This is a genomic window from uncultured Shimia sp. (assembly GCF_913054185.1).
GTDB lineage: Bacteria > Pseudomonadota > Alphaproteobacteria > Rhodobacterales > Rhodobacteraceae > Shimia.
The window spans coordinates 1-49,735 of record NZ_CAJXIV010000018.1 but is presented as its reverse complement, the minus strand read 5'-3'; the positions used below and the strand labels follow the sequence as shown (position 1 = coordinate 49,735).

Genomic DNA, 49,735 nt, shown 5'->3' with positions numbered 1-49,735 from the left:
AATCTGGATGCGCTGACTTATGCTGCCTGTCTCAACAATGTCTCCTCAGTGGCGGACAATCCACTGTACGCCTTTGAGCACGCGGACATTCGCGACGCAGATGCTCTGGCACGGATTTTTGCGGATCATCAACCAGATGCCGTGATGCATTTGGCGGCGGAAAGCCATGTGGACCGGTCTATTGATGGCCCCGGCGCGTTTATCGACACCAATGTGACCGGCACTTACACCTTGTTGGAGGCCGCTCGAGGCTACTGGCAATCCAACGGCAAACCGGACGGTTTTCGCTTCCACCACATTTCCACAGATGAGGTCTATGGCACGTTGCAGGATGACGGCCAGTTCACCGAGGACACGCCCTATGCACCCAATTCGCCTTATGCCGCGTCCAAAGCCAGTAGCGACCACTTGGTCCGCGCGTGGGGCGAAACCTATCAGCTGCCATTTGTCATCACCAACTGCTCCAACAACTACGGCCCGTTTCATTTCCCGGAAAAACTGATCCCCGTGGTCATCTTGAATGCGCTCGCGGGCAAGGACATCCCGGTCTACGGACAAGGCTTGAACGTTCGGGATTGGCTTTATGTCGAAGACCACGCCGACGCGCTTTTGACCGTGTTGGAGAAAAGCGAAAACGGCCGGACCTACAACATTGGCGGCGAAAACGAGGCCCGTAACATTGATCTTGTGGAAAGCATCTGTGCGATTTTGGATCGCCTGCGCCCTGCTGATCGACCCTATTCCAGCCAAATACGCAACGTGCAGGATCGTCCGGGACATGATTATCGCTATGCCATTGACCCCACGCGACTCCGCGAAGAGTTGGGCTGGCGCCCGTCTGTGACGCTGCAGCAGGGCTTGGAGAAAACCGTGCAATGGTATCTGGAGAATCCAGATTGGTGGCAGGCGTTGCAGGCGCGTGATGGCGTCGGCCTCCGGCTTGGCACATCAAAAGGGGCATAACCGCGTGTCGCTTGAGATCGGATAGGAATGACGATGAAGGTTTTGGTGTTTGGAAAAACCGGGCAGGTGGCACGGGAGTTACAGGCTTTGTCTGGCGCCGAGGTTCAGATTGAGGCGTTAAGCCGTGCTGAGGCAGATCTGCAAAATCCGTCCCAATGTGCCGAGCGAATTCAGGCAACAGACGCGGATGTCGTGATCAACGCGGCGGCTTATACAGCCGTGGATCAGGCTGAAACAGAGCCTTATGTTGCCGAAACCATCAACGCAACGTCCCCCGGCGCCATGGCCAAAGCTGCCGCCGCGCGAAACCTTCCATTCCTGCATATTTCCACCGACTATGTGTTTGACGGGTCAGGGGATGCGCCACATGTATCGAGCGATCTGACGGACCCAATCAACGTTTATGGCCGCAGTAAACTGGCGGGCGAAGAGGCTGTGCGGGCCGCAGGTGGCAAACATGTGATCCTGCGCACCAGCTGGGTATTTTCTGCGCATGGGGCCAACTTTGTAAAATCCATGCTGCGCCTGAGTGAGAGCCGCGATGCCCTCTCCATTGTGGCGGATCAACACGGTGGCCCAACCCCTGCTGGCGACATCGCCGCGACATTGCTCACCATCGCGCGGGGCCTTTTGGCGGGGAAACCCGGTGGTACCTATCACTATGCGGGCACTCCCACGACCACATGGGCGGATTTTGCCCGCGCCATTTTCCAATCTACCAACCGCATGGTTTCCGTGACCAACATCCCCAGCAGCGGCTTTCCCTCCCCGGCAAAACGCCCGCTCAATTCCCGACTGGATTGCGCCACGCTTCTGTCGGATTTTGGCATTACACCTCCTGATTGGCAGGCGGGGCTCACCCGTGTGATCACGCAATTGGAGCGGAGCGACATATGACGGCACGCAAAGGCATCATTCTGGCAGGCGGCACCGGTTCGCGGCTGTATCCAATCACCATTGGCATCTCCAAGCAGCTTCTGCCGATCTATGACAAGCCGATGATCTACTATCCGTTGTCTGTGCTGATGCTGGCCGGAATCCGCGAGATCGCCATCATCACCACGCCGCAAGATCAGGCGCAATTCAAACGCACCTTGGGGGATGGCCATCAGTGGGGCCTCAGCCTCACCTACATCGAACAGCCCAGCCCGGACGGTTTGGCGCAAGCGTACCTTTTGGCCGAAGATTTCCTGAATGGTGCCCCAAGCGCCATGGTGTTGGGGGACAACATTTTTTTTGGCCACGGTCTGCCGGAACAACTCGCCACCGCTGAAGCACGCACAACAGGCGGCACGGTGTTTGGCTACCGTGTTGCTGACCCGGAGCGCTACGGCGTGGTTGACTTTGACAGCACCGGAGCCGCCCGTCGCATCATCGAAAAGCCCACCAAGGCCCCGTCTCCCTATGCGGTCACCGGCCTCTATTTCCTGGATGGCACTGCCTCAGAGCGTGCCCGCACCGTGAAACCCTCCGCGCGTGGCGAGCTCGAAATCACCACGTTGCTGGAAACCTACCTCACCGATGGTGCCTTACAAGTGGAGCTCATGGGGCGCGGCTACGCCTGGCTCGACACCGGCACCCATGCCAGCCTTCTGGATGCGGGCAATTTTGTGCGCACCCTGTCAGACCGCCAGGGGCAGCAGGTAGGCAGCCCTGAAGAGATCGCCTGGAGCAAAGGTTGGATCAGCGACGCTGAGCTGCGCACCCGAGCAGATATGCTGGGCAAGTCCGGCTACGGGGCTTATCTTTCCGCGCTTCTGACGGAAAAATAGGCTCTAAACCAGCCAAAACTAGCTCTCCGCCAAATCTTTCAACTCATAGATCAGGTTCAACGCCTCACGTGGGCTGAGCGTATCTGGCGCCACATCCGCGAGCTTTTCCTGTAACGGAGATGGCCCACTTGGTGCCGTAGCCACCGGCGGAGGTGCAGCGGCAAACAATGGCAGATCGTCAATCAACGCCTTCTGTGCCTTGCCTTCCCGCTCGCCTTTTTCAAGCGCGTCCAAAACCACACGAGCGCGATCGACCACAGCCGCTGGCAAGCCTGCCAGCTGCGCCACTTGCACACCGTAGCTGCGATCCGCCGCGCCCTGCGTGACCTCATGCAGGAAGATCACTTCGCCTTCCCACTCCCGCACGGTTACGGTGGCGTTGTCCACGCCTGCCATCTTCCCGGAGAGCTGAGTCATCTCGTGGTAATGGGTGGCAAACAAGGCCCGCGATTGGTTTACATCATGCAGATGTTCCAGCGTGGCCCAGGCAATCGACAAGCCATCGTAAGTTGCGGTCCCACGACCAATCTCATCCAAAATGACCAAAGCGCGGTCATCCGCTTGATTGAGAATGGCGGCGGTTTCCACCATTTCGACCATAAATGTCGAGCGTCCACGGGCGAGGTCATCACTCGCGCCAACACGGCTGAACAGCTGGCTTACTAGTCCAATTCGGGCGCGGTCTGCGGGTACAAAGCTGCCCATCTGCGCCAGCAAAGCGATCAGCGCATTCTGGCGCAAAAAGGTCGATTTACCCGCCATGTTGGGACCGGTCAAAAGCCAGATGCTCGCAGCATCGCCACCTGACAGATCGCAATCATTGGCCACAAACGGATCACCGGATTTGCGCAGCGCCGCTTCAACCACCGGATGCCGCCCACCTTCGATGGCAAAGTCCAAGCTCTCGTTCACCTCGGGGCGGGTCCAATTTTCATTGGCTGCCAATTCCGCCAAAGCCGCCGCCAAATCAAATTCCGCCAGCGCTTTTGAGGCCGCCGCAACTTGCCCCGCTTGGTCCAAAATGGCGCCTTTTAGGCTGTCATAGAGCCGCTTTTCAATCTCTAGCGCCCGATTGCCGGCGTTTAAGATCTTGGTTTCCATCTCGCTCAGCTCAACGGTGGTGAACCGCACTTGATTGGCCGTGGTTTGGCGATGGATGAAGGTCTCATTCAAAGGCGGCGACATCATCGCATCTGCGTGTTTTGCCGTGGTCTCGATGAAATAGCCCAACACATTGTTGTGCTTGATCTTCAGCGCTGAAATCCCGGTTTGCTCAGAGTACTGCGCCTGCATGCTGGCAATCACGCCGCGGCCTTCGTCGCGCAACTCCCGGCTTTCATCCAAGTCAGGATCATATCCCGGCGCAATAAATCCGCCATCGCGCGCCAGCAAAGGTGGTTCCGCGATCAGCGCCTCTTCCAGCAGGGTCAACAGCGCATCATGCCCGCGCAGCGCGTCACGTGCCGCGTTCAGATCTTCTGACAATTCGCCAGCATAAGCGCGCTCCGCCAGTTCGCCCGCTTGCCCCAAACCATTGCGTACCGCAGCCAAATCCCGTGGCCCGCCGCGATCCAGCGAAAGGCGTGATAGCGCCCGATCCAAATCCGGCACTTTGCGCAAGGCGTCTCGCAGGTCTGCAGCCTCACTGCGATACTCCGCCATGTAAGACACGCTGTCCAACCGTCCGCGTATGGCAGCGAGACGCAGGGAAGGCGAAGACAGCCGCTGCTCCAAAAGGCGCGCGCCGCTTGCGGTCACGGTGCGGTCGATGGTGGCCAAAAGCGACCCAGCCCGACCGCCAGACAGGCTGGCCGTCAACTCTAAATTGCGGCGCGTGGCAGCATCAATCTGCATCACCCCTTGCGTAGCTTCTCGCAGTGGCGGTTGCAGCAACGGCAGTTTGCCTTTTTGGGTCAGCTCCAGGTAATCCACGATGGCGCCCAGCGCGCCAGCTTCGGCGCGGCCAAAAGTGCCAAAAGCCTCAAGCGAGGAGGCTTTGAACAGTGCGGACACCCGCTTTTCTGCCGAAACAGAGTCGAAACTTCCGCGCGATACGGCGGTCAGTGGCACACCCATGTCCTCGACTACAGCCGCCAATTCTGCTTCAGTGCCTTCCGCAATCAGCAGCTCACTTGGTGCCAACCGCGCCAACTCTGGGCCCAACCGCACCGGGCTTAGTGGCATCACATGTAACGCACCGGTGGAAATATCCGCCCAAGCCAAGGCCGCCTCATCGCGCACCACCGCATAAGCCCCAAGAAAGTTGTGTCGCCGTGCATCGAGCAGACTGTCTTCGGTCAATGTGCCCGGCGTCACCAGCCGCACCACATCGCGTTTCACAACTGCTTTGTAGCCGCGCTTCTTGGCTTCCGCCGGGCTCTCAAGCTGCTCGCAGACCGCGACGCGAAAGCCTTTGCGAATGAGCGTCAGGAAATAGCCTTCGGCCGCGTGATGTGGCACACCACACATCGGAATATCATTGCCGTCATGTTTGCCACGTTTGGTGAGCGCAATATCAAGCGCCTCTGCCGCCGCCACCGCGTCGTCAAAGAACATCTCGTAGAAATCGCCCATTCGGTAGAACAATATCGCATCCGGATACTGCGCCTTGAGCTCCAGGTATTGCGCCATCATCGGCGTGACGCTTGGCTTATCGCCTTTCACTGCTCAGACCCCCCAAGGTTTGGTTCCCACCAGATAGCAAACCCCATCCCCTATCGGAAAGCGCAAAACGTGTTTTATGGTGATTGGGCATAGACAAGAGACCTCAGAATTGATCACTTGGTCAAAATTGAGAAAAAAACGGGTTCCCATGGCGATCTACAACCTCGGCAGCATCAACGCAGATTACTTTTATCACGTGCCACACCTTCCCGGCCCGGGCGAAACCCTGGCTGCCACCAGCATGTCCCGAGGCTTGGGCGGCAAAGGCGCCAATATGAGCGTCGCCGCCGCCCGTGCCGGCGCGCATACCGCCCACATCGGTGCCGTTGGGGAGGACGGAAAATGGGCGATTGATCGGCTGACCGAATTTGGCGTGGACACCCGTCACATCACCAATCTTGCTGACAGCCCCATGGGGCAGGCTCTGATCTATGTGGATGATGCGGGGGAAAACAGCATTGTGCTTTTGAACGGCGCCAACTTCCAAATCCCCAATCAAACCATCGCGGGCGCGCTGTCTGAGGCTTCCCCCGGTGACACGCTGTTGATGCAAAATGAGACTCTAAATCAGCTCGAAGCGGCCAAAATGGCCCGCAGTCTCGATCTCTACATCGCCTATGCTGCCGCGCCGTTTGATGCCGCCGCCGCCACCTCTGTGCTTCCCTATTTGGATTTTCTCATCCTCAACGAAATCGAAGCGACGCAGCTGCAAGAGGCCACTGGCAAAACGCCAGAGTCGTTGGGCATCACCGATGTGATTATCACTCTGGGGGGGCAAGGCGCCCGCTGGATCAACAACGGCACCTCGCGCGACTTCCCAGCCATGCTTGTCACCCCGGTTGATACCACTGGCGCGGGCGACACGTTCACCGGATACGTGCTGGCCGCCCGCGATCGCGGATTGCCGATGGAGCAATGCATCAGTCTGGCCATGCGGGCTGCGGCGTTGATGGTCACCCGTCAAGGCACCGCTGATGTGATTCCAGACCTAAAAGACGTCGACGAGGCCCGCTTCTAAACGCACCCTCGTCATTCTCATTCCGGAAATGTGCTGGGGGAGTCACTGCGTGCTGTGACAGGGGCAACGCCCCCTAACCTCAGTGGCCGATAAACGGGGCATCTGATCCCCAAAGCGCCTTCACCCGCGCATCCCGACCACAGGCCTTGCGATAGCGCTTATAGGCCTCGCTCTGTTTCTTTGGGCCAAAGCGGGTCAGCACAATCTTGGAGCCTTTGTAATAATCCTGATGATAGGCCTCTGCTTTGTAGAACTTCCCTTCTCTCAGGATCGGCGTCACGATTGTCTGCCCCAGCTGAGCCTGTGCCTTGGCTTTGGCGCTGTCCGCGAGACCCTGTTCCACCTTATTGGCCACAAAAATGGCGGAGCGGTAGCTGTCACCACGATCACAAAACTGTCCGCCGGCATCGGTTGGATCCACCGAGCGGAAAAACAGGTCCAACAGGGTTTCCCGCGTTACAGTATCCGGATCAAAGGTGATTTTCACCGCCTCATAGTGTCCGGACCCGCCCTTGGTCACATCTTTGTAGCTTGGGTTTTTTGTCGACCCGCCAGTGTAGCCAGAGACCACGCCGCGCACACCGGGCACGCTTTCGAAGTCACTTTCCACACACCAAAAGCAGCCACCCGCCACGACCAGCGTGTCGGTTCCCATTGCTTGGGCGCGGTGGCCGTGTGCCAATCCACCCAGCAAAATAAATATGGTCAAAGCCAAGGTCTTCAGATTCTGAAATCTTGTCATAGCGACGCTCCTTCTTGTCGCCATCTTTTCCGCAACCCTTCCTGCGGCTCAATCCCTTGAAACCACATGTCACAGCTTGGTGAAATAAGGTGATGAGCGGTTACAGCAACCACTTTGTGCGGCCGGGGCGATAAACCGGGGCCACCCGCCGAAACACCGTCGCCACGGTCAGACGCTGATCAAACCCCAACGTACGCCGCTTCGAATAGAGCAGATCCAACCGCGCCTTACGCGGCACACAGCGCCGCTCATACACCGCCTCGGTTTCCTCTGCTGTTTCACAATCCTCCAGCAGTTGTTCTTCTGTCCGGTGGTAGATCAACGTCGCCAATCCGGTCACACCCGGCCGATCTTTAAGCACCTCGGCATAAAGCGTGGGAAACCGCTCCACATAACGCCGCAGAGGCGGGCGCGGCCCCACAAAACTGATGTCGCCTTTCAGAATATTGAACAGCTGCGGTAGCTCATCCAACCGGTAGCGCCGCAAAAACTTGCCTGTCCTGGTGATCCGATGGCTCTTATCCCCACCGGACACGCCACTGTCCTGATCGACGTTTTTCATGGTGCGGAATTTGTAGAGCTTGAATCCCTGCTTTGGCGTTTTCATGCGCTCCGACACATACAGGATTGGCCGCCCATCCCGGACCAGGATCATCACCGCCACAATCAGCATCACCGGCCACAGGATCATCAGCAGGAACAGCACCCAGCCAAGGTCCATCATCCGCCGCCCAAACGTGGTGCCGTGCCCGATCATGCCTGTGCCTCTGTCAACCTGCGCCATTCCGCGATCATCTCTTGTGGCGGTATCACAAGCGTTTGCCCCGTCAAGCGCCGAAGCCGCGCCATCGACATGGACACCTCCGCCACCGCCGTTTCCGGCGCTGGGCGCCACACAAACGGACATTGTGCAGCTTCAAGCAACTCATGCATGGCGACAGGGTTGGAGGCAGCCACGTTCACAATGTCTGGCATCGTATTTGTGGACAGCAGGCTGGCGACCGTTTTCCAAATCACAGTGGGCGTGGCGTAGCTGCGGATTGGGCTTTGGCCAATGTCAAAGGCATCCAGTGTCACTGGTTGACCGCTCTGGATCGCACGAAACAAGCTGTCTGCTCCGACGACATTTGCCAAGCGCAAGACAGCGGAGTCTGGCTCAGTCGATTGACCTGAAATGTCTGATAACAGACTCTGTTCCATCTCAATCTTGGCCACACCATAGGCATTCACCGGCGCCAATGCGCTTGCTTCCGTCGCCTCTCTTGCGGGGCCATAGACCGCGCTGCTGGAACAATGCAGTACACGCGCCGCGCCGCTAGCCCCTGCGATCGCAACGGCCCTATGCGCCAGCATGATGTTGTTGGCCAAATCCCCTTTGCCCGGAACCACGCCCCATAAGGCCAGCACCGCATCGGCTTTTGGTGGCGGACCGGCCGAGTAGACCCAATCCACACCCGCGTCCGCTGTCCGTCCGCCCCAAACAACTTTCCGTCCAGAGAGTACATCGGGCGCGGCAGTCAGGCACGCCTGCAGCAATCGCCCAAGCTTTCCGGTGCTGCCCAGCACCAATAGGGTTTTTGAGGGAGAAGACGGCACAGCGGCCAGGTTGGTCACGGAAGTCAAAAGTCAAAAGTCCAAATCAATTGCACCCCCTAAAGTGCCGCCACGACACCTGCTGTCAACCACGTGAAACGTATCCAATATGTAAAATTCAGCTTGGAAACCCCGTGTGACACAGATAGCGTCCCGTGACTTTGCCACAGGGAGCGCTCCATGACAGACCACGTCACCACCCACCAGGCCGCCGAAGATGCCCGCAACGAAGAGATCAAGATTTGGCTCAACGGCCGTGTTGTGCCCAAGGCAGAGGCAGTGGTGTCGGTCTATGACAGCGGCTTTATGCTGGGGGACGGTGTGTGGGAAGGTCTGCGCCTTTATGACGGCCACTGGGCGTTCCTGGATGAGCATATGGACCGCTTGTTTGAGGCCGCCAAAGCCATCGATCTGGACATCGGTATGGACCAAGCCGGCGTGATTGCCGCCTTGGAGGCCACCCGCGCCGCCAACGGCATGACCACCGACGCCCACGCCCGTCTGATGGTCACACGCGGTGTGAAAACCCGCCCGTTTCAGCACCCGTCGCTGAGTCAGCAAGGCCCGACTGTCACCATCATCATGGAGCATTCCAAACCGTCAATCCCGCGCCCGATCCGACTGGCGACGGTGCCGCATATTCGCGGCTTGCCAATGACCCAAGACCCGAAATTAAACTCCCACTCGAAACTCAACTGCATCCTTGCTTGTATCGCGGCAGAGAAAGCCAGTGCGGATGAGGCGCTGATGCTCGACATCAATGGCTTTGTGAATACCACCAACGCCTGCAATTTCTTCATTGTGCGCAAGGGCGCGGTTTGGACCTCTACCGGCGACTACTGCATGAACGGCATCACCCGCCAAAAGGTGATTGATGTCTGCCGCGCCGACGGCATCCCGGTTTTTGAGCGCAACTATTCCCTAGTGGACACCTACGGCGCGGATGAGGCGTTCCTCACCGGCACTTTTGGCGCACAGACCCCGGTCAGCGAGATTGACGGGCGACCTATTGGCACCGGCGAAATGGGCGAGATGACCAAGCACATCCGCAGTCTCTACAAAGACCTCGTCGTGCAAGACGCCAAGCCGTAATCCCGAAATTCGCACTGTCGCGATACAGCCGCGATACCGACGCAAAACCGATAGGAGTTTGCCCCGTGAAAATTGCCATGTGGAGCGGCCCCCGCAACCTCTCAACCGCCATGATGTACGCCTTTGGCAACCGTGCCGATTGCGCTGTGGTGGACGAGCCTTTCTACGCCGCTTACCTCGCCATGACCGGGTTGGAGCACCCGATGGGCGAAGAGATTTTGGCGTCCCAAGATCAAGACCCAGCCAATGTGGTTGCTGACCTTATTGGCACCAACCCCGGCGGCAAGTCTCACTTCTATCAAAAACACATGACGCAGCACATGATTGCCGGCGTTCCGCGCGGCTGGATGCGTGAGGTCACCAATGTCTTTCTGCTGCGCCACCCCGCCCGTGTGATTGCGTCTTATGCCGACAAACGCGAGAATCCCACGCTCACGGACATTGGCTTTCCACAGCAGGCGGAACTGATGAAATTGGTTTCCAATTGGGGCCAGACACCGATCGTGATCGACAGTCACGATATCCGCGATGATCCCCATGAGATGTTGGAGAAACTCTGTGATGCCATTGGGTTGGGATTTGATGACGCCATGTTGTCTTGGCCCAAAGGCGGCCACAAAGACGACGGCGCATGGGCACCGCATTGGTACAGCGCGGTTTGGAACTCTACCGGATTTGCCGGCGCCGAAGGCCCGCTTCCTGAGGTGCCAGACACCTTACAGCCTGTCCTGCAGGCGGCGCTTCCCCTTTATGAAGAGATGAAAGCGCATAAGCTGTAAGGCAAAAGGCGGGGTGATCCCCGCCTTGTTGTCTTAGGTCAGCAGCTGGCCCAGTTTCATCGCTGTGCCCATATCACCCGACACTTTGAGTTTGCCCAGCATCAGCGCGGTGGTCGGTTTCAAATCACCTGCCAGCAGCTTCACCAGATTGTCTTCGGAAATCGACACGGTGCAGTCTGTCTCGCGGTCTTCCTGCGTGGCAGTGTTGTCCGCCAGCACAACAACCCCGGCATCGCCGCAGTCAAATTTCAATGAACCGTCAAACGTCCGGTCTTTCAGCCCCTCGGCCATTTGAGCCGCGATTTGTGCCAACATGTGATCTTCCCTAAGTAACCAATTCACCCAAGTGGTTGCAGCCAACCCTCGGTGACGCAAGGGTTACGTGGGGCCACTTAACGAACCGTTAAAACTCCCGCCAAGCGCGACATTCAAATCAACAAAATCAACTGCCCTGTTGCGCAAATCCAAGGCAGCCTGATTTTCAGTGTCCAAAAAGGCGCGCTCCGCATCCAAAACCTGAAGGAAAGAGGCTTGTCCGGAGGCATAAGCCTTGCGCGCCAAACGCAACACCTCCGCCGCTGCTTCTACCGCCTTTTTGGACAGCTCCACTGCGCGTGTGTTTTCGCGCAAGGCAAAAAGCGAACTGCGCACCTCTTCCACAGCCAGCACAACCTCTTTCTCCCAAGCGGCTTTGCGTTCCGCCACCAGGCCTTTGGCGGTTTCCACTTTGCCGCGCCGCACTGGTAGATCGTACCAGGGAATGTCCAAATCGATGCGCAAGAAGGCCGCCAAGGGATCAAATCCCGAGCTACCGCCAGACACATTGATGTTCCCGGTCAACCCAAGGCTGGGATATAGATCCGCCTCCGCCACCCCAACCAAGGCCACTGCTTCAGCCAGTTTTTTCTCGGCATAGACCACATCCGGCCGGTTGCGCAGCAGATCCGCAGGCACTCCGGTTGAGACAACACTGGTTTTAGGGCTCGGTTGCGGCGCTCGAACATCCAGATCGTCGCGTTCTGCCAGCTCCGTGCTGCCGACCAAGGCGGTGACACGATTGACCATGCGCACAAACAATATGCGCGCGTCTGGCACAGCAGAGCTTGTGCGCAACACCAGCGCATTGGCCTGCGCCACATCCAATTCGGTTGCGCCGCCTTCCTTTGCCAAAGACTTGGTGGCTTTGAGTGTTTCTTCGCGACTGGCCAACACCCGGTGCAAGATCCGTGCCAATTCCTGTGCATAGCGCATGTCTGTATAAGCGGTGACCACCTCATCGACATAAAGCAGCGTCCAGACATCCAGATCAGCATAGCTGGCTTCCAGTCGTGCAAAAGCCGCCTCTTTCTCCCGTTGCAGTTTGCCAAACAGGTCCAGCTTCCACTTGGCTTCGGCCCGCACAAATCCCGAGGTTTCAGCGGCATCTCCGCCGCCGCCACTTCGCCTGACTTCACTTACCCGACTGGAGCCGCCAATCGGAAAGCCTGCAGAGGCCAAAATACCCTGCGATTGCTGAATACGGGCTGCAATCCGTTGAATGTCTTTGTTGTTCTCCAGTCCGTAGCCCACGATGGTGTTCAGCAAGGAGTCGTTGAACGACGTCCACCATTTGGCATCATGTTTGCGCACGCCACCGGACGGCTGTTGCTTCAGGAAGCTTTTGGCAAGTTTGGTCTCGGGCCGTTCATATTCCGGCCCGGCCGGCGCAATGGCGCAGCCGGACAGCAATCCAAGCATCATGCTGCGTCGTGTCAGACTGCCTATTAAAGCTCTGCTCATCTTGTTCCTGCGGCGCCGTTGTTGCGATGCCTTATGTTTTTTGAGCGGCTGCTTCTGCCGCTGTTTCATGGGCCAGTGGTTCGTCCCACGCGACTTCCGAAATCTTCAACTCCGGCGTGTCTGTTTCATAGTTGGGCGTCATGATCTGAACGCTGTTTTCATTAAACACATCGGTGATGTTTTTGTGTAGTTCACTTAACAACAGGGGCAGGGAGCTACCCCGCGTAGTAAAGGCGTTGATCTGATAATTGGTGGCAAAGTCCAACAAACCAGTCACCAAAACAAAAGGCGCAGGGGTATTTTTCAAGCCTTTGGTGCGCCGTGCCGCCTCAATCAGCATGGCCTCCACCTTCTTGCGGGGCTCTTCATACCCAATGCCAACGGTTGTGTGCAGTAGTAGACCCTTGCCATCAATCTTCGAGGAGTAGTTGATCACCTCGGAAGACAACAACGTGGCATTTGGGATTGAGATCAGCTCATTTTTCACCGACCGCAGATACGTCTCCATCAACCGGATTTGCATGACATCGCCGTAGTGATCCCCCACCCGAATGCGATCGCCAACGTTCATCGAGCGCTTGTAGAGCACAAACAGCCCGGCCAACACGTTGGAGATCACCGAGTTTGAGCCAAGTGAGACCATCACACCGACCAGAATGGTGAGCCCCTGGAAGGCTGCGGAATCCGATCCTGGAATATAAGGGAAGCAAATCACCGCGGCTGTGAGAATGATCCCGCCCCGGATCAGGTTGTAGGTCGGCCAGACCCAATGATCCTCAAATGTCTTGAGTTCGATCACCCCTTTGTCGACGCTTTCAAAAAACAGATACACAGCTTTGATCATCCACCGAGCAATGGCGGCGATGATCACGATTGTGATCAAATTGGGCATGTAGCTGACAAAGCCCATCATCAATTCAAGAATCGGGTCGGTTACATAGCGGATCAGCAGCGCCGCGACTGGTCGCGTGTTGGGGAAAGAGTGCAGCACAAACGACAGGTAGTAATAAAAGCCCGTGAACAGCGTGATATCCACCAGCAGACGAATGAGGAATTTGGAGATATTTGACACCGCTTGGCTCTGCACGATGTCCCCGGTTGCTTCTTGGAGCCCGCGCGTACGGTGCTCGACGATGCCAGCCAGCAGGCGTGGAACCCGCTTTCTCAGCCAAAAAAGGATACCGCAATAGAGGGCAAAAATCGCCGACCAGGCCAGCGCCGTCAGCGTGCTGTGAGAAAACGCTTCATCAGTTCGGTTGGCGCGGTAGGTTAAGATGGCCGCTTCAATCGCTTCGGCGTGCAGGGAGGCGAGCACTGCCAATTCCATCTGTTCGTAATCTGCATCCGCCTGCGTGGTTACGCTGACCATCACGCCATCGGCAAAAATTGTCTGGCCCAGTTCACCGCGTTCAACGCCCATGACCACAGTTGTGGCTTCACTGCGCTCTGCCACATCGACAATCCGTTTGGCGACCAGCGCCGCGCGCTCCTCCGCGGGCAGGGCAGTGGACCCTCGGACCGCAAACAGCTGCTCGCCGTCCACTTCAACAGCTTGCACAAAGACGTCATCATCAACCGCTGGTGGGCCAGAATCCTCGACGACTTCTTCTTGCGCCCAGGCAAACCCAACGCTCAACAGAAAGACCGCAAATATGCGCAAAAAATATGTGAGTGTCCCCATCCAACTGCCTCCCCGGCGCAGTCACGTTCCTGTCAAAACGTCTTTCGGAAACGCTAGCCGTCATCCTGCCCATCTCAAAGGGTTTTTTCGGATCAGCAAATGGGAGACACAAAAAAGCCCGCCAAATTGGGCGGGCTTTTTCGAAATAGGTTTGCTTACTTGCCGGTGCGTTTGTTGCGCATCGCAATCAATTTTAGGCGCAGTGCTTGCAGCTGGATGAAGCCGGCCGCGTCTTTCTGATCGTAGGCACCCGCGTCGTCTTCAAACGTCACATGCTCCTCAGAATAGAGCGAGTGGTCAGACCAGCGGCCCACGGTGGTGGCGCTGCCTTTATAAAGCTTCACCCGCACGGTGCCGGTGACATGCTCTTGCGACTTGTCGATCGCCGCCTGCAGCATTTCGCGCTCAGGCGAATACCAGAAGCCGTTGTAGATCAGCTCTGCATATTTCGGCATCAGCTCATCTTTCAGGTGCATCTCGCCCCGGTCCATGGTGATGGATTCGATGCCACGGTGCGCCTCAAGCAACACAGTGCCGCCGGGTGTTTCGTAGATGCCACGCGATTTCATGCCAACAAACCGACCCTCAACAAGGTCCAACCGGCCAATGCCGTGCTTGCCGCCGTATTCGTTCAGCTTGGTCAGCATGGTTGCCGGGCTCATCGCCTCGCCATTGATGCTGACCGGATCACCTTTTTCGAATCCAATTTCAATGAATTCCGGCTCGTTTGGCGCATCCTCAGGGTGCACGGTGCGCTGATAGACATAATCCGGCGCAGCAACAGCCGGATCTTCCAGCACTTTGCCTTCAGAGGACGTGTGCAGCAAGTTGGCGTCTACAGAGAACGGCGCCTCACCACGTTTGTCTTTAGCAACCGGGATCTGGTTCTGTTCGGCAAATTCCAGCAGCTTGGTGCGCGAGGACAGGTCCCATTCCCGCCAAGGCGCAATCACCTTGATGTCAGGGTTGAGCGCATAGGCCGCCAGCTCAAACCGCACCTGATCGTTGCCTTTGCCGGTTGCGCCATGCGCTACGGCATCTGCGCCCGTCGCTTCGGCAATCTCAACCAGACGTTTGGAAATCAACGGACGCGCAATTGACGTGCCCAGCAGGTACAGACCTTCATAGACCGCATTGGCGCGGAACATCGGGAAGACAAAGTCGCGCACAAACTCTTCTCGCACATCTTCGATGTAGATGTTCTCTGGTTTGATGCCCAGCAGTTCTGCCTTCGCACGGGCGGGTTCAAGCTCTTCGCCCTGACCCAAATCCGCGGTGAAGGTCACCACCTCACAGCCATATTCGGTTTGCAGCCATTTCAGGATGATCGAGGTGTCCAGGCCACCGGAATAGGCCAACACAACTTTCTTCGGAGCCGACATGTTACTTCCCTTCGTCCATATATCGCCTGCGCGATACCGGTTTTTGTGCCCATGGGCAAGGTGAGCGGATCGCTGCACTTGCTTTTGTTGGATGAAGTCTGCCAGATGCGGGCGAAATTCGACAAAAACACTATCTTTAAGAGGTACTCACATGCAGGGTTGGAAATTGTTCACACATGCGCTGCGCATGATATTTGGCAATTGGCTTGAGGTTCTGCGTATTTTTCTGGTGCCAGCGGCAATCGGTATTGTTCTAGGCGTCGGACTGTTTGTTGGGTTGTTTAGTATGTTTGAACCAAGATTGAACAACAGCAACGATGCCGTTTTCCCGGTAGGCCTTGGGGTGCTTTGCTTTGTTGTGCTTTATGCCGGTATTTTCGCTTGGTGCGTCGTGGCATGGCATCGATTTGTGTTGCTTGAAGAACATCCACAAGGCTGGCTGCCCCGGTTTCACACTGACCGCATTCTGTCCTACTGCTGGCAAGTTCTCAAACTCACCCTTGTTTTTTTGGTTGTCTTGATATCAGTCGGTTTTCTGGCCGTGTTTCTTCTGCAAGCAAGCATCGTCATCGGCTTACTTGTTGGCATTCCCGTCTACTTGCTGCTCATAGTGTTCTGCATCCGACTGAGCCCAACTTTGCCCGCGGCTGCAATTGGTCAGCCAATTACACTCAACGACGCGCTTGAGAAGACCAAGGGACATGCGGGCACTCTCATCGTACTCTTTCTGTCGATGATTGGGTTTCAGGTGCTCTTGCAACTCCCGGTTTTCCTCACATCGACTTTCGTGCCAATCATCAGTGGAGTTCTCTCGCTTTGTGCCAGCATTCTGGCGTCTTTGTTGAACATCAGCGTGCTGACCACGCTACATGGATATTTTATCGAAGGCCGACCCATCGACTGATCTAGGACCTTCCCCTTGCCAAACCCTCCGGCTTCGGCCACTCAGGGCACATGAGCGAATTTCGTAAATGTGCCCGCACTGCCGAAGCCGCCATGCGCAGCGTTTTCCCCGCCACGCCTCTGCAGCTGAATGCCCACCTCTCCGCCCGTTTTGGTGCCGATATCTGGCTCAAACGCGAAGACCTCACACCTGTGCGGTCTTACAAGCTGCGCGGGGCGTTTAATGCCATGCGCAAAGTACGCAAAGAGAACCCGGAGCACCGCATCTTTGTCTGCGCAAGCGCGGGCAACCACGCTCAGGGTGTGGCCTATATGTGCAAGCATTTTGACGTGATGGGCGTGATCTTCATGCCGGTCACTACCCCTCAACAGAAGATCTTCAAGACGCAGGTGTTTGGCGGCGACAACGTCGAAATCCGCCTGGTGGGCGACTATTTTGACGACACGTTGGCGGCTGCGCAAACCTATTGCGCTGAAGTTGACGCGGCTTTCCTGTCTCCGTTTGACGACGAAGACGTGATTGAAGGCCAAGCGTCGGTGGCCGTGGAAATTGAAGACCAACTTGGCCGCGTGCCAGACCATATTATTCTCCCTGTGGGCGGGGGTGGCCTGTCGTCTGGCGTTTACAGCTACTTTGAGGATGCGCTGGGCTACACATTGGTGGAGCCAGAAGGCGGCATGAGTCTCGCCGCGGCCTTAGAGGCTGGTGAACCAACCACCTTGGCGCATGTCGACAGCTTTGTGGACGGGGCCGCGGTGGCCCGCATCGGCGACAAAACCTTTGCCCGTCTTGCCAGCATGGACCCGCAAATTGTGGTGTCCGCATCCGAGGACCGCATCTGCGCCACCATGCTGGAGATGTTGAATGTCGAAGGTATCGTGCTTGAGCCCGCCGGCGCCTTGGCCGTGGACGCGCTTGTTGATGTGGCGGATCAGATCAAAGGCAAAACTGTGGTTTGCGTGACTTCGGGCGGCAACTTCGATTTTGAACGTTTGCCTGAGGTCAAAGAACGGGCGCAGCGCTATTCCGGTGTGAAAAAATACTTCATTCTGCGCATGCCTCAGCGTCCAGGAGCCCTGCGTGATTTTTTGGAAACTTTGGGTCCAGAAGACGACATCGCGCGCTTTGAGTATCTTAAGAAATCAGCCCGCAATTTTGGATCGGTTCTGATTGGTATTGAAACTAAGTCGCCGCAGAACTTTGAGGCGTTGTTTGAGCGGATCGAAGCCGCCGGCATGACCTTTACCGACATCACCAATGACGAAACGCTGGGACAATTTGTACTTTAGCGCTACCGCATCGCACCCTTTGGATGCCACCGGCGGCCAACCCTGAGTCAAAAGAAACAAAGACCGGCCTAAGCGGAAGCTTAGGTCGATCACTGAGGCTCTAGGATCGGAGCGTGCCGTATCTGGCAATATCAGGGGGCTCTCTTTCAGGCGGCGGCGAGTTTTTGCGCAAACACGCCTTTGCTGTCTTCAAAAGATGTGAGGATCGCAGGAACATCCACCGTGTCGCCTTTTCCGGCGGCCGCGGCCGCTTCGCCTGCTTGGCAAAGTTGCGAAAACGTCCGAAACCCAAGGTTCAATGCGCCGCCTTTAAGGAAATGCAGGTCCGCTTCGAGGTTGGAGATATCTGGATTGTCACGCAGTCGGGAAATCACTTCCTCAACTTCGTCAAGAAAAAGCTCTACCACTTCGCCAAAATCTTCTGCGCCGATTTCGTCGCGCAGTTCTTCCACTCGTTCCCAGTCAATCATGGGCATTTCCTCATTATTCACCCCTACACAGTGGCAGAAAAGTGTTAACAAATCCTAGACGATAAAATTTGAACTATCTCATTTTTACTTTTGACGGCATGTTAAGTAGCAAGACCATAGTTATGTTACGAAAGAAGTCAAAACTTGAGCGAAGGTCAGGGAAGTTTGTCGACCAACACTGTTCAATCTATTGAGAGTAATGAGGCGCCTGATATCGGCGTCATCAAGCGTGTGTTGTTGGTGGATGACAGCCGCGTGCAGCGCCGTATTTTGAGCCTGTCGCTCAAACGGGATGGCTATGAAGTGATCGAGGCGGCCTCGGGCCAGGAAGCGCTCGACATCTGTCGCGAAGAGCTGCCGGATCTCGTTCTGTCAGACTGGATGATGCCCGGCATGTCGGGTCTGGAATTCTGCCGCGCCTTCCGTGAACTCAGCGCAGACACCTACGGCTACTTCATTCTTCTGACCTCCAAGAGTGAAAAAACTGAGGTTGCTCAAGGCTTTGACGCCGGAGCGGATGATTTCCTAACCAAGCCGGTCAACGGCTACGAGCTGCGTGCGCGGATCTCCGCGGCGGAGCGGATTTTGCGCATGGAGCGCGAACTCACCGACAAGAACAAAGTGATCTCTGAAACGCTGGATGAGCTTCAGCGCCTGTATGACTCGCTGGATAACGACTTGCTCGCCGCCAAGAAGCTGCAGCAATCTCTTGTGCCCGAACGGTTCAAAGATTTTGATCGTGCGGCGGTCTCTCTGCTGCTGCAGTCTTCCGGCCATGTAGGCGGCGATTTGGTTGGTCACTACAAAATTAGCGACACGCGAATCGGTTTGTATGCAATCGATGTGTCGGGCCATGGAATCAGCTCTGCGTTGATTACCGCGCGTCTCGCGGGCTACTTATCCGCGACATCTCCGGAACATAATGTGGCGATGCACGTGCTGCCAGACGGCACCACAACACATCTTCCGCCCGCCGAAGTTGTTGCCCGTCTTAACGAAATCATCCTCGACGAGATGGAAACCGAGCATTACTTCACCATGCTGCTCGCCGATGTTGATCTCGCCACCGGACACGTCATCCTTGCACAGGCCGGTCATCCGCATCCCGTGATCCAACGTGCCGATGGCTCCATTGAGCAAGAGGGCCCTGGCGGATTGCCGGTGGGTCTGATCCCAGGGGCCGAGTTCTCGCAGTTCAGCATCGACCTCAACAAAGGCGACCGCCTATTCCTGTTGTCAGACGGTGTGACCGAATGCCCGGACACCGGCAATGGATTGCTGGGGGAAGAAGGTCTTGAGGCTTTGATGGTCGATCTGGCCGGTCACGACCTTGAGGACACGTTGCAAGCTATGGTCTGGAAGCTTGATGAGTTCTCCGGCGGCAAAGGGTTCCCAGATGATGTCTCCGGCATCTTGCTGGAGTATCGCGGCGGCTAACTCGTTCTATCGCAAAAACTGTGCAGCAAAATGCCGGTCTCCGTCATTGCCAAGCTGCGCAACCGCCTCCTCAACACCCATCCACACCGCCTTATGTCCCGGCTCGCTTGGCGGCCCAATCCGCAGGGTTGGCGTGGCCAAATAAATCGTACAGAGTTTCTCGGCCCAGAGGTTGTATTCCGGCATATAGGTAAACCGACGGAACGCGCCCAGGCGCCGTGGCTTGGCAATGCGATACCCGGTCTCTTCAAACACTTCCCGCATCAAAGCCACCACCGGGCTTTCTCCCGGATCAATGCCGCCACCAGGCAGTTGAAATTCTGGCGTGGGTTCAGCCTGATGGGTGAGCAGCATTTGGTCGCCCTGAAGCAAAACCGCATAGGCTCCGGGGCGCATCGTATAGCGCACATCCTTCCGTGGCGGTGTCCCGAAACGTGGTATCATGTGTGAAACCCCTTTTTCCTGCCCTTGCTGGCCCTATATAGTCGCGGTATGGCAAGGGAAGGCCGATAAGGAAACCCCATGAAAGCTGCAAGCAATATTGCCTGGGACGACACAGTGCTGCCGTTCCAGCTGGACAACTCTGATATTCGCGGGCGCGTGGCCCGCCTTGATGGCGTGCTCTCTGGCGTGCTCAAACAACATGCCTACCCGGAAACGGTAGAGGCGTTGGTGGCTGAAATGGCCCTGCTGACCGCATTGATCGGCCAGACCATCAGCCTGCGCTGGAAGCTGTCACTTCAGGTGCAAACCAATGGGCCCGTGCGCATGATTGCGACCGATTACTACGCACCAACCAAAGAGGGTGAAGTGGGCCGCATACGCGCCTATGCCAGCTTTGACGAAGAGCGCCTGACCGATGGTGCGCCGTTTGACCAACTGGGCAACGGCTACTTTGCTGTGCTGATTGATCAGGGCGAAGGCACCAAACCGTATCAAGGCATCTCTGGCCTGACCGGTGGTTCACTTCAGGCCTCTGCCGAGGCCTATTTTGCGCAGTCCGAACAGCTGGCCACACGCTTCTCTTTGAAGTTTGGCAAATCGGTTGAGCCTGGTGTAGGTGAGCACTGGCGGGCAGGCGGCGTCATGCTGCAACACATGCCCAAGGCCAGCCCTCACGTCACCGGTGAAGGTGGCAGCGGTGAAGGTGGTCTTCTGTTGGCCAAAGACGTGCTGAATGAAGACGACGAAGAAAACTGGAACCGTGTGAACATCCTATTGGACAGCGTCGAAGAGCTGGAAATGATCGGCCCGTCTGTGCCGCCAACCGACCTTCTGGTGCGTTTGTTCCATGAGGAAGCGCCCCGTGTGTATGATGCACAGTCGGTCAAATTTGGCTGCACCTGTTCTGAGGACCGCGTGCGTCAATCTCTGTCGATCTACTCGGCCAAAGACATCGCTACGATGACCCAGGAAAACGGGCGTGTGACGGCGGATTGCCAATTCTGTGGTTCGCATTATGACCTTGATCCGGCCACGGTTGGGTTTCAGGCCAAGACCTCGGACACAGATGCCAAAGGCGCCTGATCCACTCACACACATCAAGGCCGCGCTGTCACGGGATAGCGCGGCCTCTTCTGATTTTGATCTCAATCCGGATGTGGTTTTACCCAAAGGCCGCAAGCTGCGCCCTGCTGGCGTGCTTGTGCCTATCGAGATCAAGCAGGACATTCCCCACGTCATACTCACCAAACGTGCCAGCCATCTGAAACATCATCCGGGGCAGATTTCCTTTCCCGGTGGCAAACAGGATGACGGTGATGCGGATGTGATTGCCGCTGCCCTACGGGAAGCGCGTGAAGAGATTGGCCTGCCGTCTGAAAATGTTGAAGTTCTCGGCACATTGCCCACCCATGAAACGGTCACCAGTTTTCTCGTCACGCCAGTATTGGGCCATGTTAGAGACGCTTTTGACGTCATTCCCGAGCCGGGGGAGGTTGAAGAGGTCTTCTCCGTGCCCTTGTCCCATGTGACCGATCCGGCCCGCTTCTCCGTTCAATCGCGCCGCTGGCAAGGTCAACGCCGTCACTACTTCACAGTGCCCTTTGGTCCCTATTACATCTGGGGTGCTACAGCCCGCATTCTGCGCGGTTTGGCGCAACAGGTGTCAGGCACATGAAAGTCACCGGAGATTGGCTGACAGCCGCCCCAACCCAGGCCGTTTGCGCGATGTTAGAGACACATGGACACCAAGCACTGCTGGTTGGCGGCTGTGTCCGCAATGCGCTCCTGGGCGCGCCGGTAAATGATATCGATATTTCCACCGACGCCCGGCCGGACCGGGTCTTGGAGCTGGCGAAAACTACAGGGCTGAATGCCATTCCAACCGGTATTGAGCACGGCACCATCACGGTAGTGGCAGATGGCATCCCGCATGAGATCACCACCTTCCGCCACGATGTGGAAACCGATGGCCGCCGGGCTGTGGTGGCTTTTTCTGACACTGTCGAAGACGACGCCCGTCGCCGCGATTTCACCATGAACGCGCTGTACGCCCGCGCGGATGGCACCGTGGTTGACCCATTGGGCGGCATCGATGATCTCAAGGCCCGGCGCCTGCGCTTCATCGACAACGCCCAAGACCGCATCCGTGAAGACTACTTGCGCATCCTGCGCTACTTCCGCTTCCACGCGTATTATGGCGACCCTGCTGAGGGCATGGACCCCGAAGCCCTCGCAGCGATTGCCGCCAACATCGACGGCCTAGCGTCCCTGTCCCGCGAACGTGTGGGCAGCGAGACCTTGAAGCTTATGGGCGCCCCAGACCCGGCTCCCGCCGTGGCCGCCATGCGACAGACCGGCGCGCTCACCGCAATCTTGCCCGGCACCGATGACCGCGCCTTGGCCCCTTTGGTACATCTGGAAAAGATGTCTGCGGTGCCAATTGATCCTGTCCGCCGCTTAACGGCTTTGGGTGGGGAAGGTATCGCGCAGTCCCTAAGGCTTTCCAAAAAGACCGCCCGCCACCGTGACGTACTGCGCAACGGATTGGAGTCGTCTGAAACCCCCGGCGCGCTGGGCTACCGTCACGGTCTGGATGCGGCAAATTCAATCTTGCTGTTGCGGGCCGCCGTGTTTGAGATGCCGCTAATGTCCGAAGGTCTGGCCGCCGCGCAAGCAGGCGCTGACGCACGGTTCCCAATCCGCCCCGCTGACCTTATTGACCAGTTTCAAGGCGCGGCTTTGGGTAAAGCGCTCAAGGACCTCGAATCACGCTGGATCGCGTCAGACTTCTCGCTGAGCAAATCCGAATTGCTGGACTCCCTGACCTGATCCCAGGGCTTGGCATCGCATGATCCGGTGCGCCCTCGAACAGGCAACACCCTGCGCGCGTTGTGTTTACCCAATCCGCGACCCACAAAACCCCCACCTCCGCAAAACAGTCGTCTTACCGACGCAATACCGACGTGCCAAAGGTCAGGTAAATCGGAGGTTGACGCACACGCAACACTGCGCCAGCATGCCGACAGCTCAAACATGAGAAGGAGTGCAAGATGTATCGCGGGATCTGGTTTTCATAAGCCAATCTGACCGCCGTGGCGGCCAGAGATGGCGAGTCACTTCATTTTGCACAATCCACTGTTTTTTCAGGACATTCTCATGTTCAAGTTTTTCGAGACCCTTGTTGACCCCTATTGCGACTATGACGAAGTAGACGCGCCTCCTACCAAGCTGTGGCCGTTTATGCGCGACTATGCGCAACCGTTCCGAAAAGTCTTTGTTTTTGCTACAATAATGTCGGTCATCGTGGCCGCTGTAGAGATCGGCCTGATCGCCTATATGGGCCGTATCGTGGACCTGTTGAGCGGTGATCCCTCCCAGGTCTGGGCGGACCACGGCACCGAGTTCATTTTGGTGATCCTCTTTGTGCTCTTCCTGCGCCCCGCGTTGCAGGCCTTTGACGTACTGCTGCTCAACAATACACTGTTGCCAAACTTCGGCACATTGATCCGCTGGCGGGCTCATAAACATGTTTTGCGTCAATCAGTTGGCTGGTTTGAAAACGACTTCCCCGGCCGCATCGCCAATCGGATTATGCAGACCCCGCCGGCTGCCGGCGAGGCGGTGTTTCAGGTATTTGACGCCATAACATTCTCCATCGCTTACGTCGTTGGTGCAGCCATCCTTCTGGCGGATGCTGACCCGCGCTTGGTGCTGCCCATGTTGGGCTGGCTGGTGCTCTATGGATTCCTGGTGAAATGGACCGTGAAACGTGTGGGCCCCGCCTCGCAAAAAGCCTCGGACGCTCGTTCTCAAGTCACCGGGCGGGTTGTGGACGCCTACACCAACATCCATTCCGTGAAGCTCTTTGCCCACAACAGGCGCGAGCTGGATTACGCCAAAGAAGCCATTGAATACTCACGCGAAACCTTTCAGGCGGAGATGCGCATCTTCACTCTGATGGACGTGATGTTGGTCATGCTCAACGGCGTGTTGATCGTGAGTGTTGTTGGCTGGGCCATTTGGCTATGGATGCAGGGTCAGGCCAGCGTTGGGGTGGTGGCTGCGGCCACGGCTTTGAGCCTACGTTTGAACGCCATGACCGGCTGGATCATGTGGGCGCTGACCTCTTTCTTCCGTCAGTTGGGTGTGGTGGCCGAAGGTATGGAAACCATTGCGCAACCCATTGATTTGGTTGATTCCAAAGATGCAAAGCCGCTGACCTTCACCAAGGGCAAAATTGAGCTTGAGGGCCTGTCGCACCACTATGGCCGTAACAGCGGCGGGTTGGACAACATCTCCCTCACCATCGCCCCAGGTGAAAAGGTTGGCCTGATTGGTCGATCTGGCGCTGGCAAATCCACGTTGGTGAAACTTCTCCTGCGGTTCTACGACACCGAACAAGGGCGTATCTTGATAGACGACCAAGATATTTCCACGGTCAAACAAGACAGCCTGCGCGACCTGATCGGCATGGTGCAACAGGACAGCTCGCTGCTGCACCGGTCTGTTCGTGACAACCTGCTATACGGATATCCGAATGCTTCAGATGCCGAAATGATATCGGCGGCAAAGAAAGCAGAGGCGCATGAGTTCATCCTGGATCTCGAAGATCCACAGGGGCGCACAGGATATGATGCTCATGTTGGCGAGCGCGGTGTAAAACTCTCGGGCGGACAGCGTCAGCGTATCACTTTGGCACGTGTAATCCTGAAAGATGCGCCGATACTGCTGTTGGACGAGGCAACAAGTGCTTTGGACAGCGAGGTCGAAGCCGCCATTCAGCGCACGCTGTATGGCATGATGGCGGGCAAATCCGTGATTGCGATTGCGCACCGCCTGTCCACAATTGCCGAGATGGACCGTATTCTGGTTCTAGATCAAGGGCGTATTGTTGAGCAGGGCAGCCATGGGGAGCTTTTGGCGCAGAACGGCCTCTATGCCGGGTTCTGGGCCCGCCAATCTGGTGGCTTCCTGAATGCGGACGAAGCCGCTGAGTAAAATTTGACCTTGTGCCCGTCCCCAACTAAGGGACGGGCATGAGCCAGATTGATATCCAGCGTTTGGGCCTGCACGGTGATGGAATCGCCGACGGATCCCTCTATGTCCCCTTGACCCTTCCCGGAGAGACCGTGGAGGGAGACCTCGACGGTAATCGGTTGACCAATATGCGGGTTGTGACTCCATCTGAGCACCGCGTGAAAGCCCCGTGCCGTCATTTCAAATCTTGCGGCGGTTGCCAGCTGCAACATGCGTCTGATGACTTTTTGGCGGAGTGGAAGGTTGAGGTTGTCAGGCAAGCGCTTGCCGCACAGGGTTTGGAAGCAGACTTGCGGCCGATCTTGACCTCCCCCCCCAAATCCCGCCGACGCGCGGTGTTCTCAGCGCGGCGCACCAAAAAGGCGGCTTTGGTGGGTTTTCATGCCCGTGCTTCGGATGTGATTGTAGAGATTCCAGATTGCCAGCTGCTGCACCCAGACTTGCTGCCCGCCCGCGAGGTTATCTTGCAGCTCTGTCAAATTGCCTCCTCTCGCAAAGGGGAAATCAGCGCTACCGTCACGTTGTCTGACGCCGGCATAGACATGGCCGTTGTTGGTGGAAAACCGTTGGATGGACCGCTGCTGGCCCGATTGGCTCAGGAAGTGGAGCGTTTCAAGTTGGCGCGCTTGACATGGGATGGCGAAGTGGTCGCGACACGAATGGTGCCGGCGCAGAGTTTTGACGCTGCGTCTGTGGTTCCTCCGCCAGGTGCCTTTCTGCAGGCGACCGTTGAGGGAGAGACTGCCCTTCTGAATTCAGTCAAAGCGGCCATCACGCAGGGTGGTTCCGGAATTGACCTCTTCGCGGGGTGCGGGACATTTACTCTGCCCCTGGCCATGACCTACCGTATGCATGGCGTGGAAGGCGACAAGGCGATGGTCGACGCCATGGACGCTGGATGGCGCATGGCGCAAGGCCTTAAACCGGTCACTGTGGAAGCCCGTGACCTATTTCGAAATCCCATTGTTTCAGAAGATCTTAAATATGATTTTGCAGTGATCGATCCGCCACGCGCCGGGGCAGAAGCCCAGGTTGCCGAGCTGGCCAAGTCTGACCTGTCGGAAATCGCCTATGTGTCTTGTAATCCGGTGACTTTTGCACGTGATGCGGCGACTTTGGTCGCGGCAGGGTACCACCTAGATTGGGTTCAAACCGTCGACCAATTCCGCTGGTCGTCGCATGTGGAATTGGCTTCAAGATTTGTTCGGAAATAGCTGCTATCACGCAGCCGTGAGAGGCCAAAATGGCCCCAATCTGTTAAAAGCCCTCCAAAGAGGCAGTGGTACAAAAAGGACTTAAATGATGCGTTTGTTTCCCGCTTTGTTGCTTGCGGTTTTGACGTTTGGCTTGGCAAGCTGTTCCAGCAAATTTATGTCATACAACGGTCCAGAAGTGACCCGCGTTGCTGTGTTTAAGGAACAACGCAAAATTTACCTCATGCACCACAACGAAGTTTTGAAATCGTATGATATGCACCTCGGTTTCCAACCCGTGGGTCACAAGCGAGTGGAAGGCGACGGCAAAACGCCAGAGGGTGACTACTTTATCGATCGCCGCAACCCAAACAGCCAGTTCTATCTCTCGATAGGCGTGTCATATCCCAATAACGTTGACCGATCACATGCCGCGTCTTTGGGTAAATCTCCAGGTGGTGACATCTTTATTCATGGCCGGCCAAAAAAATATCGTGACGGCAAGAATGATTGGACCGCGGGCTGTATTGCGGTCACAGATCGTGAAATTCGCGAGATTTACGCCATGGTGAACAACGGCACGGTTATCTCAATTTACCCCTGAAAATCGGCCAGCTGCACAATGTTGCGCTTGCCCATCACCAGTGTCCACCAGATCTTTCCGCTGCCTTCCTGGAACCAGGCAAAGCCCATGTCCTGGGCTTTGGGGTCCAAAATCACCGCGCGCGTGTCATCTTGTTGCATCCACGCAGCCAGCGTTTCCACTTCTGATTCGTAGGTCTCGCTGATGGTTTCTCCAACAAGTGCACCGGAATACCCAACCCGCGCTACGCGGTCTAAAGGTGAAGAGCCGTCTGAGCCAAAGTGCCAAGGACGGTTTTGAAGGGACATATCACGCGCGTGCGTGGCAGCCGCCGCGTTCAGTTGCCCATTCAATTCAACAGCGGGGGCACCACCGGCTGCGCGCAATGCGTTGATGGAATCCAGCACTTGATATTGTACTCGGGACGTACTGTTCGCTGAGATCTTGTATTGTTTTGTGCTGGACCCGCCCGCACCGCAGGCTGCCAAGCCAAAAGCCACTACAAACAAAAGTGCAATTACGCGCATTGTGTTTCCGTCCCGAAGAATTGATTGGCAGAGTCCTACCTGCCCAACGTTGCTATGAAAACCCACATCGGCGTGACATTGCTCTTTTGCGCTTGATTGATTTGCGACTGCGGCATTCCGGCCATATGATCGACCGGTCTTTATCAAGTGGGTTCTGGAGGAAAAAATGGCTGTTGATCGGTCTAAGAAACTTGGCCGTCGTGCCTTTTTGGCAAGCGGCGCGGCTTTTTTGAGCGCGCCGGCGATTGCGCAAACCGAGACCGGAACCACAGAGGTCGAGCGCGATCTGGATGACATTGTGGTTCGCAATATCTCGAGCTTTCGCTCTTTGGATTGGGCGCCTTACTTTGACAATCTCAGGAACGGCGCCGTTCTAGTGGATGTAACGTCGCGTGCACTGCATTACTGGTCCGAAGATGAGACGGTGTACAAACTATACCCAACATCTGTGCCTCTAACCGAAGACCTCACCCGCCGCGGTCGAACCAAGGTTGTTCGCAAGGTTGATGGGCCAAGCTGGCGGCCAACACCCTCGATGAAGAAGCGCAATCCTGAATGGCCTGATTATGTTGGGCCTGGTCCGGATAACCCATTGGGAACCCATGCGCTTTATTTGAGTTGGACCTATTACCGAATTCACGGGACGCACGACACGCGCAAAATTGGTCGCCGGTCCTCAAATGGGTGCATCGGACTGTACAATGAACACATCTCCGAATTGTTTTCGTTGACAAAAGTCGGCACACAAGTGTTGCTAATTTGACGACATTTGGACCTTGGTGGGTGGCTATCGGCAATCTTGGGTTTGCAAAACCGGCTTTTTGCTGTTTAGACATTTCACGAGGTAAGTCTTGGGTGCTTGTCATCGCCCTCATTGTTATGGTGGCAAGCGAATTCTGGAGGATATTATGAAGAAACTTGTTCTCGCTGCTGCTCTGACTGCCGCTGCTTCCACCGCGTTCGCGGGCTCCATGGCCGATCCGGTTGTTGAACCTGTTGTGATCGAAGAAGCTGCTGGTAGCTCTGGCAACGACGTTTGGGTACCGCTTCTGCTGCTGGTCATCGTGGCCGCGGCTGCAGCTGCATCCTAAGTCGCTCTAAAGCGATCTGACATTCGAAAAGGCGGGGCTTTGCTCCGCCTTTTTGTTTTTCTGGTTCCTGCTGAACATCTGTAAAATAGAGAGTTTGGTTGGGTTACTTCACCCAACCTCCAAGGTTCTCATCAATAATCTGGCAGAGTGATGTAATGTGGGAAGTGTCAGCGTTAAGACAGGGAATGTAGAGAAAATCCTTGCCGCCAGCTTCCTCAAAGCTCTCTTTGATCTCCTCGTTGATCTCTTCCAGTGTTTCGATGCAATCGGCTGAGAACGCAGGAGCAATCACGGCGATATTGGTTTTGCCGTCTTCTTTGGCAAGGCGGGCAACTTCTTCAACGGTATAGGGTCGCAACCAATCTTCAGGTCCAAACTGAGATTGGAAAGTTGTGCAAATATCGGTGTCTTGCCAACCCAATCGTTCCTTCAGCAGGCGCGTGGTTTTTTGGCACTGGCAATGATACGGATCGCCTTCTCGTAGGTAGCGTTTTGGCATCCCGTGATAGGATACGACCAAAAGGTCAGGGCGCTTCTTGGCTTTGGCATAGGCATCTTCCACCGATTTGGCCAAGGCATCGATGTAGGTTGGGTGATCAAAGTATGCCGGCACCGTACGCGCGGCCGGCTGCCATTTTTCTTCCATCAAAGCCCGAAAAAACTGGTCGTTGGCAGTTGCAGATGTGGCCCCGGCGTATTGCGGATAAAGCGGGAAAAACAGGATTCGTTCACAACCCGCCGCCACCATTTGGCGCACTTTCGAAATGGTCGAAGGGTTGCCATAGCGCATACAGAAATCCACCATAACTTGTTCACCATGTTTTTCTTCCATGGCTGACGCAATCTTGACTGTTTGCTCCTTGGTGATCACCATCAACGGGCTTTCACCGTGTTCCTTGTCCCAAATGGACTCATAGGCCTTACCGCTGGAGAATGGTCGTTTGGTCAGGATGATCAGTTGTAACAGTGGTTGCCATTTCCAGGACGGATAGTCGATCACCCGTTTGTCCGACAGAAACTCACTCAGATATCGACGCATTGGCCAATAGCTGTAGTCATCTGGAGTGCCGAGGTTGGCGAGGAGAATGCCTGTCTTGCCGCGTGCCACCTTTGGGTGGTCTTTCGGGGCGTGGGCCGGGCATGTAGCTTGGGTCATTGGCTGTGGTCCGTGTAAGTGAGTCACTTGGGCAATTTGAATTCGGGCGTGCTTAAAGCGTCTGCGAGTCTGTTTGTTGCTGAGCCAGGACGCAGAGGTTGCGGCTGGCTGGCATCAGGCGCCCAGCCAGTTAAAAAGATCAGTTCGAACGTCGCGGGAACCCGACCAGCCTCCATGAATGTCTCTGTGTAGATTTCACTCGCTCGGGTGAAAATTGAGCGGCGGGTTGCGTGGCGAAGTCGGTCAATTAGAGCGTTTCCTTCACCCATTGAACGAAGGTCGTTCATTAAGGCCCAAGGGCTTTCGTAAGTGACTTTTAGAGGCAAAGAATCGGCAACTGGCAATGCCAGTCCGGAACGTTGCAGTAGCGCGCCTAGATCACGTATTTCACCCATCGGCGCAACACGTGGGGACAGCCCACCTGTGATTTCCGCTTCCGCTTGGGCCAGTGAGGCACGCAGCTCATGTAATGTTTTTCCGCCAAAGGTGACTACGAGGCAGAGGCCGTCGTCCTTTAAAGCGCGTCGACATTGGATGATTTGTCCCACAGGATCATCGGCCCAATGTAGCCCCAGTCCATGTATCACAAGATCATGCCTTTGGGGCTGCAAATCCAAAGTGTCATTGTCGGAGATCAACTTGGCATTTGGCAGACATGTGCTCCAAACCCCAGGAAATCCGGTCACTACGGCTGGTGCCGTAAACTCTCTGTTAACCATGTTGAGGCGATCCTGAACCTCGGTAATGGCTGCTTCGTGCAGAAACATTCCAGTGGTTAGATCGGCGCGCGCGCGGTTGCGTCGCAATGCATTTGTATCAGTGAGGCGAGGGTTGTTTTGCATGATGCGGACAATAGGCGGGTGAAGGCGAAGATTCAAACCGCCATACACCTTTTGTTCCCACCACGATGTGTGGCCTGTGGCCACATGGTGGAAAGTGATTTTGGCCTTTGTGCGGATTGTTGGGCGCAGACAGCCTTTATAGGAGCGGCGGTATGTGACGTTTGTGGTCGACCTGTCACGGCTGATACCGCCGAGATTCGCGTGGCGTGTGATGATTGCCTGAGTGACCCGCCGCCTTGGAAGCAAGGACGATCAGCGTTCCTTTATGAAGCTACGGGGCGCCAAATCGTCCTAGCGTTCAAGCATGGCGACCGAACAGAAATTGCGCGTCCTGCTGGGCGGTGGCTCTTTAATGCTGCTCAGTCGCTTTTGGACAAAGTGGATGTCATTGCTCCCGTCCCTTTGCATCGGTTTCGGTATTTGCGGCGCCGATTTAATCAGGCCGCTCTTTTGGCTGAGAGATTGGCGGGTGAGGCTGGAGGTACTTTTTGCCCAGACCTTCTCTTGCGAACAAAAGGTTTCGGAAGTCTGGAGGGGTTGAATCGGGTAGAGCGTGCCCGGAAACTGAAAGGCGCGATCGAGCCTAATCCTAAGCGTGCATCGCTATTGTCCGGAGCTAAAGTGTTATTGGTAGACGATGTTTTGACCAGTGGGGTAACCTTGCGCGTCGCAACGGACGCGTGTCTCACGGCCAATGCCAAGGAAGTGTCAGTCGTGACACTGGCGCGCGTTGCAAAGCATGCCTAAATGCCTGACAAACGATCCAAGAGGAAAAGGAAACGCTATGCAGCCGGTTGAGATTTACACCAGCCCACTTTGTGGGTTTTGCCACGCCGCCAAACGGCTTCTGGCCCAGAAAAACATTTCTTTTGTCGAGATTGATGTTTTGCAGGATCCAGATCGTAAGCCGGAAATGATAACCCGTGCAAATGGCGGTCGTACTGTGCCCCAGATTTTTGTCGGGGAAACTCATGTTGGAGGTTGTGATGACCTGTATGCGCTTGAGCAGGCAGGAAAGCTTGATCCTCTATTGGCGGCTTAAGTGGCTATGCGAGTGGCCTTACTTCAAATGACCTCATCGGATTTGCCCGAGGAGAATTTGGCAACAGCCGACGCAATGCTGCGTGAAGCAAAAGGCCAAGGTGCAGACTTTGCCTTTTTGCCTGAAGTGATGAATTGCCTATCGACTAGTCGCGTGCACCAAGAAGCGGTGCTAACGTCAGAGGCTAAGGACGCGACTCTTGTGGCTCTGGTCGATTTGTGTACGGAACTTGGAATTTGGCTTCTGATTGGCAGCATCGGCCTAAAGACGCAGGATGCGGACGGGCGTTTTGCCAATCGGTCGTTTGTTGTTTCTTCCGAAGGCGAGATTGTCGCGCGATATGATAAGATCCATATGTTTGATGTGGATGTGTCGCCGGAAGAGACCTATCGGGAATCTGACGGATACCGGCCTGGCGAGCGAGCTGTTGTTGCTGATACGCCTTTGGGCAAGCTGGGCTTGTCTATTTGCTATGATGTGCGTTTTGGGGGGCTTCATCGGGCTCTGGCCCAAGCTGGGGCGGAAATCCTGACGGTTCCAGCGGCCTTTTCTCACGTCACAGGTGCGGCGCATTGGGAGACACTGCTGCGTGCCCGGGCTATTGAGACCGGTTGTTTTGTCATTGCGCCGGCACAGACCGGCAAGCACCCAGCTTCCAAAGGACAGTCACGCCAAACACATGGGCATTCCATGGTTGTCGCTCCCTGGGGAGAGGTTTTGGTGGATGCAGGAACCGAACCGGGCGTGACGCTTGTTGATATTGACCTGACATTGGTTCAGAAGGCCCGTAGGCAAGTGCCGTCCTTACAACATGACCGAGACTTTAGCGGGCCCTAAATGAACGACAAAAGCGGATTGGCGATTACGCTGTTTGGCGAAATTCTGATGGTGGATCAGCTCGCCCGTTCCCGTTTGTCAAAAGTTTTGCCCAAAGGTATGGAGCTGTCGCATTTTTCCGTGCTGAATCACCTGGATCGCTCGAACGCCGAACGCAGTCCAGCTCAGTTAGCCAAGACTTTCCACCTTACCCGCGGGGCAATGACAAACACGCTGCATAAGCTAGAGACGGCGGGATATGTGCATATCCGTCCAGATTGGGACGATGCGCGCCGTAAAATGGTTGCGATCAGTCCTGCCGGCCGACAGGCTCGTGACGCGGCGCTGGCGAGCATGGAGCCGATCATCAATGACATGGTCAGTCGCTTGGGCGATGACAGGGTACGCGCCGCGCTCCCGATATTGCGTGAATTGCGTCTGAAACTGGAAGAGTAGGTGGTTCAGGCCTTGGAGCTGGCTGTCACGTAGTTGACGCTCAGGTCTTTGTCTGAAATCGACCATTGCCAGCTGATTGGGTTAAAAACAAAACCTTTGCTGTCGATCGGCGTCAAACCGGATTGCTCAATCAAGACAAATAACTCATCTGGGGTGATGAACTTATGCCATTCATGGGTGCCTTTGGGCAGCCAACGCATGACGTATTCGGCCCCAAGAATGGCCACCGCAAAACTCTTAGGGTTCCGGTTGATTGTTGAGCAAATATGCAAACCGCTGGATTTGAGCAACTGTTGGCAAGCTGTCATGTAGCTCAGCGGGTCGGCCACATGCTCTACGACTTCCATGTTCAGTACCACGTCAAACTGTTCGCCGGCTTCAGCCATGGCTTCTGCCGTTGTGTGGCGGTAGTCAATCTGTAGTCCGGATTGCTCGGCATGGATGCGCGCCACAGGTAAGTTTCCACCCGCCGCATCCGCACCCACTACGTCGGCCCCAAGTCGCGACATAGGTTCAGACAAGAGCCCGCCACCACAGCCAATATCCAGAAGGCGCAGTCCGGCAAAAGGGTGGGCTGCTGACAAGTCGCGATTGAACTCTGCGGCAATCTGCGTCGTAATGTAATCAAGGCGACAGGGGTTGAGCATGTGAAGTGGCTTGAACTTGCCATTGGGATCCCACCATTCGGCTGCCATGGCTTCGAATTTGGCCACTTCGGCAGGATCTACCGTGGTATTGGTGGCTTGCATTTTGAACTCTCCATGCTCATTTGGACGTCGCAACCATTATAGGTAGGACATGGATAAAAACTCGGGCCAAAAGCGCGCAGTGCACTACCTTTACCCTCCGGTCGAACCGTTTGACCAGAGGATGCTGGACGTGGGCGACGGGCACAGTATCTACGTCGAACAATCCGGCAATCCAAGCGGTTTGCCGGTTGTTGTTGTGCATGGCGGACCTGGTGGCGGCAGCAGCCCTGCCATGCGACGCTATTTTGATCCCAATGTGTATCGCGTTATTCTTTTTGACCAACGCGGATGCGGCCATTCGCGGCCACATGCCGAAGTTAAAAACAACACCAGCTGGCACCTTGTTGCTGATATGGACCGTATTCGGACCACACTGGACGTCACCGAATGGATTGTCTTTGGCGGCAGCTGGGGCGCAACTCTGTCGCTCCTTTATGCGCAATCCTATCCCGCACAAACAGTCTGTTTGGTTTTGCGTGGTGTGTTCCTAATGACTCAATCGGAGCTTGATTGGTTTTATGGAGGTGGGGCTGGCCATTTCTGGCCTGAACCATGGGCACGATTTGCAGAGCTGGTGCCTTTTGAAGAGCGTGGGGACTTGATCGAGGCATACCATCGTCGCCTGTTTTGTGGAGATCGCGCGACGGAGATTAAGTTTGCAAGGGCTTGGGCAAGTTGGGAAAACGCGCTGGCGTCGGTGTATTCCAACGGGCATGGCGGAGAAGCGCCCGCCGAATATGCGCGCGCATTCTCGCGGTTGGAGAATCACTACTTCCGAAACAAAGGTTTTCTGAACCAGGATGGTCACATTCTTGCCAACATGGATGTTCTCAAAGACATACCCGGATATATCGTTCAAGGCCGATATGATATGATTTGTCCTCCCAAAGCGGCGCATGATTTGGTGTCAACATGGGGTAAGATGGCGGATCTCCGCATAATTCGAAACGCGGGGCATGCGTTGTCGGAGCCGGGGATTAGCGCGGAACTTGTGCGCATCATGGATGATTTGGCGCGGATCTAGCAAAACGTCTGGACATTGGGGTTTGTTGGCCTTCTCATCTGGCTCCGACCAAGTGGAGTTTGACCGTGTCACGCATTAGCCGACGCAGCCTTTTGACAACCGGTGCCGCAGCAGGTGTGCTGGCGGCTTCAGGGTTGGGCGTGTCGGCGGGTACACCTAAAGCTGGCGGCACTATTCGCGCAATCGTGCCGGGCGGCAAGGACTCAGACACCTGGGATGCTCGAACTCACGACAGCCTGTTTATGATGGCAGCTTGTCATGGGGCTGTGTTTGATTGCTTGACCGAAATCGGGCCTGATGGTGGATTGCGTGGTGAATTGGCGGAGAGATGGACCGCCAGCGCCGATGCCCGAGAGTGGACGTTTGATCTGCGCAAGGATGTGCAATTTCACAACGGCAAGGCATTTGAGGCGCAAGATGTGCTTGAAACCTTTGCTTTGCATATTGGCAATCAAAGCGGATCACCGGCAGATCCGTTGCTGCGTGACGTCGTTGGCATAAAGGCGATTGGTACGCATCAGGTCCAGTTCACATTACATTCGCCAAATGCGGATTTTCCTTACCTTCTGTCCGATTACCACCTCGTTATTTACCCAGCGGGTTTTATTGAATTGGCGATGCAAAACGGGATTGGTACGGGACTTTATAAAGTTGCGGACTTCAAGCCGGGACAACATCTCCAGGCCCATCGCGTGAAGAATCACTACAAGGGCACAAGAGCGGGTTTCTTCGACGAACTGTTATTGATCAACGAAGCCAATCCCTCTGGAAGACTAAATGCGCTCTTAGAATGTGACGTGGATGTCGCTGGCCAAATCTTGCCTGTCCATGCACCGCAAATTTCGAAGCAGCGTGGTATGTCACTGCAGAACCTGCCGGGTAACCAACATTACAGTTTTGCTGTTGGAGGCAATCTTGGCAGGCAGCAAGCAGAGATTGTTCGGTGCGCCGTGAAGTGCGCCATGGATCGCCCGAATTTTGTGCGCCGAAGCTTATTGGGGTATGGCCAGATTGGATTGGATACGCCAATTGGTCCGGCGAACCCCTATTTCGCGCCGGAACTCACCCAACCGGAGTATGATCCGGAATTGGCAAAAAGTTTGTTGCGTGAAGCGGGCGTGAATCATCTTCGTATTGGGGTGTCCCCTCATTCTAAGCAGGAGTTCTCGACCATATTGGAGAGTTTTACTCAGCAAATGGCACGGGTTGGCTTGAGGGTTGATGCTGCCGATAGCCCAGTGACCGCATCACTGCACTTTGCTGCTGGCCGCGTTACCGAAGATTGGGCGATGTCTGCGTACCTTGCTCCGGGCGGCGTTTGGAATCGCGCGGGTTGGCAGGACAACCGCGTTGACAAGTTGTTGTGTGTTGCGCGTTCTGAAATGGATGCGGAAAGGCGGCGTGGGCTTTATGGCGAGCTGCAGAGTGTCGTTCAAAAAAGCGGAAGCCTAGTGGTTCCTGCCTTCGCAAATCACTTGCAAGCCATCACGGACGCCATTGCAACGCCCAAAGCCATTGGCGCCCAATACGCGCTCGACAACGCGCGTTTCGCCGAGCGCTGGTGGCGTGCGTAGGCATATTTTCCAAGGGGGCTTGCAGACTCAGCTTTGTCGACGTATATCCCTCTCAACAGCGGCGCGGTCGGGTTAGCCTGAACGCTCCACCGGGAAAGATCGACGGGCCGCGTGCCCGTTTTTTTGTGCTTGGAATACATCTATGAGTGACCTTATTGCCAAAGCGGCGATTGACCGCAAGCTGGCAGACATTGTTGCCCCAGTCGTTGAAGACATGGGGTTCGAGTTGGTGCGTTTGCGCCTAATGGGTGGGAAGTCCCACACTCTGCAGATCATGGCCGAGCGCCCTGGTGGCGGCATCGAAGTGGATGAGTGCGCCCAAATCTCCAATGCGGTTAGCGCGGTTCTGGACGTCGAGGATCCGCTTTCAGACTCCTATACACTGGAAGTAGGCAGCCCTGGCGTTGATCGCCCTTTGACGCGGCTGAAGGACTTTGACGCCTACGAAGGGTATGAAGCCAAAATCGAAACTGCTGAACTTATCGATGGGCGCAAACGATTTCGTGGCACTTTGGCTGGCATCGAAGGCGAAGATGTTCTGATTAACATCGAAGATCAGGGTGAAACTGTCACAGTTGGTCTGAATTTTGACTGGCTGGCAGACGCGAAGCTGATGCTGACAGATGACCTCATTAAGGAAATGCTGAAAGTGCGCAAAGAAGCGGGCATTCTGAACGAAGACGAATTTGACGATATCGAGACCGGCGAAAAAGCGTCCGGCGAGTCCGAGGAGTAAAAACATGGCAATCACCTCTGCAAACCAGCTTGAGCTGCTGCAAACCGCCGAAGCCGTCGCCCGGGAAAAAATGATCGATCCGGGTCTTGTGGTTGAAGCGATGGAAGAGTCGCTCGCGCGTGCGGCCAAAAGCCGTTATGGCGCAGAGATGGACATTCGTGTGTCTATTGATCGCAAGACTGGCAAAGCGACTTTCACACGCGTGCGTACGGTTGTCGAAGATGATCTGCTGGAAAACTACCAAGCTGAGTTCACTGTTGAACAAGCCAAGCAGTACATGGAAACCCCTGAAGTGGGTGCCACGTTTGTTGAGGAAGTGCCACCAGTAGAGATGGGTCGGATTGCGGCGCAGTCTGCAAAGCAGGTGATTTTGCAGAAAGTTCGCGAAGCCGAGCGTGATCGTCAGTACGAAGACTTCAAAGATCGCGCGGGCACAATCATCAACGGCGCCGTGAAGCGCGAAGAATTTGGCAATGTGATTGTCGATGTGGGCGGTGCCGAAGCTGTTTTGCGTCGCAACGATAAAATTGGTCGTGAGAGCTATCGTTCCGGTGACCGTGTGCGTGCTTTCATCAAAGAAGTTCGCCGTGAGCCACGTGGCCACCAGATCTTTTTGAGCCGCACCGCGCCAGAGTTCATGGCTGAGCTGTTTAAAATGGAAGTGCCAGAAATCTATGATGGCATCATTGATATCAAAGCCGTCGCTCGCGACCCTGGTTCTCGCGCAAAGATTGCTGTGATCTCCCATGATGGTTCGATCGATCCAGTGGGTGCCTGTGTTGGTATGCGTGGTTCGCGTGTGCAAGCCGTTGTGAACGAGTTGCAGGGCGAAAAAATCGACATCATCCCTTGGAACGAAGATCAGCCGACTTTCTTGGTAAATGCACTGCAGCCAGCGGAAGTCTCCAAGGTTGTCCTGGACGAAGAAGCCGGCAAGATCGAAGTGGTTGTGCCGGATGAGCAGCTGTCGCTTGCCATTGGCCGTCGTGGCCAAAACGTGCGGTTGGCAAGCCAGCTGACCGCGTTGGACATCGACATTATGACCGAATCGGATGAATCCGAGCGTCGTCAGAAAGAGTTTGAAGTACGCACCAAGCTGTTTATGGAAACGTTGGACCTAGATGAGTTCTTTGCTCAGTTGCTGGTATCCGAAGGCTTCACCAACCTCGAAGAGGTTGCGTATGTGGAAATTGACGAGCTGTTGGTTATTGATGGCGTAGACGAAGGCACTGCTGGCGAACTGCAGGCGCGTGCGCGTGATTTCATTGATGCCAAGAACAAAGCGGCTCTGGATGCTGCACGCGAACTCGGTATGCAGGACAGTCTGGTTGCATTTGAGGGCTTAACACCCCAGATGATCGAAGCCCTGGCTAAAGATGGCGTGTTGAACCTCGAGGATTTTGCAACATGTGCTGACTGGGAGTTGGCCGGTGGCTGGACCACCGATGGTGGTGAGCGCGTCAAAGATGACGGTGTTCTAGAGCCATTCGGCGTGACACTGGAAGAAGCGCAAGACATGGTCATGACCGCTCGCATTGTATTGGGATGGGTTGATCCTGCCGAGCTGGAAGCTGAAGCGGCAGAAAACGAAGAAAACGCATCCGAGGAGGCTGAGGCCTGATCTCAGGCCTCAGAGGGCGTGAGATGAGTCGCGGTGGCCGACCTGGCAAAAAAGGCGATACGCCAGAGCGCAAGTGCATTGTCACTGGCGCTGTGGCGCCAAAAGAAGGGTTGCTGCGTTTTGTGGTCGGCCCGGATGCGCAAGTTGTGCCCGACGTTATTGGCAAACTGCCCGGACGTGGCATGTGGGTAACGGCTTCGGCAGACACATTGGCGAAAGCATCCAAAAAGGGTGTTTTCGCGCGTGCCGCCAAACAGCAGGTGACGGTGCCTGATGATTTGCTCGCAGAAGTGTCCCGTCAGTTGGGCCGCCGCACTGTCGAGCTGGTCAGTTTGGCGCGCAAATCGGGCTCAGCTGTGACTGGGTATGAAAAAGTTAAGGACTGGCTGGTCAAAGACGAAGCCAAAGTTCTGCTGCAGGCCAGCGATGGTTCGGAACGCGGCAAATCGAAACTACGGCCTCCAAGTGGAGGCCACCACATAGATTGGCTTACATCTGCCGAATTGGGTTTGGCATTTGGGAGACAAACTGTGATACATGGAGCGCTTGCGTCTGGCGGACTCACAAAACGTGTTGTAGAGGAAGCCCTAAGATTAAAAGGCGTACGCGAAGATACGGTGGCAGCGGCCTCCGGGAAGGACAAGACATCCAGATGAGCGATAACGACGGTAAAAAAACCTTGGGTCTGCGCGGCGGCAACCGCCCCGGCAATGTAACGCAGAGCTTCAGCCACGGACGTAAGAAAAATGTCGTGGTGGAAACCAAGCGTAAGCGCGTTGTGGTGCCCAAGCCAGGCGCAGCCAAAACTGGTGGCGGTACGCCAAAAGCTGGTGGTGACCCTTCACGCCGCCCTTCCGGTATTTCGGATGCGGAAATGGAGCGCCGTCTGAAGGCTTTGCAGGCTGCGAAAGCCCGCGAAGCGGAAGATGCCGCCAAACGTGAAGCCGAAGAAAAGGCTCGCGCTGAAACGCGTGAGCGTCGCCGCTTGGAAGTGGAAGCCAAAGAGCGGGAGCAGCGGGAAGCTGAAGAAAAAGCCCGTAAAAAGGCTGAGGATGAAGAGCGCAAAAAGAAAGAAGTTGCGGATGCCGCTGCTAAGCGTGCGGCCGCAGAAGCGTCTGCGCCTGTGCCGTCGTCCACACCTCAGGGTCGCGGCGCACCAACTGGTAAACCTGCCCCTGCCCCAACTCCGCGTAAATCTGATCGCGAACGGGACCAACGTGGACGTGGCAAAGGCCGCGATGACGGACGTCGTTCCGGTAAGCTGACACTGGGCCAAGCGACAGGTGGTGAGAACAATCGTCACCGCTCCATGGCTGCGATGAAGCGTAAGCAAGAGCGTGCGCGCCAAAAAGCAATGGGTGGTCAGGTTGAGCGTGAAAAGGTCATTCGTGACGTGCAGTTGCCAGAAGCCATCGTGGTTTCTGAACTGGCGAACCGTATGGCAGAACGTGTTGCTGACGTCGTTAAGGCGTTGATGAACATGGGCATGATGGTGACGCAAAACCAAACGCTTGATGCGGATACTGCGGAACTCATCATTCAAGAATTTGGCCACAAAGTTGTCCGTGTTTCTGATGCCGACGTCGAAGATGTGATCTCCGATGCGGAAGACGATGACGGCGCAATGCAGCCCCGTCCTCCGGTCATCACCATTATGGGTCACGTTGATCACGGTAAAACTTCCCTGTTGGACGCTATCCGTGATGCGAAAGTTGTGTCTGGCGAAGCTGGTGGGATCACACAGCACATTGGTGCCTATCAGGTGCAAACTGATGAGGATGTGACACTGTCGTTCCTCGATACACCTGGCCACGCGGCGTTTACATCGATGCGATCGCGCGGTGCTCAGGTTACGGACATTGTGGTTTTGGTTGTTGCGGCAGATGACTCGGTCATGCCGCAAACTGTTGAAGCTATTGCACACGCGAAGGCGGCTAATGTGCCGATGATCGTGGCAATCAACAAGATCGACAGACCCGCTGCTGATCCCAACAAAGTTCGGGCAGAGCTGCTTCAACACGAAGTGATCGTAGAAGCGATGTCAGGTGACGTACAAGACGTGGAAGTTTCCGCGCATACCGGTCAGGGCCTAGAACAGCTGCTTGAGGCAATCGCGCTTCAGGCGGAAATACTGGAACTCAAAGCCAATCCGGATCGTGCTGCGCAAGGTGCGGTGATCGAAGCACAGCTTGATGTAGGCCGTGGTCCAGTTGCTACTGTTCTCGTTCAGAAGGGCACATTGCGTCAGGGCGATATCTTTGTTGTTGGTGAGCAGTACGGTAAGGTTCGTGCGCTGATTAATGACAAAGGTGAGCGTGTAAAAGAAGCTGGCCCATCGGTTCCGGTTGAGGTGTTGGGTCTGAATGGTACTCCGGAAGCGGGTGACGTTCTGAATGTCACCGCAACGGAAGCGCAAGCTCGTGAGATTGCGGAATACCGTGAGCAGGCCGCCAAAGACAAACGTGCTGCTGCTGGTGCAGCGACCACGTTGGAACAGTTGATGCAGAAGGCGAAGGAAGACGAAAACGTCGCCGAGCTGCCGATTCTGGTGAAGGCGGACGTACAAGGTTCCGCTGAAGCAATTGTTCAGGCGATGGAGAAAATCGGCAACGATGAAGTTCGTGTGCGTGTTCTGCACTCTGGTGTAGGTGCGATTACCGAAACTGACGTTGGTTTGGCTGAAGCTTCTGGCGCACCGATTATGGGTTTCAATGTTCGTGCCAACACTTCTGCGCGTAACACTGCCAACCAAAAAGGCGTAGAGATCCGCTATTATTCGGTGATCTACGATCTGGTGGATGACGTGAAGGCGGCGGCCTCTGGCTTGCTGTCTGCTGAGATCCGCGAAAACTTCATCGGTTATGCGGCGATCAAAGAAGTCTTCAAAGTGACGGGTATTGGCAAGGTGGCCGGTTGTATCGTTACCGAAGGTGTGGCGCGCCGTTCTGCTGGTGTGCGTCTGCTGCGTGACAACGTCGTGATCCACGAGGGCACTCTGAAGACGCTGAAGCGCTTCAAGGATGAAGTTGCGGAAGTTCAATCCGGCCAGGAATGTGGCATGGCGTTTGAGAACTATGATGACGTTCGTGCAGGCGATGTGATCGAAATCTTCGAACGTGAAGAAGTGACAAGGACGCTGGATTAATCCAGCGTCTTAATCTCGACAAAGAAAAAGGCCGTCTCAGTTAGAGGCGGCCTTTTTCTTTGGATTGTTTGATGTGTTCTTAGGAAATGGGCTTGCCCGAATACACGGTATCCCCAACTCGGATCGAAACACGGCCGTCTGGCAAACTTTTTACCACCTGACCTTGAATGGAAACACAACTACCAACTGTGATCGTCTTTAGCATGTCAAAAATCCCCATTTGATTGACACTCATGAAACAGTAAATTGGTTAACATTTGGTGTATTACACCGTCACATGGGTTTCATGTTAGGACACAAAACCCAATGAGGGAAGGTGTTCGTTTCTCAAATCGCTACAAAATGTTGCTATCCCTGCGGGCGTTTGCACACATTATGCCGTCAAAGCCAATCCCGCAAAATTGGGATCAAAGGAATGTCTGCTGGTGGCATTTCGAACTTTCGAAGGTCCTTGGAGTTAACCCAAGTCAATTTTTGGCCTTCTTGGGCGGTTGGAATACCCTTCCACTTGCGACATGCAAAAAGCGGCATGAGCAAATGGAAGTCATCGTAGCTATGTGACGCAAATGTGAGCGGCGCAAGGCAGCTTTCCCAGGTGTCGATGCCTAGTTCTTCTTTGAGCTCGCGGACAAGGGCGACCTCCGGAGTTTCACCAGCTTCAACTTTGCCGCCAGGGAATTCCCAAAGACCAGCCATGGATTTTCCCTCAGGCCGCTGCGCAAGCAAAATTCGGCCATCTACGTCTATGAGCGCTACGGCAGAAACCAATACAGTTTTCACGAGCGATAATCCGCGTTGATGGTGATGTATCCATGGGTGAGATCACAGGTCCACATGGTGTCAGACGCGTCTCCAAGTCCTAGATCAACATGCAGAACAATGCTCTGATTTTTCATGTACGTCGCGCCGTCATCTTCATTGTACGAGGGGGCAACCCAACCATTCTCTGCGACAAGAATTTCGCCGAAACGTATACTTAGTTTGTCCCGGTCCGCTGCGGCCCCAGATTTTCCGATGGCCATAACAATGCGCCCCCAATTGGGGTCTTCGCCAGCAATGGCCGTTTTTACGAGCGGCGAATTTGCAATGGCACTGGCATGGATGCGTGCGTCGGCCGGAGACTTGGCACCAGACACTCGGACTTCAACAAACTTTGTCGCGCCTTCTCCATCGCGTACAACCTGATGTGCAAGGTCGAGCATCACCTCATGTAGTGCAGATTTAAACGCTTTGCTCTCTGGCGTGACCTTCACACCCGCAAGGCCGGTTGCGGCGACCAACAGAGTGTCTGACGTTGATGTGTCGCTGTCGACAGTAATGGCATTGAAAGTGACCTCATTGAGCTCGGAAACAAAAGTTTGCAAGTCAACACGGTCTATCATGGCGTCTGTGAAAATGTAGACCAGCATGGTTGCCATGTCCGGAGCAACCATGCCGGACCCTTTGGCGATCCCCGCAATTACAACAGCCTGACCATCAATTTCGATTGTTTTTGATGCGCCTTTGGCAAACGTGTCCGTTGTCCGAATGGCCTGAGCGGCCTGCTCAATGCCGTCAGTAGACAATCTGTCGCGCAACTCCTGTAGTTTCTCCGTGATCCGCTCGTGTGGCAACGGTTCGCCAATAACTCCGGTGGAGGAAGAGAACACACGTGAGATGGGCACACCCACACAATCTGCAACTGCTTGGGTTACTGCATCAACTGAACGCTCCCCATTGCCACCTGTAAAGGCGTTGGCGTTGCCAGCATTTACAATGAAAGCAGCTCCTGATGGGGCATCGTTGCCAATTTTTGATTGGCAATCCAGGACAGCAGCGGATCGCGTTGCCGATTTGGTGAACACTCCAGCGACTGAGCTACCTGGCGCCATAACCGCAAGCATAACGTCTTTGCGGCCCGCATATTTAACGCCCGCTTCTACAGCTGCAAAAGACACGCCTTTGACGAAAGGAAGTTCGGGGAAGGACGCAGGCGCTAAAGGCGAGACATGGTCAATTTTGGCCATTTATTGGTCCTGCGCGGAAATTGGATTCAACAGTTGGATTTGTGTCAGAACACTCGGGTCGATGCCTTCGGCGCCCGTCTGGTCAACCTGAGCGTCAGCAGTAGTGGTGGCGATAAAAGACTCCACCGCGCGCCGTTGTGCTTCGGATTCAAGTTCCGCCTTCGCGTCTTCAAACGATGGGGCAAGTGACTTGCGGGCGTCATTCAGCAAGATCAGATGCCACCCAAACTGAGTCTGAACCGGCTGGGAAATTTCTCCCACTGCAAGTCCGACAACAGCTTCTTCGAAAGGCTTGACCATTTGTCCCATACCGAACCAACCTAGGCTTCCACCGGATGCACCGGAGGGGCCTGTCGACTTCGCCTTTGCAGTCTCGGCAAAATCGGCCCCGTCCGTAAGTTCCTTACGGATTGTCTGCGCTTCTTCCTCCGTTGGGACAAGAATGTGGCTTGCGCTGAACTCTTCCTCACCCACAAACCCTTGATACTTGTCATCATAGGACGCACGAAGCTCATCGTCGCTCAAATTGTTTTGCAACACGAAGGCTTCAAGTGTCTCTGCGGCCAGTAAAGTCCGACGCTCGTTGTTCAGAGCGATTTCCACACGTTGCGGAATTGCCTCGCCCAGACTTTGGGCTAGTGCCGTTTGTTGCACCAGTTGTTCTAGGATGCTGCCAAAAAGAACATCGCTGGGAATTGATTGATATTGTTCCGGCAAACCCGCCCTTACCGAGATCATTTCGCCAAGCGTTATGACTTCGCCGTTGACGGTGGCAATTACAGTGTCAAGTGACGGAGACTCCTCTGCGATTGCTGGCAGTGCGCCACAGATTGCAATCACGCTTGCACGCAAGAAATTGAGGTGTTTTGACATCGTTTGGTCCTTGGCTTGTGCCGCGTGAGTTGGCGGCGTTGACACTGTTCCTGACGCCCCTTACATCGCTTTGAGGTCTAGGCAAACAGGCTGTTTCCCCGTTTCTAGAAGCACAGGGCCAGGACAGCAAGAAATAGCCTCGCAAGAAAGCGTCAACGAAGGACAAGTTATATGCTCGGTTTCGGAAAACTCGCCAAAAAAGTTTTTGGCACGCCCAACGATCGATTGGTCAAGGCGGCGCGTCCGATCGTTGAAAAAGTCAATGCGTTGGAAGCCGAATTCGAAAAGCTGACCGACGAGGGCATCAAGAACAAAACCAAAGAGCTGTCTGATCGGGCGAAGGGCGGAGAGTCATTGGATACGCTTCTGCCCGAAGCTTTTGCCAACTGTCGTGAAGCTGCGAAACGCGCGTTGGGATTGCGGGCTTTTGATGTTCAGTTGATGGGCGGTGTCTTCCTGCATCAGGGCAACATCTCTGAGATGAAAACCGGTGAAGGTAAAACTCTTGTTGCGACATTTCCGGCATACTTGAACGCGCTGACCGGTAAAGGCGTGCACGTGGTCACCGTGAACGACTACCTCGCCAAACGCGACGCTGAATGGATGAGCAATGTGTTTGGTGCGTTGGGCATGACAACTGGGGTTGTTTACCCACAGCAGCCTGAAGATGAAAAACGGGCAGCTTACGCCTGTGACGTAACCTACGCGACCAATAATGAACTGGGCTTTGATTACCTGCGCGACAATATGAAGGGTGAGCTGGCTGACATGTCACAGCGAGAGCATCACTATGCGATCGTGGATGAAGTGGACAGTATTCTGGTTGACGAAGCGCGGACGCCGTTGATCATCTCCGGCCCGTCACAAGACCGGACTGAGATGTATGTCGCGATCGATAAACTGATCCCGGATCTACAGGACGATCACTTTTCTTTGGACGAGAAATCCAAAAACGTTACCTTTACTGACGAAGGCAATGAATTTCTGGAAGAGCACCTTCAGGCGCGCGGTTTGCTGCCAGAAGGGCAAAGTCTGTACGACCCTGAAAGCACAACCATTGTGCACCATGTGAACCAAGGCCTGCGGGCACACAAGCTTTTTACAAAAGACAAAGATTACATTGTACGTGACGCGCAGGTGGTTTTGATTGACGAGTTCACTGGGCGCATGATGGCAGGTCGCCGCTTGTCAGAGGGCTTACACCAGGCGATTGAGGCCAAAGAAGGCTGCGACATTCAGCCTGAAAACGTGACGTTGGCTCAAGTGACATTCCAAAACTATTTCCGTCTCTACAACAAATTGGGTGGCATGACCGGTACAGCCGCTACAGAAGCGGAAGAGTTCCAAGAGATTTACGGCTTGGGTGTTGTGGAAGTGCCCACAAACCGCGGTGTTGCTCGCAAAGATGATGACGACGCAGTCTATCGCACAGCGCGTGAGAAGTTTGACGCAGTTGTCGACACCATTAAGGAAGCCAATGAAAAAGGGCAGCCGATCCTTGTGGGCACCACCTCCATCGAGAAGTCAGAGTTCCTGTCCGGCTTGCTGGAAAAAGCGGGTGTAAAGCATAGCGTCCTCAATGCGCGTCAGCACGAACAGGAAGCGCAAATTGTTGCAGATGCTGGCAAGCTTAACGCGGTCACAATAGCGACGAATATGGCTGGTCGCGGCACTGACATCAAACTTGGCGGCAATGTTGAGTTTAAGGTGTTGGAAGCGATTGCAGCCGCGCCAGAAGGCGACCACGAGCAGATTCGGGCAGATATCGAAGAATTACATAAAGGTGACGAGCAAGCCGTGAAAGAGGCAGGTGGCCTGTTTGTACTGGCCACCGAGCGCCACGAAAGCCGTCGAATTGATAACCAACTGCGCGGTCGTTCTGGTCGTCAGGGTGATCCTGGGCGGTCTTCTTTCTTCTTGAGCCTTGAAGATGATCTAATGCGGATCTTTGGATCCGATCGATTGGACAAAGTTCTGTCGTCTCTTGGGATGAAAGAAGGCGAGGCGATTGTACACCCGTGGGTGAACAAATCCCTAGAACGTGCTCAAGCCAAAGTGGAAGGTCGCAACTTTGACATCCGCAAACAGCTGCTGAAATTTGACGATGTTATGAATGACCAACGTAAGGTGGTCTTTTCCCAGCGTCGTGAAATTATGGAAGCCGCAGACTTGTCTGAAATTGTTCAGGACATGCGTCACGAAGTGATTGGCGATTTGGTGGAGCAGCATTTGCCGCCGAAAACTTACGCAGACCAGTGGGATACCGAAGGTCTTTATGCGTCCTCCATTGAGCACCTGGGCGTCGACGTGCCAGTGATTGAATGGGCTGCAGAAGAGGGTGTGGATGACGACAATATCCGCGAACGCCTTGAGGATGCAGCTGATGAGATGATGGCGGCGAAGGCGACCAACTTCGGGCCGGAAGCCATGCGCATGATCGAGAAACAGATCTTGTTACAAACCATCGATTCAAAATGGCGTGAGCATCTTTTGACGCTGGAGCATTTGCGGTCTGTAGTTGGATTCCGTGGCTATGCACAGCGTGACCCTCTCAACGAATACAAGAACGAAGCATTTCAGTTGTTTGAGAGCATGCTGGACAGTCTGCGATCGGATGTCACCACCACCCTGTCGCGTGTGCGCCCAATCTCTGAAGAAGAACAGCAACAGATGCAGCAGGAAATGGTGATGCGCCAGCAAGCTTTGATGGCGCAGGCTCAAGCTGGCGCTGCGCCTAAACAAGACAATGTGGAGGCTGCCGGAGAAGCCGCAGTCGGGTTTGACGAGAGCGATCCGACAACTTGGGGCAACCCCAGCCGGAACGACACTTGTCCATGCGGATCCGGCAAAAAATTCAAGCATTGCCACGGCCGCTTAGCCTGAAATGTGAACCAAACCTGACAGACAAAGATCAAAAGGGTGCCTTATGGGTGCCCTTTTTCTTTGTGAGATTGCCCGAAGGAACAGCACCCAGCCTAAGGAGCACTCATGCCCAACCTAAAAAACATCTGTCGACGGAATGCGTTGTCATTTGTCTCGGCGTCGTTGGCGGTGTGTATCGGTTTTGCAATGCAATCCTCTGAGGCAGCGATCTTGGTCGGTGAAGGGGAGGCAGAGCCGCCAAATTCAACCGGCTCGATCCCATTTCCAAAACAATTCGCCCTTCCCCGGTTCTCTACGACTGAGAGGTTGCCAAGTCTGCCAAATGATCATAGGCACCGCATCGCTCCACTTCAGGAGCCGGTTTTGGTTGCTGTCGCCGACGATATACCAGTGGGGATTTTGCCGGTTGAAGAAGCCGCGCCGAGATTGGGATGTGTACCCACAATGTCTGCGGAGGCAGCGGCCGGTGCGCTCATCGACGTGCACCTTTCAGCCTCGTGTTACGCGGCCGAGACCGTAATGTTTACGCATGGGGACCTAACTTTTCACATGCAAATGCCGGCTGAGGGGCCTTTGAAAGTGCAACTTCCGGCACTTGTTGAAGTGGCGGAAGTTAGTGCCTCATTTGCCATTGGAGATACAGTAACTGTGTCAACGGTTGTCGACAGTCTCGCATTTTACGATCGGGTTGTGATTTCTTGGTCCGGATACAATGGCGCAGAGCTGCACGCGCGTGAGTTTGGCGCGTATTATGGTGAGGCTGGACATGTTTGGCGCGGGCAGCCACGGGACGTAGGAGCTTTGTCTGGTGGTAAAGGAGGGTTCCTGATCCGACTGGGCAACTCAGATCTATCGATTGCAAGACAAGCTGAGATCTACACTTTTCCCGCTGGCCTGTCGAGCCAAGTGGGTGACGTGAAAGTCAGCGTGGAAACTGAGGTCACAGAGGAGAACTGCGGCAAGCCTTTGAAAATCAGGAGCAGCGCACTTCGGCAGGGGCAAGTTACCGACCAACATGAATTAATGCTGCAAGTGCCGGATTGCTCGGCAATTGGTGAATTTCTGGTGTTGAAAAACCTTGTTGAAGACCTGACAATCGCGCAAAATTAAGCTGGCGGTCAGGACATCATCATGATGCTATTTCGTGCGGCGGTTTGCGCCGCACTTTTTGTTTTGGGTGGAGTATCGTCAGCCTTTGCGCAAGATGTACTCTTAAAGTCGCACGACGGAGAAGTTGAAATTTCAGGAACGCTTCTGGGGTTTGACGGAGAGTTCTACCGTGTAGAGACCGTCTACGGCGAGTTGACCGTTGATGGATCCGGTGTGTGGTGTGAAGGTCCTGGATGTCCCAACCTTATCAATTATGTAGCCGAAGTTTCGATCTCTGGGTCTTCGACTATGGCAGAAGTGTTGATGCCGGCGCTGTTGGAGGCTTTTGCATTAACTGAAGGCTATCTCGTGACGCGGGAAAGCGAGTCCGTGCACCGCTTCACATATCACCTGGATGAACCCGAAACGAAGCAGCGGCTGGCGACCTTTGATTTTCATGCCAGCAACGCGGACGAAGGGTTTGCGGATCTTTTGGCGGATGAAGCTGATATCGCAATGTCTCTGCGTGAGATTCGACCAAGAGAGGCTCAATTGGGGTATGAGGCCGGTTTGGGAGACATGGGAGATGTGAACCGCAGCCGCGTGTTAGCATTGGACGGTATGGTGCCAGTGGTGTCTGTTGGAAACCCGGTTTCCTCGGTGTCTCTGAACCAATTGGCCTATGTTTTTGCGGGAAAAATTACCAACTGGAGCGAACTGGGCGGGCCTGATGCACCGATCACGTTGCATTTGATGGCGCCGCAATCTGGATTTGCACAGGCGGTCGAAGATCAGTTGATGAAGCCCTCCAAAATGTCCTTAGACGAATCGATTGTGCGGCATGAGCGGAATTTGGCGTTGGTAAATGCGGTGGAACGCGATCCGTTTGCCATTGGAATCGCGTCTTATGCGAACACGGGCAATACCAAACATCTGACTTTGATGGGGCAATGCGGATACTCCTTGGCGGCGTCCCGGCGTACAATAAAAACGGAAGACTATCCGCTTAACGCCCCGATGTTCTTATATTTTCCGGCGCGCAGACTGCCAAAGTTGGCGCGAAATTTCTTGAGCTACACGCGCAGCCCCTCCGCGCAGATTGTGATTCGGCGGGCTGGATTTGTCGATCAAACGGCGGAAGAGATTCCTATCAACTTTCAAGGCGACCGTTTTGCCAACGCGATTGCATCGGCAGGCAAGGAGGTGTCTTTGGAGAGCGTACAGGGGCTTGTGGGGACTCTGTCGGGTATGAAACGGTTGTCGACCTCGTTTAGGTTTCAAAC

Annotated in this window: 47 protein-coding genes; 30 read left to right on the top strand and 17 right to left on the bottom strand. The window is 55.2% G+C overall.

Annotated elements, in window-relative coordinates; translation table 11 throughout:
* From rfbB to rfbA, 3 genes are all read left to right on the top strand, one after another.
* Positions 1-963: dTDP-glucose 4,6-dehydratase (gene rfbB, locus QZ517_RS06200; RefSeq protein ID WP_294223782.1), on the top strand; the 963-nt coding region annotated here is incomplete at its 5' end.
* Positions 964-996: 33 nt separating this feature from the next.
* On the top strand, positions 997-1,860 hold the full coding sequence (gene rfbD / locus QZ517_RS06195; RefSeq protein ID WP_294223779.1) for a dTDP-4-dehydrorhamnose reductase: 864 nt from the start codon (positions 997-999) through the stop codon (positions 1,858-1,860).
* The gene (rfbA, locus tag QZ517_RS06190; protein ID WP_294223776.1) at positions 1,857-2,735 is read left to right on the top strand and encodes a glucose-1-phosphate thymidylyltransferase RfbA; all 879 of its coding nucleotides are present in this window, start codon (positions 1,857-1,859) and stop codon (positions 2,733-2,735) included. Before rfbD ends, rfbA begins: the two co-directional genes overlap by 4 nt.
* A gap of 18 nt (positions 2,736-2,753) precedes the next feature.
* Here rfbA and mutS read toward each other — a convergent pair whose 3' ends face one another.
* Entirely contained in the window at positions 2,754-5,369 is a 2,616-nt protein-coding gene (gene mutS, locus QZ517_RS06185; protein ID WP_294223794.1) for a DNA mismatch repair protein MutS, read from the bottom strand.
* A 178-nt stretch (positions 5,370-5,547) separates the two neighbouring features.
* On the opposite strand from mutS, the gene QZ517_RS06180 reads away from it, so the two are divergent.
* Entirely contained in the window at positions 5,548-6,417 is an 870-nt protein-coding gene (locus tag QZ517_RS06180; RefSeq protein WP_294223773.1) for a ribokinase, read from the top strand.
* Positions 6,418-6,496: 79 nt separating this feature from the next.
* Here QZ517_RS06180 and msrA read toward each other — a convergent pair whose 3' ends face one another.
* From msrA to QZ517_RS06165, 3 genes are all read right to left on the bottom strand, one after another.
* Positions 6,497-7,159, bottom strand: coding sequence for a peptide-methionine (S)-S-oxide reductase MsrA (gene msrA / locus QZ517_RS06175; protein ID WP_294223770.1), 663 nt, complete (start codon positions 7,157-7,159; stop codon positions 6,497-6,499).
* Between the two features lie 100 nt (positions 7,160-7,259).
* Positions 7,260-7,943 carry a sugar transferase gene (locus QZ517_RS06170; RefSeq protein WP_294223767.1) on the bottom strand — a complete coding sequence of 228 codons (684 nt, stop codon included), beginning with the start codon at positions 7,941-7,943 and terminating at the stop codon, positions 7,260-7,262.
* Positions 7,913-8,773, bottom strand: coding sequence for an NAD(P)-dependent oxidoreductase (locus tag QZ517_RS06165; protein ID WP_294223790.1), 861 nt, complete (start codon positions 8,771-8,773; stop codon positions 7,913-7,915). The genes QZ517_RS06170 and QZ517_RS06165 overlap by 31 nt, the downstream gene beginning before the upstream one ends.
* 159 nt (positions 8,774-8,932) lie before the next feature.
* On the opposite strand from QZ517_RS06165, the gene QZ517_RS06160 reads away from it, so the two are divergent.
* Both QZ517_RS06160 and QZ517_RS06155 read left to right on the top strand, forming a co-directional pair.
* Positions 8,933-9,844, top strand: a complete 912-nt coding sequence (locus QZ517_RS06160) for a D-amino acid aminotransferase (protein ID WP_294223765.1) — start codon at positions 8,933-8,935, stop codon at positions 9,842-9,844.
* Positions 9,845-9,909: 65 nt separating this feature from the next.
* Positions 9,910-10,623, top strand: coding sequence for an HAD family hydrolase (locus tag QZ517_RS06155; RefSeq protein ID WP_294223762.1), 714 nt, complete (start codon positions 9,910-9,912; stop codon positions 10,621-10,623).
* Positions 10,624-10,656: 33 nt separating this feature from the next.
* Here the strand turns inward: QZ517_RS06155 and QZ517_RS06150 are convergent, their stop codons facing one another.
* The 4 genes from QZ517_RS06150 to QZ517_RS06135 all read right to left on the bottom strand — a co-directional run bounded on the left by QZ517_RS06150 (position 10,657) and on the right by QZ517_RS06135 (position 15,465).
* Positions 10,657-10,938, bottom strand: a complete 282-nt coding sequence (locus QZ517_RS06150; RefSeq protein WP_283424401.1) for an SCP2 sterol-binding domain-containing protein — start codon at positions 10,936-10,938, stop codon at positions 10,657-10,659.
* 63 nt (positions 10,939-11,001) lie between these two features.
* Positions 11,002-12,402 carry an efflux transporter outer membrane subunit gene (locus QZ517_RS06145; protein ID WP_294223759.1) on the bottom strand — a complete coding sequence of 467 codons (1,401 nt, stop codon included), beginning with the start codon at positions 12,400-12,402 and terminating at the stop codon, positions 11,002-11,004.
* 31 nt (positions 12,403-12,433) lie between these two features.
* Positions 12,434-14,083: a mechanosensitive ion channel domain-containing protein gene (locus QZ517_RS06140; RefSeq protein WP_294223756.1), complete on the bottom strand. Its 1,650-nt coding sequence runs from the start codon at positions 14,081-14,083 to the stop codon at positions 12,434-12,436.
* Positions 14,084-14,238: 155 nt separating this feature from the next.
* The gene (locus QZ517_RS06135) at positions 14,239-15,465 is read right to left on the bottom strand and encodes an argininosuccinate synthase (RefSeq protein ID WP_294223753.1); all 1,227 of its coding nucleotides are present in this window, start codon (positions 15,463-15,465) and stop codon (positions 14,239-14,241) included.
* A gap of 151 nt (positions 15,466-15,616) precedes the next feature.
* Here QZ517_RS06135 and QZ517_RS06130 point away from each other — a divergent pair, with 151 nt between their 5' ends.
* Together QZ517_RS06130 and ilvA are read left to right on the top strand one after the other, a co-directional pair.
* Positions 15,617-16,369: a hypothetical protein gene (locus QZ517_RS06130; RefSeq protein WP_294223751.1), complete on the top strand. Its 753-nt coding sequence runs from the start codon at positions 15,617-15,619 to the stop codon at positions 16,367-16,369.
* 50 nt (positions 16,370-16,419) lie between these two features.
* Positions 16,420-17,658, top strand: a complete 1,239-nt coding sequence (gene ilvA, locus QZ517_RS06125) for a threonine ammonia-lyase IlvA (protein WP_294223748.1) — start codon at positions 16,420-16,422, stop codon at positions 17,656-17,658.
* Between the two features lie 146 nt (positions 17,659-17,804).
* Here the strand turns inward: ilvA and QZ517_RS06120 are convergent, their stop codons facing one another.
* Positions 17,805-18,128, bottom strand: a complete 324-nt coding sequence (locus tag QZ517_RS06120) for an Hpt domain-containing protein (RefSeq protein WP_294223745.1) — start codon at positions 18,126-18,128, stop codon at positions 17,805-17,807.
* Between the two features lie 222 nt (positions 18,129-18,350).
* Between QZ517_RS06120 and QZ517_RS06115 the strand changes: the two genes are divergently transcribed.
* A complete protein-coding gene (locus tag QZ517_RS06115) occupies positions 18,351-19,565 on the top strand; it encodes a SpoIIE family protein phosphatase (protein WP_294223788.1) in 1,215 nt (404 codons plus the stop codon).
* Between the two features lie 6 nt (positions 19,566-19,571).
* Here QZ517_RS06115 and QZ517_RS06110 read toward each other — a convergent pair whose 3' ends face one another.
* Positions 19,572-20,009 (bottom strand): NUDIX hydrolase, encoded by a 438-nt coding sequence (locus QZ517_RS06110; RefSeq protein WP_294223742.1) that lies wholly within the window; start codon positions 20,007-20,009, stop codon positions 19,572-19,574.
* A gap of 78 nt (positions 20,010-20,087) precedes the next feature.
* Between QZ517_RS06110 and QZ517_RS06105 the strand changes: the two genes are divergently transcribed.
* The 6 genes from QZ517_RS06105 (at position 20,088) to QZ517_RS06080 (ending at position 26,843) form a co-directional block, all read left to right on the top strand.
* Positions 20,088-21,092, top strand: coding sequence for an Hsp33 family molecular chaperone HslO (locus QZ517_RS06105; RefSeq protein WP_294223740.1), 1,005 nt, complete (start codon positions 20,088-20,090; stop codon positions 21,090-21,092).
* Positions 21,076-21,684 carry a CoA pyrophosphatase gene (locus QZ517_RS06100; protein ID WP_294223737.1) on the top strand — a complete coding sequence of 203 codons (609 nt, stop codon included), beginning with the start codon at positions 21,076-21,078 and terminating at the stop codon, positions 21,682-21,684. The genes QZ517_RS06105 and QZ517_RS06100 overlap by 17 nt, the downstream gene beginning before the upstream one ends.
* Positions 21,681-22,838, top strand: coding sequence for a CCA tRNA nucleotidyltransferase (locus QZ517_RS06095; protein WP_294223732.1), 1,158 nt, complete (start codon positions 21,681-21,683; stop codon positions 22,836-22,838). The genes QZ517_RS06100 and QZ517_RS06095 overlap by 4 nt, the downstream gene beginning before the upstream one ends.
* A gap of 327 nt (positions 22,839-23,165) precedes the next feature.
* Complete coding sequence (locus tag QZ517_RS06090) at positions 23,166-25,007, top strand: ABC transporter ATP-binding protein (protein ID WP_294223728.1); 1,842 nt, start codon at positions 23,166-23,168, stop codon at positions 25,005-25,007.
* A 38-nt stretch (positions 25,008-25,045) separates the two neighbouring features.
* The gene (locus QZ517_RS06085) at positions 25,046-26,260 is read left to right on the top strand and encodes a class I SAM-dependent RNA methyltransferase (RefSeq protein WP_294223726.1); all 1,215 of its coding nucleotides are present in this window, start codon (positions 25,046-25,048) and stop codon (positions 26,258-26,260) included.
* Positions 26,261-26,348: 88 nt separating this feature from the next.
* Positions 26,349-26,843 carry a L,D-transpeptidase family protein gene (locus QZ517_RS06080; protein WP_294223723.1) on the top strand — a complete coding sequence of 165 codons (495 nt, stop codon included), beginning with the start codon at positions 26,349-26,351 and terminating at the stop codon, positions 26,841-26,843.
* On the opposite strand, the gene QZ517_RS06075 is transcribed toward QZ517_RS06080, so the two are convergent.
* Positions 26,834-27,229 carry a CAP domain-containing protein gene (locus QZ517_RS06075; protein ID WP_366766007.1) on the bottom strand — a complete coding sequence of 132 codons (396 nt, stop codon included), beginning with the start codon at positions 27,227-27,229 and terminating at the stop codon, positions 26,834-26,836. The two genes, QZ517_RS06080 and QZ517_RS06075, sit on opposite strands and share 10 nt — an antisense overlap.
* A 286-nt stretch (positions 27,230-27,515) precedes the next feature.
* Between QZ517_RS06075 and QZ517_RS06070 the strand changes: the two genes are divergently transcribed.
* Complete coding sequence (locus tag QZ517_RS06070; protein WP_294223717.1) at positions 27,516-28,112, top strand: L,D-transpeptidase; 597 nt, start codon at positions 27,516-27,518, stop codon at positions 28,110-28,112.
* A 145-nt stretch (positions 28,113-28,257) separates the two neighbouring features.
* Positions 28,258-28,440, top strand: coding sequence for a hypothetical protein (locus QZ517_RS06065; RefSeq protein WP_283424386.1), 183 nt, complete (start codon positions 28,258-28,260; stop codon positions 28,438-28,440).
* A 103-nt stretch (positions 28,441-28,543) separates the two neighbouring features.
* Here the strand turns inward: QZ517_RS06065 and hemH are convergent, their stop codons facing one another.
* Together hemH and QZ517_RS06055 are read right to left on the bottom strand one after the other, a co-directional pair.
* Positions 28,544-29,596, bottom strand: a complete 1,053-nt coding sequence (hemH, locus tag QZ517_RS06060; protein ID WP_294223714.1) for a ferrochelatase — start codon at positions 29,594-29,596, stop codon at positions 28,544-28,546.
* Positions 29,597-29,619: 23 nt separating this feature from the next.
* Positions 29,620-30,438 carry an SAM-dependent methyltransferase gene (locus QZ517_RS06055; RefSeq protein ID WP_294223711.1) on the bottom strand — a complete coding sequence of 273 codons (819 nt, stop codon included), beginning with the start codon at positions 30,436-30,438 and terminating at the stop codon, positions 29,620-29,622.
* Between the two features lie 18 nt (positions 30,439-30,456).
* On the opposite strand from QZ517_RS06055, the gene QZ517_RS06050 reads away from it, so the two are divergent.
* Genes QZ517_RS06050 through QZ517_RS06035 form a run of 4 tightly spaced genes read left to right on the top strand, consistent with a single transcriptional unit; the run spans position 30,457 to position 32,752 of the window.
* Positions 30,457-31,185 (top strand): ComF family protein, encoded by a 729-nt coding sequence (locus tag QZ517_RS06050; RefSeq protein ID WP_294223708.1) that lies wholly within the window; start codon positions 30,457-30,459, stop codon positions 31,183-31,185.
* Positions 31,186-31,222: 37 nt separating this feature from the next.
* The gene (grxC, locus tag QZ517_RS06045) at positions 31,223-31,480 is read left to right on the top strand and encodes a glutaredoxin 3 (protein WP_294223706.1); all 258 of its coding nucleotides are present in this window, start codon (positions 31,223-31,225) and stop codon (positions 31,478-31,480) included.
* 6 nt (positions 31,481-31,486) lie between these two features.
* Entirely contained in the window at positions 31,487-32,317 is an 831-nt protein-coding gene (locus QZ517_RS06040) for a carbon-nitrogen hydrolase family protein (protein WP_294223785.1), read from the top strand.
* Positions 32,318-32,752, top strand: coding sequence for a MarR family transcriptional regulator (locus QZ517_RS06035; RefSeq protein ID WP_168590904.1), 435 nt, complete (start codon positions 32,318-32,320; stop codon positions 32,750-32,752).
* 5 nt (positions 32,753-32,757) lie between these two features.
* Here the strand turns inward: QZ517_RS06035 and ubiG are convergent, their stop codons facing one another.
* Positions 32,758-33,501, bottom strand: coding sequence for a bifunctional 2-polyprenyl-6-hydroxyphenol methylase/3-demethylubiquinol 3-O-methyltransferase UbiG (ubiG, locus tag QZ517_RS06030; RefSeq protein ID WP_294223704.1), 744 nt, complete (start codon positions 33,499-33,501; stop codon positions 32,758-32,760).
* 49 nt (positions 33,502-33,550) lie between these two features.
* On the opposite strand from ubiG, the gene pip reads away from it, so the two are divergent.
* The 6 genes from pip (at position 33,551) to infB (ending at position 41,601) form a co-directional block, all read left to right on the top strand.
* Complete coding sequence (gene pip, locus QZ517_RS06025) at positions 33,551-34,525, top strand: prolyl aminopeptidase (RefSeq protein WP_294223701.1); 975 nt, start codon at positions 33,551-33,553, stop codon at positions 34,523-34,525.
* A 92-nt stretch (positions 34,526-34,617) separates the two neighbouring features.
* Positions 34,618-36,099 (top strand): ABC transporter substrate-binding protein, encoded by a 1,482-nt coding sequence (locus QZ517_RS06020; RefSeq protein ID WP_294223699.1) that lies wholly within the window; start codon positions 34,618-34,620, stop codon positions 36,097-36,099.
* Positions 36,100-36,241: 142 nt separating this feature from the next.
* Entirely contained in the window at positions 36,242-36,835 is a 594-nt protein-coding gene (gene rimP / locus QZ517_RS06015; protein ID WP_294223695.1) for a ribosome maturation factor RimP, read from the top strand.
* 4 nt (positions 36,836-36,839) lie between these two features.
* Entirely contained in the window at positions 36,840-38,456 is a 1,617-nt protein-coding gene (gene nusA, locus QZ517_RS06010; protein WP_294223691.1) for a transcription termination factor NusA, read from the top strand.
* A 23-nt stretch (positions 38,457-38,479) separates the two neighbouring features.
* Positions 38,480-39,112 carry an RNA-binding protein gene (locus tag QZ517_RS06005; protein WP_294223688.1) on the top strand — a complete coding sequence of 211 codons (633 nt, stop codon included), beginning with the start codon at positions 38,480-38,482 and terminating at the stop codon, positions 39,110-39,112.
* On the top strand, positions 39,109-41,601 hold the full coding sequence (gene infB, locus QZ517_RS06000) for a translation initiation factor IF-2 (protein ID WP_294223685.1): 2,493 nt from the start codon (positions 39,109-39,111) through the stop codon (positions 41,599-41,601). The genes QZ517_RS06005 and infB overlap by 4 nt, the downstream gene beginning before the upstream one ends.
* Positions 41,602-41,982: 381 nt before the next feature.
* On the opposite strand, the gene mutT is transcribed toward infB, so the two are convergent.
* Genes mutT through QZ517_RS05985 form a run of 3 tightly spaced genes read right to left on the bottom strand, consistent with a single transcriptional unit; the run spans position 41,983 to position 44,480 of the window.
* Positions 41,983-42,381 (bottom strand): 8-oxo-dGTP diphosphatase MutT, encoded by a 399-nt coding sequence (gene mutT, locus QZ517_RS05995; protein WP_294223682.1) that lies wholly within the window; start codon positions 42,379-42,381, stop codon positions 41,983-41,985.
* Complete coding sequence (argJ, locus tag QZ517_RS05990) at positions 42,378-43,607, bottom strand: bifunctional glutamate N-acetyltransferase/amino-acid acetyltransferase ArgJ (RefSeq protein WP_294223679.1); 1,230 nt, start codon at positions 43,605-43,607, stop codon at positions 42,378-42,380. Before argJ ends, mutT begins: the two co-directional genes overlap by 4 nt.
* Positions 43,608-44,480: a peptidylprolyl isomerase gene (locus tag QZ517_RS05985; protein WP_294223676.1), complete on the bottom strand. Its 873-nt coding sequence runs from the start codon at positions 44,478-44,480 to the stop codon at positions 43,608-43,610.
* 171 nt (positions 44,481-44,651) lie between these two features.
* On the opposite strand from QZ517_RS05985, the gene secA reads away from it, so the two are divergent.
* The 3 genes from secA to QZ517_RS05970 form a co-directional block, all read left to right on the top strand.
* The gene (gene secA, locus QZ517_RS05980) at positions 44,652-47,363 is read left to right on the top strand and encodes a preprotein translocase subunit SecA (protein WP_294223674.1); all 2,712 of its coding nucleotides are present in this window, start codon (positions 44,652-44,654) and stop codon (positions 47,361-47,363) included.
* Positions 47,364-47,726: 363 nt separating this feature from the next.
* Complete coding sequence (locus QZ517_RS05975; protein WP_294223671.1) at positions 47,727-48,473, top strand: translocase; 747 nt, start codon at positions 47,727-47,729, stop codon at positions 48,471-48,473.
* Between the two features lie 21 nt (positions 48,474-48,494).
* The coding region (locus QZ517_RS05970) for a substrate-binding domain-containing protein (RefSeq protein ID WP_294223668.1) at positions 48,495-49,735 on the top strand (1,241 nt) is incomplete at its 3' end.

Bases quoted from the DNA above. Each gene is read 5' to 3' on its own strand.
- rfbD (WP_294223779.1), top strand. From the start codon at position 997: ATGAAGGTTTTGGTGTTTGGAAAAACCGGGCAGGTGGCACGGGAGTTA.
- rfbA (WP_294223776.1), top strand. From the start codon at position 1,857: ATGACGGCACGCAAAGGCATCATTCTGGCAGGCGGCACCGGTTCGCGG.
- mutS (WP_294223794.1), bottom strand. From the start codon at position 5,369: ATGATGGCGCAATACCTGGAGCTCAAGGCGCAGTATCCGGATGCGATA.
- QZ517_RS06180 (WP_294223773.1), top strand. From the start codon at position 5,548: ATGGCGATCTACAACCTCGGCAGCATCAACGCAGATTACTTTTATCAC.
- msrA (WP_294223770.1), bottom strand. From the start codon at position 7,159: ATGACAAGATTTCAGAATCTGAAGACCTTGGCTTTGACCATATTTATT.
- QZ517_RS06170 (WP_294223767.1), bottom strand. From the start codon at position 7,943: ATGGCGCAGGTTGACAGAGGCACAGGCATGATCGGGCACGGCACCACG.
- QZ517_RS06160 (WP_294223765.1), top strand. From the start codon at position 8,933: ATGACAGACCACGTCACCACCCACCAGGCCGCCGAAGATGCCCGCAAC.
- QZ517_RS06150 (WP_283424401.1), bottom strand. From the start codon at position 10,938: ATGTTGGCACAAATCGCGGCTCAAATGGCCGAGGGGCTGAAAGACCGG.
- QZ517_RS06145 (WP_294223759.1), bottom strand. From the start codon at position 12,402: ATGAGCAGAGCTTTAATAGGCAGTCTGACACGACGCAGCATGATGCTT.
- QZ517_RS06140 (WP_294223756.1), bottom strand. From the start codon at position 14,083: ATGGGGACACTCACATATTTTTTGCGCATATTTGCGGTCTTTCTGTTG.
- QZ517_RS06135 (WP_294223753.1), bottom strand. From the start codon at position 15,465: ATGTCGGCTCCGAAGAAAGTTGTGTTGGCCTATTCCGGTGGCCTGGAC.
- QZ517_RS06130 (WP_294223751.1), top strand. From the start codon at position 15,617: ATGCAGGGTTGGAAATTGTTCACACATGCGCTGCGCATGATATTTGGC.
- ilvA (WP_294223748.1), top strand. From the start codon at position 16,420: ATGAGCGAATTTCGTAAATGTGCCCGCACTGCCGAAGCCGCCATGCGC.
- QZ517_RS06120 (WP_294223745.1), bottom strand. From the start codon at position 18,128: ATGATTGACTGGGAACGAGTGGAAGAACTGCGCGACGAAATCGGCGCA.
- QZ517_RS06110 (WP_294223742.1), bottom strand. From the start codon at position 20,009: ATGATACCACGTTTCGGGACACCGCCACGGAAGGATGTGCGCTATACG.
- QZ517_RS06105 (WP_294223740.1), top strand. From the start codon at position 20,088: ATGAAAGCTGCAAGCAATATTGCCTGGGACGACACAGTGCTGCCGTTC.
- QZ517_RS06100 (WP_294223737.1), top strand. From the start codon at position 21,076: ATGCCAAAGGCGCCTGATCCACTCACACACATCAAGGCCGCGCTGTCA.
- QZ517_RS06095 (WP_294223732.1), top strand. From the start codon at position 21,681: ATGAAAGTCACCGGAGATTGGCTGACAGCCGCCCCAACCCAGGCCGTT.
- QZ517_RS06090 (WP_294223728.1), top strand. From the start codon at position 23,166: ATGTTCAAGTTTTTCGAGACCCTTGTTGACCCCTATTGCGACTATGAC.
- QZ517_RS06085 (WP_294223726.1), top strand. From the start codon at position 25,046: ATGAGCCAGATTGATATCCAGCGTTTGGGCCTGCACGGTGATGGAATC.
- QZ517_RS06080 (WP_294223723.1), top strand. From the start codon at position 26,349: ATGCGTTTGTTTCCCGCTTTGTTGCTTGCGGTTTTGACGTTTGGCTTG.
- QZ517_RS06070 (WP_294223717.1), top strand. From the start codon at position 27,516: ATGGCTGTTGATCGGTCTAAGAAACTTGGCCGTCGTGCCTTTTTGGCA.
- QZ517_RS06065 (WP_283424386.1), top strand. From the start codon at position 28,258: ATGAAGAAACTTGTTCTCGCTGCTGCTCTGACTGCCGCTGCTTCCACC.
- hemH (WP_294223714.1), bottom strand. From the start codon at position 29,596: ATGACCCAAGCTACATGCCCGGCCCACGCCCCGAAAGACCACCCAAAG.
- QZ517_RS06055 (WP_294223711.1), bottom strand. From the start codon at position 30,438: ATGCAAAACAACCCTCGCCTCACTGATACAAATGCATTGCGACGCAAC.
- grxC (WP_294223706.1), top strand. From the start codon at position 31,223: ATGCAGCCGGTTGAGATTTACACCAGCCCACTTTGTGGGTTTTGCCAC.
- QZ517_RS06040 (WP_294223785.1), top strand. From the start codon at position 31,487: ATGCGAGTGGCCTTACTTCAAATGACCTCATCGGATTTGCCCGAGGAG.
- QZ517_RS06035 (WP_168590904.1), top strand. From the start codon at position 32,318: ATGAACGACAAAAGCGGATTGGCGATTACGCTGTTTGGCGAAATTCTG.
- ubiG (WP_294223704.1), bottom strand. From the start codon at position 33,501: ATGCAAGCCACCAATACCACGGTAGATCCTGCCGAAGTGGCCAAATTC.
- pip (WP_294223701.1), top strand. From the start codon at position 33,551: ATGGATAAAAACTCGGGCCAAAAGCGCGCAGTGCACTACCTTTACCCT.
- rimP (WP_294223695.1), top strand. From the start codon at position 36,242: ATGAGTGACCTTATTGCCAAAGCGGCGATTGACCGCAAGCTGGCAGAC.
- nusA (WP_294223691.1), top strand. From the start codon at position 36,840: ATGGCAATCACCTCTGCAAACCAGCTTGAGCTGCTGCAAACCGCCGAA.
- QZ517_RS06005 (WP_294223688.1), top strand. From the start codon at position 38,480: ATGAGTCGCGGTGGCCGACCTGGCAAAAAAGGCGATACGCCAGAGCGC.
- infB (WP_294223685.1), top strand. From the start codon at position 39,109: ATGAGCGATAACGACGGTAAAAAAACCTTGGGTCTGCGCGGCGGCAAC.
- argJ (WP_294223679.1), bottom strand. From the start codon at position 43,607: ATGGCCAAAATTGACCATGTCTCGCCTTTAGCGCCTGCGTCCTTCCCC.
- QZ517_RS05985 (WP_294223676.1), bottom strand. From the start codon at position 44,480: ATGTCAAAACACCTCAATTTCTTGCGTGCAAGCGTGATTGCAATCTGT.
- secA (WP_294223674.1), top strand. From the start codon at position 44,652: ATGCTCGGTTTCGGAAAACTCGCCAAAAAAGTTTTTGGCACGCCCAAC.